Origin of the sequence: Murinocardiopsis flavida (assembly GCF_003014485.1) — a bacterium.
In the GTDB taxonomy this organism is placed as follows: Bacteria; Actinomycetota; Actinomycetes; order Streptosporangiales; family Streptosporangiaceae; genus Murinocardiopsis; species Murinocardiopsis flavida.
Genome location: NZ_PYGA01000005.1, coordinates 226,865 through 282,509, shown reverse-complemented (window position 1 = coordinate 282,509; position 55,645 = coordinate 226,865). Strand labels below are relative to the sequence as shown.

At 72.6% G+C, this 55,645-nt stretch carries 58 protein-coding genes (1 of these 58 only partly in view); 37 read left to right on the top strand and 21 right to left on the bottom strand.

Annotated features, from left to right (window positions below; translation table 11 throughout):
- Nucleotides 1–42 precede the first annotated feature (42 nt).
- The 3 genes from CLV63_RS09985 to CLV63_RS09975 all read left to right on the top strand — a co-directional run bounded on the left by CLV63_RS09985 (nt 43) and on the right by CLV63_RS09975 (nt 2,961).
- Nucleotides 43–903, top strand: coding sequence for an ABC transporter permease (locus tag CLV63_RS09985; protein ID WP_106582646.1), 861 nt, complete (start codon nt 43–45; stop codon nt 901–903).
- A gap of 76 nt (nt 904–979) precedes the next feature.
- A complete protein-coding gene (locus CLV63_RS09980) occupies nt 980–2,359 on the top strand; it encodes a sensor histidine kinase (RefSeq protein WP_245928689.1) in 1,380 nt (459 codons plus the stop codon).
- Complete coding sequence (locus tag CLV63_RS09975; protein WP_106582645.1) at nt 2,356–2,961, top strand: response regulator transcription factor; 606 nt, start codon at nt 2,356–2,358, stop codon at nt 2,959–2,961. The genes CLV63_RS09980 and CLV63_RS09975 overlap by 4 nt, the downstream gene beginning before the upstream one ends.
- A gap of 48 nt (nt 2,962–3,009) precedes the next feature.
- Here the strand turns inward: CLV63_RS09975 and CLV63_RS09970 are convergent, their stop codons facing one another.
- The gene (locus tag CLV63_RS09970) at nt 3,010–5,220 is read right to left on the bottom strand and encodes a SpoIIE family protein phosphatase (protein WP_211301234.1); all 2,211 of its coding nucleotides are present in this window, start codon (nt 5,218–5,220) and stop codon (nt 3,010–3,012) included.
- A gap of 384 nt (nt 5,221–5,604) precedes the next feature.
- Between CLV63_RS09970 and CLV63_RS09965 the strand changes: the two genes are divergently transcribed.
- The 4 genes from CLV63_RS09965 (at nt 5,605) to CLV63_RS09950 (ending at nt 12,603) form a co-directional block, all read left to right on the top strand.
- A complete protein-coding gene (locus tag CLV63_RS09965) occupies nt 5,605–10,137 on the top strand; it encodes a HAMP domain-containing protein (protein ID WP_106582644.1) in 4,533 nt (1,510 codons plus the stop codon).
- 5 nt (nt 10,138–10,142) lie between these two features.
- Nucleotides 10,143–10,775 (top strand): response regulator, encoded by a 633-nt coding sequence (locus CLV63_RS09960; protein ID WP_106582643.1) that lies wholly within the window; start codon nt 10,143–10,145, stop codon nt 10,773–10,775.
- Nucleotides 10,776–11,323: 548 nt separating this feature from the next.
- Nucleotides 11,324–12,304 (top strand): hypothetical protein, encoded by a 981-nt coding sequence (locus tag CLV63_RS09955; RefSeq protein ID WP_146165540.1) that lies wholly within the window; start codon nt 11,324–11,326, stop codon nt 12,302–12,304.
- 119 nt (nt 12,305–12,423) lie between these two features.
- A complete protein-coding gene (locus CLV63_RS09950) occupies nt 12,424–12,603 on the top strand; it encodes a hypothetical protein (RefSeq protein ID WP_106582641.1) in 180 nt (59 codons plus the stop codon).
- Between the two features lie 7 nt (nt 12,604–12,610).
- Here CLV63_RS09950 and CLV63_RS09945 read toward each other — a convergent pair whose 3' ends face one another.
- On the bottom strand, nt 12,611–13,774 hold the full coding sequence (locus CLV63_RS09945; protein WP_106582640.1) for a PAS domain-containing protein: 1,164 nt from the start codon (nt 13,772–13,774) through the stop codon (nt 12,611–12,613).
- A 254-nt stretch (nt 13,775–14,028) separates the two neighbouring features.
- Between CLV63_RS09945 and CLV63_RS09940 the strand changes: the two genes are divergently transcribed.
- Complete coding sequence (locus tag CLV63_RS09940; protein ID WP_106582639.1) at nt 14,029–14,781, top strand: ANTAR domain-containing response regulator; 753 nt, start codon at nt 14,029–14,031, stop codon at nt 14,779–14,781.
- A 205-nt stretch (nt 14,782–14,986) separates the two neighbouring features.
- A complete protein-coding gene (locus CLV63_RS09935) occupies nt 14,987–15,346 on the top strand; it encodes an STAS domain-containing protein (RefSeq protein WP_106582638.1) in 360 nt (119 codons plus the stop codon).
- Nucleotides 15,347–15,385: 39 nt separating this feature from the next.
- Here CLV63_RS09935 and CLV63_RS09930 read toward each other — a convergent pair whose 3' ends face one another.
- Both CLV63_RS09930 and CLV63_RS09925 read right to left on the bottom strand, forming a co-directional pair.
- Nucleotides 15,386–16,531: an anti-sigma factor RsbA family regulatory protein gene (locus CLV63_RS09930; protein ID WP_106582637.1), complete on the bottom strand. Its 1,146-nt coding sequence runs from the start codon at nt 16,529–16,531 to the stop codon at nt 15,386–15,388.
- 224 nt (nt 16,532–16,755) lie between these two features.
- Nucleotides 16,756–18,000 (bottom strand): glycosyltransferase, encoded by a 1,245-nt coding sequence (locus CLV63_RS09925; RefSeq protein ID WP_106582636.1) that lies wholly within the window; start codon nt 17,998–18,000, stop codon nt 16,756–16,758.
- A 588-nt stretch (nt 18,001–18,588) separates the two neighbouring features.
- On the opposite strand from CLV63_RS09925, the gene CLV63_RS09920 reads away from it, so the two are divergent.
- A complete protein-coding gene (locus CLV63_RS09920; RefSeq protein ID WP_106582635.1) occupies nt 18,589–19,350 on the top strand; it encodes a PP2C family protein-serine/threonine phosphatase in 762 nt (253 codons plus the stop codon).
- Nucleotides 19,351–19,431: 81 nt separating this feature from the next.
- Here CLV63_RS09920 and CLV63_RS09915 read toward each other — a convergent pair whose 3' ends face one another.
- The 3 genes from CLV63_RS09915 to CLV63_RS09905 form a co-directional block, all read right to left on the bottom strand.
- Entirely contained in the window at nt 19,432–20,079 is a 648-nt protein-coding gene (locus CLV63_RS09915) for a copper resistance CopC family protein (RefSeq protein ID WP_106582634.1), read from the bottom strand.
- Between the two features lie 138 nt (nt 20,080–20,217).
- On the bottom strand, nt 20,218–20,811 hold the full coding sequence (locus CLV63_RS09910; protein ID WP_146165539.1) for a hypothetical protein: 594 nt from the start codon (nt 20,809–20,811) through the stop codon (nt 20,218–20,220).
- 56 nt (nt 20,812–20,867) lie between these two features.
- Entirely contained in the window at nt 20,868–21,131 is a 264-nt protein-coding gene (locus CLV63_RS09905) for a WhiB family transcriptional regulator (protein ID WP_106582632.1), read from the bottom strand.
- 691 nt (nt 21,132–21,822) lie between these two features.
- On the opposite strand from CLV63_RS09905, the gene ectA reads away from it, so the two are divergent.
- The 12 genes from ectA (at nt 21,823) to CLV63_RS09845 (ending at nt 32,029) form a co-directional block, all read left to right on the top strand.
- Complete coding sequence (ectA, locus tag CLV63_RS09900) at nt 21,823–22,488, top strand: diaminobutyrate acetyltransferase (RefSeq protein ID WP_342751373.1); 666 nt, start codon at nt 21,823–21,825, stop codon at nt 22,486–22,488.
- Nucleotides 22,489–22,559: 71 nt separating this feature from the next.
- Nucleotides 22,560–23,828 carry a diaminobutyrate--2-oxoglutarate transaminase gene (ectB, locus tag CLV63_RS09895; RefSeq protein ID WP_106582630.1) on the top strand — a complete coding sequence of 423 codons (1,269 nt, stop codon included), beginning with the start codon at nt 22,560–22,562 and terminating at the stop codon, nt 23,826–23,828.
- Between the two features lie 158 nt (nt 23,829–23,986).
- The gene (locus CLV63_RS09890) at nt 23,987–24,391 is read left to right on the top strand and encodes an ectoine synthase (protein WP_106582629.1); all 405 of its coding nucleotides are present in this window, start codon (nt 23,987–23,989) and stop codon (nt 24,389–24,391) included.
- Nucleotides 24,392–24,544: 153 nt separating this feature from the next.
- The gene (thpD, locus tag CLV63_RS09885) at nt 24,545–25,420 is read left to right on the top strand and encodes an ectoine hydroxylase (RefSeq protein ID WP_394339756.1); all 876 of its coding nucleotides are present in this window, start codon (nt 24,545–24,547) and stop codon (nt 25,418–25,420) included.
- Nucleotides 25,421–25,777: 357 nt separating this feature from the next.
- Nucleotides 25,778–26,683, top strand: a complete 906-nt coding sequence (gene ehuB, locus CLV63_RS09880; protein ID WP_245928688.1) for an ectoine/hydroxyectoine ABC transporter substrate-binding protein EhuB — start codon at nt 25,778–25,780, stop codon at nt 26,681–26,683.
- Nucleotides 26,684–26,693: 10 nt separating this feature from the next.
- The gene (gene ehuC / locus CLV63_RS09875) at nt 26,694–27,404 is read left to right on the top strand and encodes an ectoine/hydroxyectoine ABC transporter permease subunit EhuC (RefSeq protein ID WP_106582627.1); all 711 of its coding nucleotides are present in this window, start codon (nt 26,694–26,696) and stop codon (nt 27,402–27,404) included.
- On the top strand, nt 27,404–28,051 hold the full coding sequence (ehuD, locus tag CLV63_RS09870; protein WP_106582626.1) for an ectoine/hydroxyectoine ABC transporter permease subunit EhuD: 648 nt from the start codon (nt 27,404–27,406) through the stop codon (nt 28,049–28,051). Before ehuC ends, ehuD begins: the two co-directional genes overlap by 1 nt.
- Nucleotides 28,038–28,883: an ectoine/hydroxyectoine ABC transporter ATP-binding protein EhuA gene (gene ehuA, locus CLV63_RS09865; RefSeq protein WP_106582625.1), complete on the top strand. Its 846-nt coding sequence runs from the start codon at nt 28,038–28,040 to the stop codon at nt 28,881–28,883. Before ehuD ends, ehuA begins: the two co-directional genes overlap by 14 nt.
- 200 nt (nt 28,884–29,083) lie before the next feature.
- Entirely contained in the window at nt 29,084–30,001 is a 918-nt protein-coding gene (locus CLV63_RS09860; protein WP_146165538.1) for a CPBP family glutamic-type intramembrane protease, read from the top strand.
- A 106-nt stretch (nt 30,002–30,107) separates the two neighbouring features.
- Entirely contained in the window at nt 30,108–30,773 is a 666-nt protein-coding gene (locus tag CLV63_RS09855; protein WP_106582623.1) for a GOLPH3/VPS74 family protein, read from the top strand.
- A gap of 4 nt (nt 30,774–30,777) precedes the next feature.
- Entirely contained in the window at nt 30,778–31,581 is an 804-nt protein-coding gene (locus CLV63_RS09850; RefSeq protein ID WP_106582622.1) for a GPP34 family phosphoprotein, read from the top strand.
- A gap of 13 nt (nt 31,582–31,594) precedes the next feature.
- Nucleotides 31,595–32,029, top strand: a complete 435-nt coding sequence (locus tag CLV63_RS09845) for an SRPBCC family protein (RefSeq protein ID WP_106582621.1) — start codon at nt 31,595–31,597, stop codon at nt 32,027–32,029.
- Between the two features lie 14 nt (nt 32,030–32,043).
- Here the strand turns inward: CLV63_RS09845 and CLV63_RS09840 are convergent, their stop codons facing one another.
- Together CLV63_RS09840 and relB are read right to left on the bottom strand one after the other, a co-directional pair.
- Nucleotides 32,044–32,316 carry a type II toxin-antitoxin system RelE family toxin gene (locus CLV63_RS09840; RefSeq protein ID WP_106582620.1) on the bottom strand — a complete coding sequence of 91 codons (273 nt, stop codon included), beginning with the start codon at nt 32,314–32,316 and terminating at the stop codon, nt 32,044–32,046.
- On the bottom strand, nt 32,300–32,524 hold the full coding sequence (gene relB, locus CLV63_RS09835) for a type II toxin-antitoxin system RelB family antitoxin (protein WP_106582619.1): 225 nt from the start codon (nt 32,522–32,524) through the stop codon (nt 32,300–32,302). Before relB ends, CLV63_RS09840 begins: the two co-directional genes overlap by 17 nt.
- A 281-nt stretch (nt 32,525–32,805) precedes the next feature.
- On the opposite strand from relB, the gene CLV63_RS09830 reads away from it, so the two are divergent.
- The 4 genes from CLV63_RS09830 to CLV63_RS09815 all read left to right on the top strand — a co-directional run bounded on the left by CLV63_RS09830 (nt 32,806) and on the right by CLV63_RS09815 (nt 36,669).
- A complete protein-coding gene (locus CLV63_RS09830) occupies nt 32,806–34,185 on the top strand; it encodes a sensor histidine kinase (protein ID WP_106582618.1) in 1,380 nt (459 codons plus the stop codon).
- A 4-nt stretch (nt 34,186–34,189) separates the two neighbouring features.
- Entirely contained in the window at nt 34,190–34,858 is a 669-nt protein-coding gene (locus tag CLV63_RS09825) for a response regulator transcription factor (protein ID WP_106582617.1), read from the top strand.
- 34 nt (nt 34,859–34,892) lie between these two features.
- Nucleotides 34,893–35,816: a DUF4097 family beta strand repeat-containing protein gene (locus CLV63_RS09820; protein ID WP_106582616.1), complete on the top strand. Its 924-nt coding sequence runs from the start codon at nt 34,893–34,895 to the stop codon at nt 35,814–35,816.
- A gap of 139 nt (nt 35,817–35,955) precedes the next feature.
- Nucleotides 35,956–36,669 (top strand): M50 family metallopeptidase, encoded by a 714-nt coding sequence (locus CLV63_RS09815; RefSeq protein WP_106582615.1) that lies wholly within the window; start codon nt 35,956–35,958, stop codon nt 36,667–36,669.
- Nucleotides 36,670–36,840: 171 nt separating this feature from the next.
- On the opposite strand, the gene CLV63_RS09810 is transcribed toward CLV63_RS09815, so the two are convergent.
- The 4 genes from CLV63_RS09810 to paaI form a co-directional block, all read right to left on the bottom strand.
- Entirely contained in the window at nt 36,841–37,206 is a 366-nt protein-coding gene (locus CLV63_RS09810) for an STAS domain-containing protein (protein WP_106582614.1), read from the bottom strand.
- A gap of 559 nt (nt 37,207–37,765) precedes the next feature.
- A complete protein-coding gene (locus CLV63_RS09805; protein ID WP_281260712.1) occupies nt 37,766–38,446 on the bottom strand; it encodes a TetR/AcrR family transcriptional regulator in 681 nt (226 codons plus the stop codon).
- 62 nt (nt 38,447–38,508) lie between these two features.
- A complete protein-coding gene (locus CLV63_RS09800) occupies nt 38,509–39,864 on the bottom strand; it encodes an AMP-binding protein (RefSeq protein WP_106582612.1) in 1,356 nt (451 codons plus the stop codon).
- A 68-nt stretch (nt 39,865–39,932) separates the two neighbouring features.
- Nucleotides 39,933–40,391, bottom strand: a complete 459-nt coding sequence (gene paaI, locus CLV63_RS09795) for a hydroxyphenylacetyl-CoA thioesterase PaaI (RefSeq protein WP_245928687.1) — start codon at nt 40,389–40,391, stop codon at nt 39,933–39,935.
- Nucleotides 40,392–40,636: 245 nt separating this feature from the next.
- Here paaI and paaN point away from each other — a divergent pair, with 245 nt between their 5' ends.
- The 6 genes from paaN (at nt 40,637) to paaE (ending at nt 46,148) form a co-directional block, all read left to right on the top strand.
- Nucleotides 40,637–42,319, top strand: a complete 1,683-nt coding sequence (paaN, locus tag CLV63_RS09790; protein ID WP_245928686.1) for a phenylacetic acid degradation protein PaaN — start codon at nt 40,637–40,639, stop codon at nt 42,317–42,319.
- A 173-nt stretch (nt 42,320–42,492) separates the two neighbouring features.
- Nucleotides 42,493–43,461 (top strand): 1,2-phenylacetyl-CoA epoxidase subunit PaaA, encoded by a 969-nt coding sequence (gene paaA / locus CLV63_RS09785; RefSeq protein WP_106582610.1) that lies wholly within the window; start codon nt 42,493–42,495, stop codon nt 43,459–43,461.
- On the top strand, nt 43,458–43,742 hold the full coding sequence (gene paaB / locus CLV63_RS09780) for a 1,2-phenylacetyl-CoA epoxidase subunit PaaB (protein ID WP_106582609.1): 285 nt from the start codon (nt 43,458–43,460) through the stop codon (nt 43,740–43,742). Before paaA ends, paaB begins: the two co-directional genes overlap by 4 nt.
- Nucleotides 43,739–44,527, top strand: a complete 789-nt coding sequence (paaC, locus tag CLV63_RS09775) for a 1,2-phenylacetyl-CoA epoxidase subunit PaaC (RefSeq protein ID WP_106582608.1) — start codon at nt 43,739–43,741, stop codon at nt 44,525–44,527. Before paaB ends, paaC begins: the two co-directional genes overlap by 4 nt.
- Complete coding sequence (gene paaD, locus CLV63_RS09770) at nt 44,521–45,024, top strand: 1,2-phenylacetyl-CoA epoxidase subunit PaaD (protein WP_245928685.1); 504 nt, start codon at nt 44,521–44,523, stop codon at nt 45,022–45,024. The genes paaC and paaD overlap by 7 nt, the downstream gene beginning before the upstream one ends.
- On the top strand, nt 45,021–46,148 hold the full coding sequence (paaE, locus tag CLV63_RS09765) for a 1,2-phenylacetyl-CoA epoxidase subunit PaaE (RefSeq protein WP_245928684.1): 1,128 nt from the start codon (nt 45,021–45,023) through the stop codon (nt 46,146–46,148). The genes paaD and paaE overlap by 4 nt, the downstream gene beginning before the upstream one ends.
- Before the next feature lie 40 nt (nt 46,149–46,188).
- Here paaE and CLV63_RS09760 read toward each other — a convergent pair whose 3' ends face one another.
- The 3 genes from CLV63_RS09760 to CLV63_RS09750 form a co-directional block, all read right to left on the bottom strand.
- A complete protein-coding gene (locus CLV63_RS09760) occupies nt 46,189–46,827 on the bottom strand; it encodes a DUF6069 family protein (RefSeq protein ID WP_106582607.1) in 639 nt (212 codons plus the stop codon).
- A 96-nt stretch (nt 46,828–46,923) separates the two neighbouring features.
- Nucleotides 46,924–48,240 carry an aminotransferase class I/II-fold pyridoxal phosphate-dependent enzyme gene (locus tag CLV63_RS09755; RefSeq protein ID WP_106582606.1) on the bottom strand — a complete coding sequence of 439 codons (1,317 nt, stop codon included), beginning with the start codon at nt 48,238–48,240 and terminating at the stop codon, nt 46,924–46,926.
- A gap of 12 nt (nt 48,241–48,252) precedes the next feature.
- Nucleotides 48,253–48,882, bottom strand: a complete 630-nt coding sequence (locus CLV63_RS09750; protein ID WP_170134189.1) for a TetR/AcrR family transcriptional regulator — start codon at nt 48,880–48,882, stop codon at nt 48,253–48,255.
- 90 nt (nt 48,883–48,972) lie between these two features.
- Here CLV63_RS09750 and CLV63_RS09745 point away from each other — a divergent pair, with 90 nt between their 5' ends.
- The 3 genes from CLV63_RS09745 (at nt 48,973) to CLV63_RS09735 (ending at nt 51,023) form a co-directional block, all read left to right on the top strand.
- The gene (locus CLV63_RS09745) at nt 48,973–49,614 is read left to right on the top strand and encodes an NAD(P)-dependent oxidoreductase (RefSeq protein WP_106582605.1); all 642 of its coding nucleotides are present in this window, start codon (nt 48,973–48,975) and stop codon (nt 49,612–49,614) included.
- Nucleotides 49,615–49,755: 141 nt separating this feature from the next.
- Complete coding sequence (locus CLV63_RS09740; protein ID WP_106582604.1) at nt 49,756–50,415, top strand: ClpP family protease; 660 nt, start codon at nt 49,756–49,758, stop codon at nt 50,413–50,415.
- Nucleotides 50,412–51,023 (top strand): ATP-dependent Clp protease proteolytic subunit, encoded by a 612-nt coding sequence (locus tag CLV63_RS09735; protein WP_106582603.1) that lies wholly within the window; start codon nt 50,412–50,414, stop codon nt 51,021–51,023. The genes CLV63_RS09740 and CLV63_RS09735 overlap by 4 nt, the downstream gene beginning before the upstream one ends.
- Before the next feature lie 17 nt (nt 51,024–51,040).
- Here the strand turns inward: CLV63_RS09735 and CLV63_RS09730 are convergent, their stop codons facing one another.
- The gene (locus CLV63_RS09730) at nt 51,041–51,379 is read right to left on the bottom strand and encodes a helix-turn-helix domain-containing protein (RefSeq protein WP_106582602.1); all 339 of its coding nucleotides are present in this window, start codon (nt 51,377–51,379) and stop codon (nt 51,041–51,043) included.
- Between the two features lie 147 nt (nt 51,380–51,526).
- On the bottom strand, nt 51,527–52,459 hold the full coding sequence (locus tag CLV63_RS09725) for a bifunctional helix-turn-helix transcriptional regulator/GNAT family N-acetyltransferase (RefSeq protein WP_106582601.1): 933 nt from the start codon (nt 52,457–52,459) through the stop codon (nt 51,527–51,529).
- 201 nt (nt 52,460–52,660) lie between these two features.
- On the opposite strand from CLV63_RS09725, the gene CLV63_RS09720 reads away from it, so the two are divergent.
- Nucleotides 52,661–52,954 carry an AbrB/MazE/SpoVT family DNA-binding domain-containing protein gene (locus CLV63_RS09720; RefSeq protein ID WP_245928683.1) on the top strand — a complete coding sequence of 98 codons (294 nt, stop codon included), beginning with the start codon at nt 52,661–52,663 and terminating at the stop codon, nt 52,952–52,954.
- Nucleotides 52,955–52,962: 8 nt separating this feature from the next.
- On the top strand, nt 52,963–53,262 hold the full coding sequence (locus CLV63_RS09715) for a hypothetical protein (protein WP_245928682.1): 300 nt from the start codon (nt 52,963–52,965) through the stop codon (nt 53,260–53,262).
- Nucleotides 53,263–53,322: 60 nt separating this feature from the next.
- Here CLV63_RS09715 and CLV63_RS09710 read toward each other — a convergent pair whose 3' ends face one another.
- The 3 genes in view from CLV63_RS09710 to CLV63_RS09700 are tightly spaced (at most 53 nt apart) and all read right to left on the bottom strand, a layout consistent with a single transcriptional unit that may run on beyond the window.
- On the bottom strand, nt 53,323–54,168 hold the full coding sequence (locus CLV63_RS09710) for an ABC transporter ATP-binding protein (RefSeq protein ID WP_106582600.1): 846 nt from the start codon (nt 54,166–54,168) through the stop codon (nt 53,323–53,325).
- A gap of 53 nt (nt 54,169–54,221) precedes the next feature.
- Nucleotides 54,222–55,304, bottom strand: coding sequence for a FecCD family ABC transporter permease (locus CLV63_RS09705; RefSeq protein ID WP_394339755.1), 1,083 nt, complete (start codon nt 55,302–55,304; stop codon nt 54,222–54,224).
- Nucleotides 55,301–55,645 carry the final stretch of a FecCD family ABC transporter permease gene (locus tag CLV63_RS09700; RefSeq protein WP_245928694.1) on the bottom strand. Its footprint extends 681 nt past the window's final position, so only the last 345 of its 1,026 coding nucleotides appear in the window; its start codon lies beyond the right edge, outside the window; it ends in the stop codon at nt 55,301–55,303. The genes CLV63_RS09705 and CLV63_RS09700 overlap by 4 nt, the downstream gene beginning before the upstream one ends.

Genomic DNA, 55,645 nt, shown 5'->3' with positions numbered 1-55,645 from the left:
ACCCGCCCACCCCACCCGCCCGCACCAGGGAGTTCCGACACCATGGCGAGTACCACCAGCACCACCAGCACCGCGGCAGCACCAAGTGCGCCCGGCCGCCGCAGGCCGCCGGGCCGCGCGGCCCAGATCCTGCGGCTGACCCGCACCGAGTTCACCCTCGTCTACCGCTACCGCACCGCGCTGTTCTTCATCGCGTTCCCGCTGCTGTTCACCGCTACCGGGTTCGCGCAGCAGGGGCGCGAACTGACGCAGGGAATGGACGCGGGGGCGTACTTCATCTGCGGGGCGATGGTCCTCGCACCCCTGTTCATCGGCCTCGTGCACGTGTCCAACGTGTACACGGCGCGCCGGGAGTCGCTGGTCCTGAAGCGGTTCCGGGTCAGCGGGGTGCCGCCCGCGACACTGTTCGGCGCGACCCTGCTGTCGGTCCTGCTCCTGGTGCTGCTGCTCACCGCCATCTCGGCGGGGGCGCTCGCCTTCCGGTTCGACCTGGTGCCCGCCGACCCGCTGCTGGTCGTGCTGCCGATCCTGCTGACGACCGCGACCATGGTCTTCCTCGGGCTGGCGCTCACAGCGGTGACGCGCAGCGCCGAGGGCGCGCAGATGATCTCGATGGTGCCGTTCTTCCTGCTGTACGCGTCCAGCGGGCAGATGCTGCCGATGGACATGCTGCCCGACGCGGTGGCGCGCGTGAGCACGCTGCTGCCCGCGGCGCCGGCGACGGCGGCCGTGCAGAGCGGCTACTTCGGCAGGGACCTGTTCGGCGGGGTGGACGGCCCCGCGGCGAGCGGCCTGGAACTGTGGACCGCCGCGGCTCCCTCGCTCGGGGTGATGCTGGTCTGGCTGGCCGTCTCCGTGGTGCTGCTGCGCTACTTCCGCTGGGACCCGCGCCAGGCGAAATGACGTCCGGCTGGCTAGGGTGGCAGCAGATGATCAGAGCAGTCCCGAGCGGAGGCGTCCGGGCCGGCAGCGTCCAGACATGCAGCGTCCGGACCCGGAGCGTCCGGATCGGGAGCGTCCACAGCAGGTGCCGTCCAGGGGAGGCGCGATGACCGGCGACCGCACCGGCGCGGCCGCCGCCGTGGCGCGCCGCGTCTCGTCGTCCAAGCGCCTGAACCTGGCGCGGCGCATCGTGCAGTGGTCCATGGGGACCTTCCCCGGCTTCTTCGTCACGTTCACGCTCGTCGGCATGTACAACGAGCCGCCGAGCCACGCGGCGGAGCTCATGCCGCTGGCCATGCGCCTCGACGGCACCGCGGGGAGCCTCGCCGTCGGCACACTGCTGGCGGCGACCGCAGCGGTCGGCTACCTGATCTGGCGGGTCATCTGCCACCGCATCGACCGCACCGAGAAGCATCTCCACCGCGACATCGCCGTCTCCGTGGCCGCGGTGACCGCCGTCGTCGTCCTGATGCAGCCCGCCCCGATCATCACCGCGCTGACCGTCCTGTGGGCGTCCTGCCTGACCATCGCGGTGAGCCGGCGCACGAGCGCGCTGCTCCTCGCGTATGCGCTCGTCCTGGGGTTCGCGCCGATCGCCGTCGCTGTCGGCTACAACGGCTCGCTCATCGGGACCCTCGCCATGCTGGGCGCGGTCCTCATCATGATCGTCGTCTGGGCGTTCTTCTGCGCCAGCGCGTTCAGCCTGGTGGTCCTGTGGGAGATCCTCAACGAGGCGTACGAGGCGCGCGACGCCCAGGCCAGGCTCGCCGTCACCGAGGAGCGGCTGCGGTTCTCCCGCGACCTGCACGACCTCATCGGGCACAGCCTCTCCGGCATCGCGGTGAAGAGCGAGCTCGCCGCCCGACTGGCCGAGCGCGACCCTGGGCACGCCGCGGACGAGATGCGCGCCGTGCAGCGGCTGGCGCGCGATGCGCTGCGCGAGGTCCGCACCGCGGTGAGCGGGTACCGCGACGTCGACCTCGACGCCGAGATCGAGAGCGTCCGCGCGGTGTTCACGGCGGCCGGGGTGCGGTGCACCCTCGCCGAGGCCGCGGCGGTGCCCGACCCCCTGCGCCCGCTCGCCGCCTGGGTGGTCCGCGAGGCGGCGACCAACGTCCTGCGCCACAGCACGGCGAAGCGCTGCGACATCACCCTGCATTCGGAGGGACGGACCGTCATCGTCGAGGTGTTCAACGACGGCTCGCCCGAGGGCGCCGGGCAGGCGCCGTTCGGCAACGGCCTCACCGGGCTGACCGAGCGGACCGCCGCGGTCGGCGGCACCATCTCGGCGAGCGCCACCGCCGGCGACGGCTTCCTGCTGCGCGCCGTGCTGCCCGTCCCCGCCGACGCCGGCGGCGGCCCGCGTCGGGCGGAGGGGCCGGTCGGCAGCGGCGCCATGAGGGATGTGACCGCGTGATCCGCATCGTCCTCGCCGACGACGAGCAGCTCGTCCGCGGCGCGATCGCGAGCCTGCTCGGCCTGGAGGACGACCTTGAGGTCGTCGCCCAGGCCGGTCGGGGCGACGAGGCCGTCGCCGCGGTCACCGCGCACGGCGCCGACATCGCCGTGCTCGACATCGAGATGCCGGGCGGCACCGGGCTGGAGGTCGCCGCCGACCTCAGGACGAGCGCGCCCTCCTGCGGTGTGCTCATCCTCACCAGCTTCGGCCGCCCCGGCTACCTGCGCCGCGCCCTCGCGGCGGGCGCGCGCGGCTTCCTCGCCAAGGACGCGCCGGTCGACGAGCTCGCCGGCGCCATCCGCAAGGTGCACGGCGGCGGCCGCTACATCGACACCGACCTCGCCGCCACCGCCATGGCTGCGGGCGAGAGCCCGCTGACCCCCAGGGAGTCCGACGTCCTGCGCGCGGCCGTCGACGGCGCGCCGGTCGCGGCGGTCGCGCGGGAATTGCACCTGAGCGAGGGCACGGTGCGCAACTACCTGTCGAACGCCATTGCCAAGACCGGCACCGACAACCGCATCTCCGCCATCAGGAAGGCGCAGGACATGGGCTGGCTGTGACCTGCCGGCCGTGGCCTTGCGCGAGCGCCGGCACGAACGCGGGGGCGGTCAGAGGAACCGCAGGACCAGCATCGCGGTGTCGTCGGTGTGCCCGCCGGGCGCGAACTCCTCCAGGTCGCGGCCGATGCGGGCGATCACGGCCTGCGCGGTGAGCCCCGAGCAGCCGGAGAAGATCTTCATCAGCCCTTCGTCGCCGAGCATGTCGTCGGCGTTGCGGCGCTCGGTCACGCCGTCGGTGACGGCGAGCAGCACGTCGCCGGGGTCGACCTCGATGGTCTCGGTGAAGAACTCGACGTCCTCGAACGCGCCCAGCAGCGGCTGCGAGGTGCCGACCGGTTCGACGGCGTCGATGCCGCGCAGCCGCAGGGGAAGCGGGTGCCCGGCCGACACCAGCCGGATGCGCATCCCGCCGGAGGCCATGGGCGACATCTCGCCGTAGAGCATGGTCAGGAACCGGGTGGTGGTGTTCTCGTCGAGGATCGCGAGGTTCAGCCGGTGCATGATGTGCGACGGGGAGAACCCCTCGCGGGCGAGGGCGCGCAGCGTGTGCCGCGCCAGCCCGGTGACGGCGGCGGCAGCGGGCCCGGTGCCGCACACGTCGCCGATGGCGAAGCACCAGCGGCCGTCGGCGGCGAAGATGTCGTAGAAGTCGCCGCCCACCACGTTGCGCTCTTCGGCGGGCTGGTAGAACACCGCGTGGTCCACCTGGGGGATGCGCGGCTCCTTCTCCTTGGCGGGCAGCAGGCTGCGTTGCAGCGCCTCGCTCATGGAGGTCTGGTTGGAGTACAGCCGGGCGTTCTCCATGGCCGACGACACGCGCTGCGCCAGGTTCTCGGCGACGTCGAAGTCGTCGCGGGTGAAGTCGTCGCCGGCGTCCTTGCCGATGGTCAGCCGGCCCAGCTCGCGGCCGTGCGCCGACAGCGGGATGCTCACCGCGGGGCTTCCCGCCAGTTCGGCGGTGAGGTCGTCGGCCAGCCCGTTGCGGGAGAGCAGGTCGCGGGGCCACAGCGGCGCGGGTTCGCGCTGCACCGGCGGCGGCAGTGCGGTGACCAGGCTGCGCAGCACGTCGGTGTAGTTCTCGTTGCGGTGGGTCGCGTGGGCGATGCGGGACGCGCCGAGGTCGTTGACCGTGTGCACGACGCACCAGGTGCCGATGCGCGACGTGGTGAGCTGCGCGGCGAGCGCCGCGGTCATGTGCTCGTCGAGTGTGCCGGCGAGCAGGTCGCTGGCCTCGGCGAGGAAGCTGAGGGAGGCCCGGCGGGCGAGCTCCACCCGCGCCAGCCGGGCGCGCTCTACGGGCAGGGCGATGCGGTCGGCGCCGTCCTGGAGGCGGCGCGCCGCCGTCGTCCCGAAGTGCCGGATGCGGCGCGACGCGACCCCGACCAGCCCGGTGATGCGGCCCTCGACGATGAGCGGCGCGGTGACCAGCGAGCGCATTCCCGCGGCGGCGAGTGTGCCGCGGTGCGCCCGCGCCAGCATCAGGTCGTCGTTGATGACGGGCCCGGGCTCGGGCGCGGCCGAGGGGAACGTCTCCTCGGTGCGGCTGCGGAAGGGCCGCCACGCGTCGGCGGAGAGGCCGGTGGCGCTGCGCACCTCCCATTCGGTCTCGTCGGTGGTCGCGAGCGCGATGTAGGCGGCGTCGCCGCCGAGCGCGGCCTTGGCGTACTCGACGGTGCGGTCGAGCAGCTCACCCAGTGACAGCCGGGCGTTCAGCGCGGCGTCGAGCTGCGCCCACGGGTTGGGCCGCTCGGGGCTGCGGCCGGGGCGGACCGGGAGCGGCGGGACGAGCGACGTGCGCGCGCCGGACGGGCGGTCGCCGGCGTACTCATCGACCTCGTCGGCCTCCTCGTCGTCGACCCGGAACCAGACCGCCTTGTCGTCCTTGCTGTAGCTCACGCCCCAGCTCGTCGCGATGGCCCCGGCGAGCGCGAGCCCCAGCCCGCCGCTGCGCTTGGCATCGGTGGAGGGCGACGCGTCGACCTTGAGGGGGCCGGCGTGCGGGACGGCGCGCTCGGGCACCCGGTCGGCGACCACCACCTCGACGGCGCCCGGCAGGCGGCGCAGCGTGAGTTCGAGGGTGGTCTCGGCGTGGATGACGGCGTTGGTGACGAGTTCGCTGGTCAACAGGATGATGTCGTCGGATTCGCGTTTGACGCCCCACTCGCGGAGGGTGTCGCGGACGAACGCCCTCGCCTCACCGGCGGTCTCCGGGGCCGGGGAGTACTCGGTGCGGGCGGCCTTTATCGAATCAGGTGGCATCGTTGGGCCGTACGGTTGGAGGTGCGGTGAATGTCGAACGGCGCGATCGGCGGCGGTTTCGTCAGCACGATTAACCCATACCCGCCTCTGCTGCCCGGCCTAGATCCCGAAACGGCCCCAATCGGGTCACCGATTCGCCTGCGGTCGTCCATGATGGGGGAGGCCCCGGCCCGGCGTCCACTCGCCCGGCTGACCAAGGCGCCCCGGGCCCGCGGGAGGCGTTCGGCCCGCTACAAGTATCTGTCGGCACTGGAGAACAGCACCATCGGGGTCATACCGTGCAGTACGGGCGGCCCGCCCGGTTAACGTAGGGCACCGCGATCCGGCACGGGTGGCCGGGGCCTGCGGTGAAGACGGCGCACGAGCGGCGGAGGAGGGACTTTGATGCCCGAGGCGACCCGGACGGCAGCGTCGGAGGCGCAGATCGACGAGCTGCTCGACGCCCTGTACAGCATGCGCGACGGCGACTTCAGTGTACGGCTGCACCGTACTGCCGAAGGCAAGTACGGGGAGGTCGCGACCGTCTTCAACCAGGTTCTCGACCACTGCGACCAGTTGAGCAGCGAGTTGCAGCGCGTCGGCGAGGTCGTCGGCACCGAGGGGCGGCTCACCGAGCGCGTGTCGGTGAACCCCGACGCCGGCGCGTGGGGGTCGAGCGTGCGCGCCCTCAACCAGTTGCTCGACGAGGTGAGCGAGCCGGTCACCTCGGTCGCCCAGATCCTCGACTCCGTTGCGGGCGGCGACCTCGACAAGCGGGTGGACCTGTCGACCAGGCACGGCCCGCTGCACGGCGACCTGCTGCGGCTGGCGACCTCGGTGAACCGCATGGCCGACCAGATGTCGGGGTTCACCAAGGAGGTCACGCGGGTGGCCCGCGAGGTGGGCACCGAGGGCAAGCTCGGCGGCAGCGCCGAGGTCGAGGACGTCTCGGGCGCCTGGCGCGACGTCACCGAGGCGGTGAACCGCATGGCGTCGCGGCTGACCGCGCAGGTGCGCGACATCTCCGAGGTCACGACCGCTGTGGCGCGCGGTGAGCTGAACCGCAAGGTGACGGTCGACGTCCAGGGCGAGATGCTCCAGCTCAAGGACACCTTCAACACGATGGTCGACCAACTCGACTCCTTCGCCGACGAGGTCACGCGGGTGGCGCGCGAGGTGGGCACCGAGGGCAAGCTCGGCGGCCGGGCGAACGTCAAGGGCGTGTCGGGCATCTGGAAGGACCTCACCGACAACGTCAACTCCATGGCCGACAACCTCACCAACCAGGTCCGCGACATCGCCGACGTCACGACCGCCGTCGCAGAGGGCGACCTGCGCAAGAAGGTGACGGTCGACGTCCAGGGCGAGATGCTCTCGCTGAAGAACACCGTGAACACGATGGTCGACCAGCTCGACTCCTTCGCCGACGAGGTCACGCGGGTGGCGCGCGAGGTGGGCACCGAGGGCAAGCTCGGCGGGCGCGCCGACGTCAAGGGCGTGTCGGGCATCTGGAAGGACCTCACCGACAACGTCAACTCCATGGGCTACAGCCTCACCCACCAGGTGCGCAACATCGCCCAGGTGACCTCCGCCGTGGCGCAGGGCGACCTCGGCAAGAAGATCACGGTCGACGCGCAGGGCGAGATCCTGGAGTTGAAGGACACCGTGAACACGATGGTCGACCAGCTGTCGGCGTTCGCCGACGAGGTCAACCGCATGGCCCGCGAGGTCGGCACCGAGGGCAAGCTCGGCGGGCAGGCGCACGTCCGCGGCGTGTCCGGTGTGTGGAAGGACCTCACCGACAACGTCAACTCCATGGCGAACAACCTCACCCACCAGGTGCGCAACATCTCGGGGGTCACCTCGGCGGTCGCGAAGGGCGACCTCACCAAGAAGGTGACCGTCAACGCCAAGGGCGAGATGCTGGAGATGAAGGACACCATCAACGTGATGGTCGACCAGCTGTCGGCGTTCGCCGACGAGGTCACGCGGGTGGCGCGCGAGGTGGGCACCGAGGGCAAGCTCGGCGGGCGCGCCGAGGTCAAGGGCGTGTCGGGCATCTGGAAGGACCTCACCCAGAACGTCAACTCGATGTCGCTCAACCTCACCAACCAGGTGCGTAACATCTCGCAGGTCACCACGGCCGTCGCGAAGGGCGACCTGAAGAAGAAGATCACGGTCGACGTCCAGGGCGAGATGCTGGAGCTCAAGGACACCGTGAACACGATGGTCGACCAGCTCGACTCCTTCGCCAAGGAGGTCACCCGCGTCGCCGACGAAGTGGGCTCCGAGGGCAAGCTGGGCGGCCAGGCGAAGGTCGACGGTGTGTCGGGCACCTGGAAGCAGCTCACCGACAGCGTGAACGAGCTGGCCGGCAACCTCACCACCCAGGTCCGCGCCATCGCCGAGGTGGCGAGCGCGGTCACGGCCGGCGACCTCACCCGCTCCATCCAGGTCGACGCCCGCGGCGAGATGGCGAGCCTCAAGGACAACGTCAACCTGATGGTGACCAACCTGCGCACCACCACGGCGGCGCAGCGCGACCAGGACTGGCTGAAGAGCAACGTCGCGCGCATCTCCAGCCTCATCCAGGGCCACCGCGACCTCAACGACCTCGCGCGGCTGATCATGTCGGAGGTCGCGCCGCTGGTCGAGGCGCAGCACGGCGCGTGCTTCCTGCCCGAGGACGACGACAACGAGCAGACCTACCGGTTCTTCGGCGGCTACGGCTACCAGCCGGCCGACTCCAGCGCCAGGGTCAGCGCCGGCATGGGGCTCGCAGGCGAGGCCATCAGCCTCAAACAGGAGCTGATCGTCCACAACGTCCCCCAGGACTACGTGGAGGTCCGCTCCGGGCTGGGGCACGCGCCGCCGCTGAGCCTGGCGATCTTCCCGATCGTCTCCGACGACCGGGTGCTCGGCGTCATCGAGGTGGCGTCCTACGAGCGGTTCCGCGAGATCCACCTGGACTTCCTGCGCCAGCTCGTCGGCCTCATCGGCACCACGATCAACACGATCATGGCGAACTCGCGCACCGAGTACCTGCTGGCCCAGTCGCAGAACCTCACCACCGCCCTCCAGGAGCGCTCCAACGAGTTGCAGCGCCAGCAGGAGGAGCTGCGCCGCAAGAACGCCGAGCTGCACAGCAAGGCGGGGCAGCTCGCGAGCCAGAACCGCGCCATCGAACTCCAGAACAAGCAGATCGAGCGGGCCCGCCGTTCGCTGGAGGACCGCGCGCACCAGCTCCAGATCTCCTCGAAGTACAAGTCGGAGTTCCTCGCGAACATGTCGCACGAGCTCCGCACGCCGCTGAACAGCCTGCTGATCCTGGCGCGGCTGCTCGCCGACAACACCGAGCAGAACCTCACCTCCAAGCAGGTGGAGTTCGCGCAGACCATCCACAAGGCGGGCAGCGACCTGCTGCGGCTCATCGACGAGATCCTGGACCTCTCCAAGGTCGAGGCGGGCCGCATGGAGCTGCGCCCCGCCGACGTCCCCATCGGCACCCTGGTCGACTACGTCGAGGCGTCGTTCCGACCCATGGCGCACGACAAGGGGCTGGCGTTCGCCGTCGAGGTGTCGCCCGACATCCCCAACTCGCTGTGGACCGACGAGCAGCGCCTCCAGCAGGTGCTGCGCAACCTGCTGTCCAACTCGGTGAAGTTCACCAACAGCGGCGAGGTCCGGCTGCTGATCGAGCCGGGGTGGGCGCTCGACGACGCCGACCTCGACATGTTCGGCGAGAACGACGAGGTCATCGCCTTCTCGGTGGTCGACACCGGCATCGGCATCGCCGACGACAAGCTCCAGGTCATCTTCGAGGCGTTCCAGCAGGCCGAGGGCGGCACCAGCCGCAGATACGGCGGGACCGGCCTCGGCCTGTCCATCAGCCGCAACATGGCCCAGCTGCTCGGCGGCGAGATCCGCGTGCAGAGCACCCCGTCCGAGGGCAGCACGTTCACCCTGCTGCTGCCGGTGCGGCTGCCCGAGGGCACCGTGGAGCGGCTCGACGACTCCGTCGACCCGGTGCACGTCCTCACCCACGATTCGTTCACCACCGGCGCGTTCTCCCGCGAGTCACTGGGCATGGACGCCATGACCAGGGAGTCGCTGGCGCACGACCCGCTGGGGCGCGACCGCGGCGCCGGCGAGACCCCCGCCATCGAGGGGTACGGCGCCGGATTCTCCGAGCCCGGCGGCCCGGTGGGCGGGTCGGCCCTCGCAGCCCTCGGCGGGCGCGCGGCACCGGTCGGCGCGCCGGCCGACGACGACCCGCCCGCCGCGGCACCCGACCCGGCCCCGCCCGTCCTGAAGCCTGCCGAGCAGGCCGGCGAGGAGGGCGGTTCGGCCGAGGTCGCGCACGACCCCCGGCGCGACGCGGTGCTGCGCGGCCGCAAGGTGCTGATCGTCGACGACGACATCCGCAACGTGTTCGCGCTCACCAGTGCGCTGGAGGCGCACGGCCTGCGGGTCATCTACTCCGACAACGGCCGTTCGGGAATCGAGAAGCTGGAGGCCGACGAGGACATCGCCCTGGTACTGATGGACATCATGATGCCGGAGCTCGACGGCAACGCCACCACCCGGGCCATCCGCGAGATGCCGCAGTTCGCGGAGCTGCCCGTCATCTCGCTGACCGCCAAGGCCATGCAGGGCGACCGGGAGCGCAGCCTCGACGCCGGCGCGTCCGACTACGTGACCAAGCCGGTCGACCTCGATCACCTGCTGAACGTGATGCGGGGGTGGTTGGACCCGGAGGCGCCGCCGGAGCCCGGCGCTGCCGCCGACGAGTGGGCGGCGGCGCAGCCCGACGGGCCGGTGGCCGATGGCGCCGAGAACGGCTCCGGCGGCGGGCCCGCCGCCGGAGCGGACCGCAGTTCCGGGGAAAGCCCCAGGGACAGTTCCAGGGACAGTTCCAGGGAAGCAGAGCAGGAGTAGCAGACGTGCCGCAGAAGGCGAACATCCTCCTCGTCGACGACCGCGACGACAACCTCACCGCATTGGAGGCCGTGCTCACCTCGCTCGACCAGAACCTGGTGCGGGCGAGCTCCGGTGAGGCGGCGCTCAAGGCGCTCTTGGAGGACGACTTCGCGGTCATCCTGCTCGACGTCATGATGCCGGGGATGGACGGGTTCGAGACCGCCGCGCACATCAAGCAGCGGGAGAAGACCAAGGACATCCCGATCATCTTCCTGACCGGTGCGGGGCTCGACCGCCACCAGGTGTTCCGGGGGTACGCGTCGCGGTCCATCGACTACCTGACCAAGCCGTTCGACCCGTGGGTGCTGCGCTCGAAGGTCGAGGTGTTCGTCGAGCTCCACCACACCAAGCAGCAGCTCCGCGACCAGGCGCGGGTGCTGCAACGCGACATGGAGGAGCAGTCCGGCGCGTCGGCGCCGAGCGTCGTCGACCAGCTGGTCACCCGGGTCACCGAGGTCGGCGGCGCGCTGGGGCGGCTGCGCGAGCAGGGCGTGGGCGACTCCGACCCGCGGGCGGCGCAGGCGGTGCGCGAGCTCGACGACTCCCTGGGCCGGCTGCGCACACTCGTCGAGGCGCTGCGCGGCCCGGAGGAGTGACTCGGGGAGTGACTCGGGGAGTGACCCGAGCCGTGACTCTGGGTGGCCGCCCCCGAACCGGTCGGGGCGACGGCGCCGGAATGGCAGAACACGCGCTGCCCTGGCTAGTCCTTGGCGCGTCCGGATCCGGCCACCGGCGTTCGGGCCGACATCCGATCGAGACAAACCGCGATTCTCGCCACGGAACGTGATCACGTACCGGGAAATATCCGCAATCCCGCCGATTCGCCATCGCGCTGGGTGATGCCGCCCGGTTCGGTGTGGCCTGCGGCATAAAAGACGGGTAAGCGGAGCAGGGGGGCGGTACTGCCCGACTGCGCCCTATGTGGCTAAAGTGATCTCCGTACCGGCCGGTGCCCGTCGAGTTCGACCACCGGCCCCGCTGGGTGCGAGGCCCCGAACCGGCCTCCTTGACCCCGGTTCGCCGCCTCGTCGGCCGAACCGCCTGGCGACCGTTTCTTTGGACCGCGTCCGCGCCGAGCGCTGTGCTCGTGCCGTGCGGACCGCGCTGTCCTGGACCTGTCGGCTATCCCCTTGGAGAAGAACACGTGTCCCGAATGATGACCCGCACCGCAGCCGGCTTCGCGACCGCCGCGTTCGTGGGCTTCGGCGCCCTGGTCGCCGCCGCCCCCGCGGCCCTTGCGGTCGACGGCGAAGCCCCCGCGAAGTCCCCGGCCATCGAGACCCCGGAGGCCGGGAAGCCCGAGCTGCCCGGCACCGACAAGGGCGGCGAGGCCGACAAGGGCGGCGAGGCGCCCGAGAACGCCGACACCGGTGTGCAGACCCAGAAGAAGGGCGGCGAGCAGGTCGAGACCACCTACCGCTGCACCTTCAAGGGCCAGTCGGTCGACGGCGGCGACATCAAGGTCGTCCTGAACACCCCGCCCGCAGGCGAGACCGGCGCGCCCATCGCCATGGAGCTGAGCGAGTTCGAGTCCCGCTGGTACTACAGCGGCGGCGAGGAGCCCTCGGCCAAGAATGTCAGCGCCAAGGTCGACTTCAAGACCAGCGGCGACGCCGCCCCCGCGAAGTCCGCCTCGGTCCGCGGCACGGGTGCCAAGTACACCAACGGCAGCCTGGAGTTCGGCCCCATCACCGGGTCCGTCACCCCGAACAAGCCGGGTGCGCTGAAGTTCGCGCCCGGCAAGATCACGGTGACCGTCAAGGGCGACGGCTCCACCGTGTGCACGCCGTCGGGCGGCGCGATCTTCCACACGGTCGACGTCACCGGCGACCCCATCGAGACCCCCGACCCCAAGCCCACTCCGACCAAGGAGCCCGAGCCCACCAAGACCGCCGAGCCGAGCCCGACGGCCGAGCCCACGGAGGACGACGAGAAGCCGACCCCCTCCGCCAAGCCCACTGACGGCGGCAACGCCGGCGGCGGCAACGACGACAGCAGCCTGCCCGTCACCGGCACCGCCCTCGGCGGCCTGGTCGCAGCGGCCGCTGTCGCGGTCGGCGGCGGCGGCGCGGCGATGTACCTCGCCCGCCGGCGCAAGACCGGTGCGGTCGACAGCGAGTCCTGATCCGGTTCGAGCCGGGTGAGCAGTAGGGGGCGGGCGCCGCACGGGCGCCCGCCCCTTCGCCGTCCCGGTGGGCCCCGGGGGCAAGCCGGGGGAACTCCGGGTCACGTAGTGTCGGCGGCATGGACCTCGCCATCGTCTGCCCCGACTGCCTCGGCACCGGCGTCCGCATCTCGGTGACGGGTTTCCGCAGCATGCGCCCCGACCGCCCGGCCGACGAACCGGTCGGCGAGATGGTCGTGCCGATCCCGTGCGCGTGCTGCGACGGCTCCGGCCGCCTCATGACCTCGGGGTGGGCCTGACGGTCCGCTACCCGGCCTCGCGCGGCGGCAGCGCCAACCCGATGTGCTCGCCGATCTCCTCGATCAGGCCGAGGTCGGCGAGCCGGAACGACGCGCGGTTGCTGCGCCGGATCAGGGTGAGCGCGCCCCGCACCCCGCGGCTGCCGGTGAGTGGAACGCACATCAGCGAGCCGGCGGCGAGCGTGCTCAGCGCCGGTACGCCGTCGGGGGCCGAGCCGAGCAGCGAGTCGTCCTCGATCAGCGGATGCAGTACCGAGTTGCCGCTGGTGAGAACGTCGCGTGGCAGGGGACTCGCCGCCGGGTCGAGCGCCGCGACCAGGGCGCCGCGGTCGGCGGCCCCGGCCTCGGACGTCGCCACGGCGGCCCGCCGCGGCCGGGTCGAGTCGTCCGCCCGGTCGCAGACGTCGATGACGACCCAGTCGGCGTAGGAGTCGGCGAGGAGCGCCGCCGCGTCGTAGAGCGCCAGCGGCTCACCGGCCCCGCCGGGGCCGGCGCTGCGCAGCAGCAGCCGGGTCATGCGGGTGAGGACGTCGAGGCGGCGCGCGCCGAGGACGACGACCTGGTCCTCGATCTCCGCCTCCAGCGGTGCGGGGGAGTCGTCATCGGGTGTGCGCAACGGCGCCGACATCACCACGAGCACCAGCGGATTCGTCTCGGTCGCGACGTCCATGCGGGTCAGTGTCAGGTGCACGTCCTCGGCCCAGCCGCGCCGCGCGAGCCGGGAGTCGAACGTCGCGGCCTCGCCGCCGCGCAGCACGGCGGCGAGCCGGGAGCGCATCGCCGCGCGGCGGCGCAGGTCGACGAAGATCGACAGCGGCTTGCCGGTCAGGAAGCCGCTGCTGCTGCCGAGCCGCTCGGCGCCTACGGTGTTGATCCTGCGGATGTGGCCCTCGTGGTCGAGCAGCACGACGGGCACGCTCAGCTCGGTGAAGACGGCGCGCAGCAGCGTGCGCTCCTCGTCGCCGCCCGCGCGCCGGGCGGGGGCGGCGTCCTCGGCGAGGCGCGCGCCGCAGTCGCGGAGGAGCTGCTCGGCGTAGCCGAGTTCGGCGAGGGCCGCCTCGGCCGTCGACGCGGAGTCGCCCGGGTACATCGCGTGGGTGGAGCGCAGTGCCGCCGCGCGCTCGCCCAGATCACTGATGTCGCGTTCGAGATCGGCGAGGTTGTCGTGCACGGTTGCTGCTCCATGGGGTGTGGGACCGGGATCTGCGGAGCGGGGTGGCGCGGGCGCTCTGGCGCCGCGCGGCACGGGCACCGGGGTGCCGCGGGGGGTACGAAGGCCGTCGCCACGACGCTAACGCATGTCCGACCGGATCCCCACGCTGGTTACCGTGGAGTCAGGCGCGGTCCCGGATTCCCAGGGCGGCACCCCGGTCGGCAGCCGGTGCCGGGCCGGCGCGCCGCATGGAGAAGGGGGTAGTGCCGCGGATGTGGATCGAACGTCTGGCCCGCGACATCAGCGCACTCGGCAGTGAGAGCACACCGGAGCGCGCGCTCGACCTCATGAGCAGCGCCGCGGCGCGCGGGGTCCCCGGCTGCTCGGCGGCGATCATCGTGCTGTGGCGCGAGGTCGGCGCGGGGGACGACGCGGCGGGCGGTGTCGGCGGCGGCGCGGGCGACCGCAGGCACGTCGTGGTCGACTACGCGGCCTCGCACCCCGACCTCGCCGCGGCGTTCGAGCACCAGTACCGCACCGATCAGGGCCCGTCGGTCGAGGCGGTCCGCTGGATGCGCCCCGTCTCGGTGGCCGACGTCCTGCGCGACGACGACCGGTGGCCCCTGTACACAAGTATGGCCGTGCGGTGCGGTGTGCGGTCCACCGTCGAGGCCGCGTGCCCGATGGACGACGGCGCGGTCACGTTCGGCGTGCATTCGAGCCGGCCGAACGCGTTCGACAACGAGGTGATCCTGCCGCTGGTCGCCCTGCTGGCCGAGCACTCCGCCGCCGCGACGCACAACGCAGGCCGCTACATCGGCGCGGCGCGCGAGGCCGCCCACATGCGCCGCGCTATGTCCTCCCGCGGGGTGATCGACCAGGCCAAGGGCATCCTGATGCACGCGCGCGGCTGCGACGCCGCCGCGGCGTTCGAGGAGCTGCGCCGGGTCGCGCAGCGCAACCGGATGAAGGTCGCCGACGTCGCCCGGCACCTGGTGGCCGAGAACATGGAGGGGGCGCGCTGACCGGTCGGCGGCGGGGCACCGGCCGCCGGTGCCGGGGCGGTGCGGCGGTCGGAAGCGTTTTCGCAAGGGCCGAGTGGATCTACTGCGCCTGCGGGAATGGCGCTAAGGTGACGATCAGCGGGCGCGCTGCGCGACCGCGGCCGCCCCGGGCGGCGGGCGCGGCGCTGTGGTCGGTTCCGGCGCGGAACGAGCGAGGGGCTCCAGCGTGACATCCAAGTTCCAGATCGCGACCCGGACCGAGGCCGGAGTCGTCGTGGTGGTCCCCGAGGGAGACTTGGACGCGATGACCTCGTCCCGGTTCTCCGCCGTGCTCGACTCCGTCTTCGCCTCGGCCGAGCCCATGCGCGGCGTGGTCGTCGACATGTCGGGGGTGGGGTTCTGCGACTCCCGCTGCATTGGGGCCCTCGTCGCCTCCTACCGCCAGGCGCGCGACCTCGGGGTGGGGCTGATCATCGCCGCGCCGCAGCGCACCGTGCACCGCCTCTTCACCATCGCGGGCATCGACCAGGTCATGACGGTCGAGGACGACCTCCAGCGCGCGGTCAAGCTGGTCCGCGAGCAGTAGGCGGCCCTGCGGCGGCCAGGCGGCAGGGGCGCGGGCGGCTCACATCGTGAAGTGCAGCCGCACCAGCGATCCGGCCGACCCGCCGCGCACCTCCATGAAGTCGCTGACCTGGCGGGTGATCCACAGGCCGTAGCCGCGGACGCTGAACGCGTCGGTGGGGAAGTAGCCGCTGAACGGGTCGGTCAGCCCGCCGCCGGTGTCGAACACGTCGCAGACCAGCCGGGGCCGAACGCCGCCGCGGCCCGGCGTCCGCCACAGTGCGATGCCGCCCGCGCCCGGCCCGTGCTCCAGGACGTTGGCGGCGAGCTCGTTGACGGCGACGGCGAGGTCGCCGACCCTGCCGCGGGGCATCCCGAACTCGGCGGCCGCGCCGATGACGCGGTCGCGCAGTGCGGCGAGGTCGGGGTCGACGCCCAGCCGCCGGATCGGCGGGCGGGGCTCGGGGAGCGGTTCGCGGCGCGGCGGCGGGCCGGGTGTCGCGGCGTGGCTCCAGGAGCGCGGTCCCGGCCGGTGCGGCGCGGGGAACACCCGGTGGCTGCGCACGATCGCGGACCGCTCCGCCGGGGGCAGCGCCGCGGAGTCGTGGACGCACAGCAGGTCGATGGGGTCGCGGGCCAGCGCGGAGTCGAGGACGGCGTCGAAGCCGCGCCATTCGCGCAGCGCCAGCGGGTCGTGCAGCGGCACGTCGGGCTGCCAGGCGACGGTCACCCCGCCGGGGTGCAGCACCGTGAGCCGGTGCAGCAGCGCCATGGTGCGCCCGGGGGCCGCGCAGAAGTCGCGGTGCGCGGTGAAGTCGACGGCGGCGCGCTCCGCGGGGGTCAGCGCCGCGCGGAGGGCGCCGATGTGCGCGTCGGGCAGCGCGGCCACGACGTGGTCGCCGTTGGCGAGGCCCTGCTGCAGCCAGGGGACGACCAGCGCGTGCAGTTCGGCCGCCGTGGTGAAGAACGCGCCGGTGTGCCGGGCGCGGCGGTCGGGTGCTGCGGGCCGGCCGGGCGGCGCGCCGCGGCCGGCGGCGCCCTTGTCGGGGTTCGCGGGCGGGCGCTGCCTGCGGTCGGCGCCGCGCGGCATCGGTGCGGGGCCGACCGGTTCGGCGCCGGGCCCCGCACGGGCGGCGGGCCCCTGGCCGGTGAACTGGTGCGCCGCGTGCGCCCCCGTGGCGTCGTCGACGTGCGCCTGTGAACTCATGCCACCCGTCCTCAGCGGTCCCGCCCGTCTCGCTGCCGCGGAAGGCGCGGGTGCGCCTTCCGGTCGGCCGGGACGGTCCGGTGCCGTCGTCCCGGCGCGCTTGGTGGTTCGTGCCCGATCTGGGACCGGCGAATCAGCATGGTCCGCGGAACATGCCGGACGAACCCGCCGGGCGCCGGCCCGGGGACGCGCCGCGGCCGCCGGGGCGGCCTGCGGGGCATTGCCTAGCTCGCTTCCTCGGCGACGAGCTCGGGGTCGGCCGCCGTCCCCGGCAGGGCGGACTCGTAGACCTGGACGGTCTCGGCCGCGACGCGCTCCCAGCCGTACCGCGACTGGGAGCGGTCGACACCGGCGATGCTGAACGCCGTGCGCATGGTGGGGTCGCCGGTGAGGCCGCGCATCGCGCGGGCGAGCGCGTCGGGGCGGGTCGAGCGCAGCAGCAGCCCGGTGGTGCCGTGCAGGACGGACCCGGTGGTGGGGCCGGTCGCGGTGGCGACAACGGGCAGCCCGCAGGACATGGCCTCCAGGACGGCGCCGCCGAACGGGTCGTAGGCCGACGCCGAGACGTACAGGTCGGCGGAGCGCAGCAGCTTCGGCAGTTCCTTGCGGTCCATGGCGCCGACCAGGGTGATCCGGTCCTCGACCTTGGCCTCCTTGGCGAGGAGGTGGAGGCGGCGGGCGTCGGCGTCGATGGCGAGGTCGTCGGGGTGGGGTCCGCCGACGACGACCAGTTCGGTGCCCGGCACCCTGGCCATGCTCTGGACGAGCGCGTGGACGCCGTCGACGCGGCCAAGGCCCGCCACGGTGACGATGCGGGTCCGCTCGTCCCTGCGGGTCCTCCAGGGGGCCGCCGTGACGGCGCCGTCGGGCCCGAACTGCTCGGTGTCGACGCCGAACGGCACGACGGACACGTGGGAGCGGGGGACGCCCATGCGGGCCAGCTCGAACCGCTGGTCGGCCGCTGTGACGATGATCCGGTCGGCGCTGCCCGCGACGGCGGACTCCATGCGGATCCGGTCGGCCTGCTTCGGCAGCCCGGCGCGGTGCTCGGCGGCGTTCAGCGAGTGGAAGGTCTGGACTACGGGGGGCGCGCCGCCGTCGGGGAACCCGCGGGCGGCCGACATGGCCGCGAGTCCGCTGTCCCACCCGAAGGCGTGGACGACGTCGGGGACGTCCTCGGTGAGCGCCGCGGCGAGGGCCTCGGCGAACGCGCCCGTGTGGGCGACGGCCTCCTGGCCGCTGAGCGGGCGCTCGGGGCCCGCGGGCAGGTGGTCGACCGTGACGCCGCGGCCCATGCGGGTGCGTTCGGGTGCGTCGGGTGTGTCGCGCCGGGCGTAGACGGCGACCTTGTGGCCGAGCCGGGCGAGGTGGCGGGCGAGCGCGGCGATGTGCACACTCTCGCCATCCGTGGGTTCGCCCTTGTGCGCGGTGAGCGGTGCGGTGTGTTCGGCGACCAGAGCGATCTTCACGTGGGGATCCTCCCTTGACGAGGGCGATCGGCGGCGGTCCGAAACGCCCGTGCCCGGGTCCGGCGTGTGCGGAGCGGGGATTCGCGCACGCCGGAGGCGGGACGGGCGGTCGGACTGGTGTGCTGCGGGATGGCGAGAGCGGGCGGACGCATGGGAACCACGGCCTTGATCGGGGAAGCGAAAAACGCCCATGGCGGCTCGAATCGACGAGCACCAACACATGAGCGCGAAGGCGAAGGCGTGTCTGCGTCTTAGACACCCGGTCCGTGTCATTGTGTCACGCGCGCGGCCGATCCGACAACCGTCGCTGTCTCCGCTGCCGCCCGTCCCGAATGGGCCGCGGCGGTCCAGTGCGGACGGCCGCCGATCGCGCGGTGCACGGCTCCGTTCTGCGCTCGGAAACTGCGCATCTCGCCGATTTCCGTCATGATGTACGCGTGTTTTGACCATGGTCGCCCGACCCCCGATACGGTTACATGATCAATGCGCCGCAACCCTGGTCCGGATGGGGCGCCGCTTGGGACTGTGCGGCGGTTCGCGCGGAGTAATGTGCGGGCGGAACTGCTTATGAAACAGGAGGTAGTGCGCATGGGTGTCGATGGCAGGGCAGTCACGGTCACGGCCCTGACGCACCGGGGCGCCGTGCGCCAGGCGAACGAGGACGCCGTGGTCTTGGGTGCGCTCACCGTCGCGGGCGCCGACATGGACGCGCCGGCGCGCTGCGATCTTCCCTTGACCGGTCCGGTCGTCATCGCCGTCGCCGACGGCCTCGGTGGGCACGCGGCCGGAGAGATCGCCTCCGAGCACGCCGTCCACCGGATGGCCGAGAGCAATCACCAGTTGAACGGACCCGAGGACGTCGACACCCTGCTGCGGCACATCGACGACGAGATCAAGGAGCACGCCCTCCAGCATTCGGAGTTCTCCGGCATGGGCACCACGGTCGCCGGGATGCTCCTCACCCCCGACGGCAGCTTCTGGTTCAACGTCGGCGACTCCCGCACCTACCGCCTCGAAGGCTCGCGGATGCGGCAGCTCTCCCAGGACGACTCCCCGGCGCTGCCCCCCTCGGAGGACGGCAAGCCGGTCACGACGAACTTCATCACCCAGTCGCTCGGCGGCAGCGGGTCCACCGCCATGACCCCGCATGTCGGCGCCGACCCCGAGCCGGGCCCCGGCGCGTGGCTGATGTGCAGCGACGGGCTGTCGGACCTGGTGTCGCTCGAGGAGATGGAGCACATCCTGTCCGAGTCGACCGGCGACGACGCCGCCGTCCACACGCTGTGGAAGGCCGCGATGGAGGCCGGCGGCCGCGACAACATCAGCATCCTGCTGCTCCGCAGGCACTGACGGCACTTGATGCACTGAAGGCATGCGAACGGCCGCGCCCCGAGCACGGGGCGCGGCCGTTCGCATGCCACAGGGCTCCGGCTACTCAGTGCCGCCGGTGCCGCCGGTGCCGCCGCTGTCCCCGTCCCCGCCGCCGGGGCGGCGGCCGCGCAGCCGCAGCAGCAGGATGACGATGATGCCGATGAGCGCGATCGCGCCGATGGCGCCGCCCACCGGGCCGAGCGCGCTCATCGGGTCGTCGGGCGTGCTGTCGGCGGCCGGTGCGGGCGTGCTCTCCTGCTCCCCGCCGCCGGCGGGGGACGCGCTCGGCGACGGCTCGGCGACGCCCTCCTCGGTGAGGGTGAAGGTCAGCTTGTCCTTCAGCGGGTGGCCGTCGGCGGAGATGATCCGGTAGTCGACGGTGTACTCGCCGGCCTCGGTCAGCGATTCCAGGCCGACGGACGCCTCGGGGCCGTCGATCGCCGCCTCGCCGTCCTGCACCTGGGTGCCGCCCGGCGCGGTGACGACGATGCCGTTGCCGCCCTCCATGACGTCGTCGTTGAAGGTCAGCACGATCTCGTCGGGAGCGGTGCCGACGCTCTTGCCGTCTTCGGGCGAGGAGCTGATGAGCGTGTTGTGCGCGAGTGCACCGGGGGCCTGGCCGAGAGCGGCGGCCGAGGCCGCGGCGAAAGCGGTGAGGAGTACGGCCCAGCGGCGGACCGCGGGCGTGGTGGGCGTGGCGGTGGACATGAGGGACCTCTTCGTTCGAGCACGGGCGCGCGGCGCGGACGGCCGCGGCGGATCATCGCGTCCTGCGGGGGCCGCGGGTAGGCGCGGTTCCGCGGGACGGCGGGACTCAGGGGGTGCCGTGCGGCCGACCCGTGCGGGTCAGGCCGCGGCCCGAACGGGCGGGGCCCGGGTCCGCGGGCGGCCCGCTGCGGCCGTGCGCGGCAGGGCCGCCGGGGGCCCCGGTGTGCGGGGCGCCGTGCCCAGGGTGAGGACGGTGCCCGGCGCGCGGAGCAGTGCGGGCACGGCGCGGTCGATGAGGCCGAGGAGGGTCCACAGGGCGTGTTCGCCGCGGCTCAGCAGCGCGGCGGCGAGGAGCGCGGCCCACAGGTGCGCCACGAGCATCCCGGCGGAGTAGCCGAACAGGGCGTGGCCGTGCTGTGCCGATCCCGGGCCGCCGGTCATCGCGGCGAGGTGGTCGGCCGTCGCGGGGGCCGCGGCCTGGAAGAGCAGGTGCAGGACCACCTGGGCGGCGGCGAGGACGGCGAATATCTCGCCGAAGCCGCGCTGCTCGCTGGTGAACCGGGCCAGTGGGAGCGCGGTGAGGAGGGTCGCGGCCGCGAGAGCGGGCCCGGACGCCGCGCCGCCGGGGTCGCCCCCGGCGGCGATGTGCCCGCCCCAGGCCAGGCCGGTGCACCCCACGGCGAGGACCGCCGTGCGGAGCGCCCACAGGATGCCTTGAGCGGGAGTTCGCACGTTGTCAGAACCTAGCCGATCGTCGGCTGCGGGTCACCAGCGGTCGCCGGTGGGGGTCAGACGGCCGGTGCGAGCTCGCGGCGCAGGTACCGGCGCTCCTCCGGGGTCGTCCCGCCCCAGACGCCGTCGGCTTCGCCCGCGCGCAGCGCCCAGGTCAGGCACTCCTGGCGCACGGGGCAGCTGCGGCAGATCGCCTTGGCGAGCTCCGCGTCGCTGCCGCCCGGGCCGACCGAGCTGACGGGGAAGAACAGCTCGGGGTCGTAGCGGCGGCACGCGCCGTGGCGGACCCAGTCTTCGCTTTCGTGGTAAAGGCGGTTCACCAGGCGCCTCCGATTCCTGGTTCGTGTCCTGCATGGCATCGCTGCCATCGGGAAGCGTGCCGACGTGCGGCACCGCGTGTGCGGGGTGGAGACCGGTGTTCCGGTGCCCCCCTCGCGCCTCGACTTATTGTAGTACTACGTCAGGTCGTACTACGCGAAGTCTGCTAAAAATTCCGTTCGGATGCAATGGCGTGAACGGTGTTTTTGCACTCGGCGGTGCAAAGGATGACCGGTCGAACGCGCGTGCGGAAAACGGGCCGCCGTCGGCCGCTGCGGCGGGGGCGGCGGGCGGAGCCGCGGGGCGACCGAATGGCGCACCGAGTTGCTGATGGGGAAACGCGGTATGCGGCCGCTTCGGCCGCCAAGGGGTGATTCGTCGGAATTTGCTGTGACTTACCTCATCCTTAAAATTCGCCGCGCCTGCTCTATGTTTGGCTGTGACCCGCTGTGACCGACCCCGGAGCGCCGGGCCGCGCACCCGCGCCGACGCCTCCTCCGGACCCTCGCGAACCGCCTGCTGAGAACGCGATACAACGCGATGCCCGGGTGCCCCGCGGACGGTGGGGGCACCCCTCTCCGAGCCCTCGACCAGGGGTAAAGGGGCTAGCCATACCCGCAGGCCATGCGGTGAAACATGGGCGGGCACATCGCCGCGGATCCCGCTCAGATTCGTGCGCTACGTTCCTGCGACGTGCCCCTTCAACAGTTCGAGCCCACGGAAAGCGACGACCAGACCACCCGGCCGCACAGCGCCGGGGGCAGCGCGGCCGACCCCGCCGAAGGCTCTGACGGCGGCGGCACCGGTGCCGGTGACGGCGGTGCCGGCGGTGACAGTGGTGACGGCGGTGCCGGTACGGAGCGACCGGACACCGGGTCCGCCCTGACGCTGGTCCCGCCCGCGTTGGAACACGGCCGCCAATTGTGGCGGCTGGCGGGCGACGCCGGCCTCGACGTCAACTCGCCCTACGCCTACGCCCTCTGGTGCCGGGACTTCGCCGCGTCCTCGGTCGCGGCCCTCGACCCCGGCGGGACGGTACGCGGCTTCGTCATCGGCTACATCCGGCCCGACGACCCCGACTGCTACTTCCTCTGGCAGGTCGCCGTCGATCCCGCCATGCGGGGCCAGGGCCTGGCCGGGCGGATGCTGCGCTGTATCGGCGACCGCGTCGCCGGCAACGGCGTCCACCGACTGGAGGCCACCGTCACACCCGGCAACGCCGCATCGCGCGCGCTCTTCGCGTCCTTCGCCCGCGAGCGCGGCACAGAGCCGGTCTGGACACCGCTGTTCGAGAGGTCGCACTTCCCCGACGGGGCAGCACACGACCCCGAGGAACTGGTGCGCATCGGCCTGGCCTGAGCGCGCCGGCGACGGCACCGCAGTCCGTCCCCCGACACCACCCCAATGGGGAAAGGATCCAAGGAATCACGATGGAGATCTTCGAACGCCTCGAATCAGAGGTCCGCAGCTACTCCCGTGGCTGGCCGGTCGTTTTCAACGAGGCGCGAGGCAGCTACATCCACGACGAGACCGGCCGTCCCTACCTGGACTTCTTCGCGGGAGCCGGGTCGCTCAACTACGGGCACAACAACCCCGAGCTGAAGAACCCGCTGATCGACTACCTGCTCGCCGACGGCGTGGTGCACAGCCTCGACGCCTACAGCACCGCCAAACGCGACTTCCTGGACACCTTCGGAGAGGTGATCCTGAAACCGCGCGGGCTCGACTACAAGGTCCAGTTCCCCGGGCCGGCGGGCAACAACGCCGTCGAGGCCGCCCTGAAGCTCGCGCGCAAGTACACCGGCCGCGAGACCGTCGTCAGCTTCACCAACGGCTTCCACGGGATGACCCTGGGCGCGCTCGCCGTCACGGGCAACTCGATGAAGCGCGGCGGCGCCGGGGTGCCGCTGGGCCACTCGGCCACGATGCCGTTCGACAACTACATGGACGGTCAGACCCCCGACTTCCTGTGGCTGCGCAGCCTGCTGGAGGACAGCGGGAGCGGGCTGGACAAGCCGGCGGCGGTCATCGTCGAGACGGTCCAGGGCGAGGGCGGCATCAACGTCGCCAGCGCCGGATGGCTCCAGGGCCTCGCCGAACTGTGCGCCCAGCACGAGATCCTGCTGATCGCCGACGACATCCAGATGGGCTGCGGCCGGACCGGCCCGTTCTTCAGCTTCGAGCACGCCGGGATCGTGCCCGACATCGTGACCCTCTCGAAGTCGATCAGCGGATACGGCCTGCCGATGGCGCTGACCCTGTTCAAGCGCGAACTCGACGTGTGGGAGCCCGGCGAGCACAACGGCACCTTCCGCGGCCCCAACCCGGCCTTCGTCACCGGCACCGCGGCCCTGAAGCGGTTCTGGGCCGACGACGCCCTGGAGAAGGAGACGGGGGTCAAGGGCGACCTGGTCGAGGCGCGCCTCACCGCCATCGCCGAGGAGTTCCCCGAGACCGGTGCGCACGTCCGCGGGCGCGGCCTCGCGCGGGGGCTGGCGTTCGACAGGGAGGGCGTCGCGAAGAAGGTGTGCAAGGAGGCGTTCGACCGCGGCCTGCTGATGGAGACGTCCGGCCCGGAGGACGAGGTCGCCAAGCTCCTGCCGCCGCTGACGGTCACCACGGAGGAGCTGGAGACGGGCCTCGACATCATCCGCGATTCCGTCCGCGCGGCGGTGGGCGCCGTGCCGCAACCGGCCTGATCGGAGGCCGGTTCGGGATTCGGAAATTCAGGTGGGATCGCCTCGTGCGCGCGGGTGCACCCGGCGTGTAGAAACGCAGGGCGGGGCGTTCCGTTGCGCCCGGGACCGCCGTGGACACCACCGAAAATCGCGCGCATGTCAGATGAGGAGCAGACACCGTGATCATTCGCAGTATGGATGACGTCAACGACACCGAAGCCGACATCAAGACGGAGAACTGGCGCAGCCGCCGGATCGTGTTGGCGAAGGACGGAGTCGGCTTCTCGTTCCACGAGACCGTCCTCTACGCGGGCACCGAGTCGAGCTTCTGGTACGCGAACCACATCGAGCTCGTGCACTGCATCGAAGGCGAGGCCGAGATCACCAACGACGAGACCGGGGAGAAGCACCTGATCACCCCGGGATCCCTGTACCTGCTCGACGGGCACGAGCACCACACGGTCCGCCCCAAGACGGACTTCCGGGTGCTCTGCGTCTTCAACCCGCCCGTCACCGGCAGGGAGGTGCACGACGAGAACGGCGTGTACCCGCTGCTGACGGTCGACGGCGAACCCGTCGGCTGACCGCGTCGACCGGCCGGCGGTGCCGCCGCCGGCCGGTCGGCCCGCCGGGCCCGCGTGTGGCGGGTCGGGCGCCCACCAGGAACCCACCTGAGGAGTGAACCCCACCGGGGTATGGCCATGACTGTGTTGACGACTCAATTCGAGCAGCCGACCATGGACGACTACCCGACCCGCAAGAACGCCGAGCCCGCGCTGCTGTACCGGCGCGAGCGCGCCGTTCGCGGCGGGCCCGACGACGGCCCGCTGAGCGGCGGCGAACTCGACGGGTTCGACGCGAAGGGCTACCACCAGGAGGACGCGCTCGTCACCCCCGCCGAGGTCGGCGCCTACCAGGCCGAACTCGACCGGCTCCGCGCCGACGAGGCGGTCCGCGCCGACGAGCGCACCGTCATCGAGCACGGCTCCGACGAGGTCCGCTCCATCTTCGAGGTCCACAAGCTCAGCGAGGTGTTCGCCGCGCTGGTCCGCGACCCCCGCGTCGTGGGCCGCGCCCGCCAGATCCTGGGCTCCGACGTGTATGTGCACCAGACCCGGGTCAACTACAAGCCCGGTTTCGGCGGCGGCGACTTCTACTGGCACTCCGACTTCGAGACGTGGCACGCCGAGGACGGCATGCCGGCGCCGCGCGCCGTGAGCCTGTCGCTGGCGCTGACCCCGAACCACCCCTACAACGGTTCGCTGATGATCATCCCCGGCTCGCACAAGACCTTCGTGAGCTGCGTCGGCGAGACCCCCGACGGGCACTACCGGGAGTCGCTGAAGGGGCAGCGGGTCGGCACGCCCGACCAGGCCAGCCTCGGCATCCTCGCCGACAAGCACGGGATCGACCTGCTCACCGGCCCGGCGGGCGCCGGGCTGTTCTTCGACAGCAACTGCATGCACGGCTCCGCGGGCAACATCTCCCCGTTCCCCCGCTCGAACGTGTTCATCGTGTTCAACAGCGTCGAGAACGCCTGCGTGGAGCCGTACTCCGCGCCGTCGCCCCGCCCGGAGTTCATCGGCGCGCGCGACTTCACGCCCGTCCGCTGACACCGCCCGACAGCGGATACGGGTGATCGGGCGCAGACGGGACGACATCGGGCGCGTTGGTGTCGCGTGTCAATCGGAACGGTCACGGTTCACAAACCATCACGGCCCGGGCGTTACGGGCCCATCAGTGGCGGGCAGGGCCGCTTTACGGTTATCTGTGACTGACCAGAGGCTTCGACGCCGCATGGTCCGAGAGGTTGGGACCGCTTCCGTGTGGCTCATGACGCGTGCTCTCCCCCATGAGAACTGAGCGCAGTGAGCCGTGCGCGGCGCCCCGACCCGTACACGTTCATCCCGCACGGCACGGCGCCCTCCTCACAGAGGAGGGCGCCGAGCTGGTTCCCGAGGAGTTCGCACATGACACGAATCAGGGGGAGCAGCATGGACCGCCGCCGCTTTCTCACCAGGGCCGGTGGGGCGGGGCTGGCGGCAGTGTTCGCCCCGACACTGTTGAGCTCCTGCTCGCGCATTGGGACCGGTAACACCTTCGACCGCATCAAGGAGCAGGGCTTCATCACCGTCGGGTTCGCCAACGAGGCGCCCTACGGCTACACCGACCTGGCGACCGGCCAGCTCACGGGCGAGTCCCCCGAACTCGCCCGTGCGATCTTCAAGGAGTTGGGCGTCGACACCGTCGACGGCGTCTCCGTCAAGTTCGACGGGCTGATCCCCGGCCTGGTCGGCGGGCAGTTCGACATGGTGGCGGCGGGGATGGCCATCATCCCGGAACGCTGCCTCGAGGTCTCCTTCACCAATCCCGAGTACCTCAGCCGCACCGCGTTCATGGTGCCCGAGGGCAACCCGAACGGCATCACGACCTTCGGCGCGTTCAAGGAGAACCCCGACCTGACGCTGTGCGTCATGGTCGCGACCGTCGAGGCGGACATGGCGAAGGACCAGGGCGTGCCCGAGGGGCAGGTGCAGACCGGTCCCGACGCGCCGAGCTGCTACGAGCTGCTGGAGACCGGCCGGGTCGACGCCGTCGCGCTCACCGCGATCTCGCTGCGCTGGATGCTCGACCTGCGCAAGGGCCCCTTCGAGGTCACCGAGGGGTTCTTCCCTCTCGACGAGAAGGGCGAGAAGATCATCGGCGGCGGGGGCTTTGCGCTGCGGCAGGACGACGGGAGCATGCGGGACGCCTTCAACGGAAAGCTGGAGGAGTTCAAGCAGAGCGGCCGGCTGCTGGAGATCATCGAACCGTTCGGGTTCTCCGAGCAGGAGCTGCCCGGCGACCTGACGGCCCGGCAACTGTGCGAAGCCTGAGGGGATCCAGATGGACTTCATCACCGATTCACTGCCCCTGTACATCAACGGGGCGCTCTACACGCTGCTGATCACCGTGGGCGGCTGCGCGCTGGCCTTCGTGATCGCCATGTCCGTCGGGATCCTCGGCACACTGCGCAGCCGGGTCGCGCGCGCCGTCGCGAGCATCTACGTCGAGGTGTTCCGCGGCGTCGCGGCCCTGGTCCTGATGTTCTGGATGTTCTACGCGATGCCGCTGGTCACCGGGTACCTGCTCGACCCGGTGTTCGCCGCGATCCTGGCACTCGGGCTGAACGTCGGCGCCTACGGCGCCGAGAACGTGCGCGGCGCCATCAAGGCCGTGCCGGCCGCCCAGTACGAGGCGACCATCGCGCTCAACTTCACCCCGGCGCAGCGCCTGCGCTCGGTGATCCTGCCGCAGGCGTGGGCGCAGATGCTGCCCACCTTCGGGAACCTCATCATCGAGCTGATGAAGGGCAGCGCCGTGGTCTCGCTGATCGCGGTCTCTGACCTGACCTTCGTCGGCGACCAGGTGCGGGCCTTCACCGGCCAGACCCTCGCGGCCTACACCGCCGCGCTGGTCATGTACTTCCTGCTGGCGCAGGTCTTCCTGTACTTCATGCGGATGGCGGAGCGCAGCGCGAACCGGCGGCTGGGCCGTGAGCCGCTCAAGGCCAAGAAGAGCACGCCGGCCGTTGCCGGCGCGGGAGGTGCGGCGTAATGGACTGGGGATTCATCGGGGACAACTTCCCCGCGCTGATCGAAGGGCTCCAGCTCACCATCCTCGCGACGGCGGTGGGCTACGTCGTCGCGCTGGTGCTCGGGCTGCTCGTCGCGATCGCGCGGCGCAGCGCGCCGCGGCCCGTCGCCTGGACCGTGCACTGGATCATGGAGTTCATCCGCTGCACGCCGTTGCTCGTCCAACTGTTCTTCCTGTTCTACGTGCTGCCCGGGTTCGGCATCAGCCTGGGCCCGCTGGCGGCCGGCATCATCGGCCTGGGGCTGCACTACGCCGCCTACACGGCCGAGGTCTACCGGTCCGGCATCGAGGGCATCCCCAAGGGCCAGTGGGAGGCCGGCCGGGCGCTCAGCATCTCCCCGGGCCGCATGTGGACGGCCGTGATCCTGCCGCAGGCGATCCGCAGGGTGATCCCGGCCCTCGGCAACTACCTCATCGCGATGTTCAAGGACACGCCGCTGCTGTTCGCCATCACGGTGCCCGAGATGCTGTTCAAGGCGAACGAGCTCGCCGGCACGAACTTCAAGTACCTCGAAATGATCTCCACGGTCGGTGTGCTCTTCATCATCGTGAGCGTGCTCTCCGCGGTAGTGATCCGATTCCTGGAGCGACGCTATGCCGCAGTCTGACGACAACACCCCCGCCGCCCGGGAGGCCGCGGCCGGGGTCCCCAAGCCCCGCAGCGAAGAGGGCTCCCCCCTGATCCGGTTCGACAAGGTGGTCAAGCGGTACGGCGACAACACCGTCCTCGACCACCTGGACTTCAGCGTCCAGCCGGGGCAGCGGGTGTCGCTCATCGGGCCGAGCGGTTCGGGCAAGACCACTATCCTGCGGCTGCTGATGACCCTTGAGCACGTCACCGACGGCGTGATCTGGGTCAACGGCGACCCGCTGAGCCACGAGTACAAGGGCACCGACCTCGTCAAGGCCGGCGAGCAGCACCAGCGCGAGGTGCGCAAGAAGATCGGGATGGTGTTCCAGCAGTTCAACCTGTTCCCGAACATGACGGTGCGCCGCAACATCACCGAGTCGCCGATCCACACGCTCGGTGTCTCGCGCGACGAGGCCGACCAGCGGGCGGCGGAGCTGCTCGACATGGTGGGGCTGAAGGAGCGCATCGACGCGCACCCCACCCAGCTCTCCGGCGGCCAGCAGCAGCGGGTCGCGATCGCCAGGGCGCTGGCGATGCGCCCGGAGATCCTGCTCCTCGACGAGGTGACCTCGGCGCTCGACCCCGAACTCGTCGCGGGCGTCCTCGACGTCCTCCGGGAGATCGCGCGCACCACCGACATCACCATGCTGTCGGTGACGCATGAGATGCAGTTCGCCAAGGACGTCTCGCACCGGGTGCTGATGTTCGACAAGGGCAAGATCGTCGAGGAGGGGCCGCCCGACCAGATCTTCGGCGCGCCCGCCGAGGACCGCACTCGGGAGTTCCTGCACGCCGTCCTGGAGGGCTGACCCCGAGGCCCCGGCACGCGGCCGCCGTCCGTGACACACCGTCCCCCCGGGGACGGCGGCCGCACCGCGACGACCGCGCCACCACGCGCCACGGTCGGCGACATTTGTCGCCCATTAAGTTACTTTCAGTTATATAGCCAGGTAGGTGATGTTGCCGGTGGTGGGCGCGGAATGCGGCCCACCGCCAAGGGGGACGACCAGTGAGAGCAGTGCGCGGTCCGGTGGTGGTGGGCTGCCTCGTCCTCTATGCCCTCGCGCTGGTGAGCGTGCTGCCGGGGCCGCTCTTCATCGGCGCCGGCAACGACACCGGGGACGTGCCCGAGGGGCTGTGGGCCGTGTGGTTGGCGCCCCTCGTCGGGATCCCGCTGGTCTGGGCGTTCGCCGTGTTCGCCGACCGCACGAGCCTCGACACCGCCGTGCGGGACGCGCTCGCCGAGCACTCCCTCGGCAGGGAGGTGTGCTGGCTCGCGGTGTGCCTCCTCGGCTTCCTCGGCGGAAGTGTCGCTCTCGCCTGGCTCTTCGGCCTGTTCTCCGCCGACTTCCTCCTCCTCGCTGCGCCGGTGATGCGGGTGCTCTTCCTGTTCGTCGTGCCGCTGCTGTTCACCGACCGGGCGGGATTCACGGTCAGCGCGGGCCGGAGCATGGCCTCCCTCGCCATGCGGATTGACCTCCCGGCCGAGCGCTGGCGCTGGCTCGGACTCGTGCCCGTCCTGCTGTGCCTGGCCGTTGTCGCCGCCGTCGAGTTCCGTGCCCCGTTCACTCCGCTCGCCCTGCTGATCGGGCTGGCCCTCGCCGCGGTCGTCGTCCCCGAGGAGCTGTTCTTCCGCGCGCTGCTGCAAACCCGGCTGGAACTGCTCCTGGGCCGGTGGGCCGGGATCCTGGCGGCGTCGGTGGTCTACGCGCTCACCTACGCGCTGCTGGGCCGCTACAGCGCGTTCCCCGGGCCGGCCGGGCCCCTCGCCATGCGCGGCGTCGACTTCGCCCTCGCGTCCTACGGCATCCTCGGCCTGCTCTACGGCTTCGTGTGGTCGATGTACCGCAACATCTGGCTGACCCTGCTGCTGCGCATCGGCGTCATCTCGCTGCTCGTCATCCCCACGATGGACCTCGTCGGCTGACGGCCGGGCGCGGCCCGCACGGGGGTGCGGGCCCGGGGCGGGTGCCATAATCGGGGCACCGCGGCGCGGAGGGGACCCGGTCGACACCCGGCCACGAGAGGGAAGCATGCCGAAGACCACGATCGCCGAGGAGCTGCTGCTCCTGTGCTACGACCCCGGAACGGGCCGTCCACTGGTCGATTCCACCCGGCTCACCTGCGGCCTGGTCGGCGCCATGGTCGCCGACCTCGCCCTGGCCGGGCGCCTCGGCATCGACGCCGAGCGCCTGTACCCGCTCGACGGCGCACCGATGGGCGATCCCCAGCTCGACGGGTTCGCCGCCCGCGTCGCGGCCGAGCCGCGCCCGCGCAAGATCAAGTGGTGGGTCACCAAGGTCCAGAACGCGCGACTGCGCAAGGCGCTGCTGGGCGGCGCCGTGGCGCACGGCGTCCTGACCCACCAGGCCCGCCGGGCGCTCGGGATCTTCCCCATGAACGACTACCGCCCCGCCCAGCCGGGGCAGCGCGACGACCTGGTCCTGCGGCTCGGCTCGGTCCTGCGGCAGGAGCACCCCGCCGACTCCAGGTCGGTCGCGCTGCTGGCGCTGTGCGGCGCCGTGCGCGTCGACCGCAAGCTGTTCCGCGAACTGCCGCAGGGGGAGCGCCGCCGGATGATCAAGGCGGTCATGGCCGGCGACGAGATCGGCAGGGCCGTGAAGTCGGTGATCCAGTCGATCGAGGCCGCGACCGCGGCGGCCGCCTCCGCGGGCTCGGCCGGCGCCGCCGGGAGCTGATCCGATGACGCGCGGCACCACCCGGACCCGCCCCGACAGGGCGCGCGGGCACGACCCCGAGAGAGACAGCGAGAACGGTCGAGAGAACGGCCGAGAGAACGGCCGAGAGAACCGCCCGGCGGCGCGGCTCCTCGCCGACGACCTCCTCGTCCTCACACTCGACCCGGCGACCGGCCGCCCCCGCGGCCGGTTCGCGGCGGTGAACTGCGGCCTCGCGGGGGCGCTGCTGGCGGAGCTGGCACTGGCGGGCCGGCTGCAACTGGAGCGGTCGCGGGTGCTGGGCGCGCAGCAGGCCGCGCACTCCGACGCCGAGCTCGCCGACATCGCCGGCACCATCGCCGCCGAGACCCGGCGCCGCACACTCGCCTCCTGGGTGCACAAGGTCCAGGGCCGCAAGCTGCGCCGCAGGCTGCTGCGGCGCGCCGTCGCTGCGGGGATCCTGCGCGCCGAGAGCCGCCCCGGCCCGTTCGGCGTGCCCGTCACGAGGTACGCCGCCGCCGACCCCGCGGCGGCCGCCGATCGCGCCGAGGCGCTGCGGACGGCCGTGCGGACCGGGCGTGTCCCCGACGCGCGCACCGGGGTCCTGCTCGCCCTGCTCGCCGCGACCGGCCTCGACGCCCGGCTGCTGCCCGACCAGGCCCGGTCGCGGCGCCGCAAGGCGATCGCCGCCGCGGTCCGCGGCGACGCCACCGGCGGGGAGGTCGCCGCGGAGGTGGGCGGGGCGGTCCGCTCCACCGTCCAGCGGATCCAGATCGCGCTCGCCGCCGCGATCGGGGCGGGCCTCGTGCGGCCGATCCTGGGGGCCTGAGAGGATCTCGCCCATGGCCACCCACCTCGTGTCGCGGAGCGTCGTGATCGACGCGCCCGCCCAGACGATCTTCGACATCCTCGCCGCACCGCACCGCCACAGTGAGTTCGACGGGTCGGGCTCGGTGAAGGGGCTGGTGGAGGGGCCCGAACGGCTCACACGCGGCGCGCGCTTCGGCATGGACATGGTGCTCGGGCTGCCGTACCGGATCTCCAATCGCGTGGTGGAGTTCGAGGAGGGGCGCCGCATCGCCTGGCGGCACGCCGGACCGCACCGCTGGCGCTGGGAGCTGGCCCCGTTCGGCGACGGCGCCACCAGGGTCACCGAGACCTTCGACTACACCCGTGCGCCGCGCGGCGTGTACCAGTTGCTCGGAATCCCCGCGCGCAACGCCCGCGGCATCGAGCGCACCCTGCCGCGGCTCAAGCGCCTCGCCGAGACCGGCTGACCGCGCCGCCCCGGCTACGAGCGGTAGACCTCGCGGCGGTGGCCGATGCGGACGACGACGATGCGGACGACCTCGTCCTCGATGTGCACCACGAACCGGTAGCCGCCCACCCGGTACCGCCACAGCCCCGCCATCCGGGCGCCCTGGAGTGCGTCGCCGAGGGACCTGGGGTCCTCCGCGGGGGCGATGCGCTCGTAGAGGAAGTCCCGGATCCGCTCGGCCTCCTTCCGGTCGATCTGGCGGAGCGCGCGGTCGGCGCGCGGGGTGATCTCAATCTTCCAGGTCATACTCTGCCATGGCTTCATCGAGGGGGATCGAGCGCGTACGGCCGGCACGGAGGTCTTCGACTTCGCGTTCGGCCAGGTAGACGTCTTCCATATCATCCAGATTGTTGGCGACCAGTTCGCGGACGTAGTAGCTCTTCGAGCGGCCGGTCTCGCGGGCGAGGACGGCGAGGCGCTCCTCGATCGCGTCGGGAAACCTGACGGTCAGCATCGGTGCCTCCATAGTTGTCATACACGTATTACAGATAATACTTGTATGACAGAAAATACGTCGGGGCATGCCGGTGGTGTCCTGTCAGGAGGTCGCGGTCGAGGGGGAAAGAGTAGCGGACTCCTGACCCTCCGTGTCCCACCTTGTCGCGACACCGGTGACGCCCGGGTAGTGCTCGCACTACCCGTGGCGTCGTGTTCGCGCCATGGCGACGCGGAACCCCGACTCCGTACCTTTGAGAAACGGTCGGACAGGCGGTCGGACAAAGGGGCGGGGCACCAATGGCGGGGGCTGGAACGGGGCGGGTGCGCGCGGCCGCGGCACGCGCCGCGGCCGGGCTCACCACGGCGCGCACGTGGGGCGACCGCGCCGTCGCGCTGACCTACCTGCTCACCTCGCTGGTGCTGGCCCTCCTGCACCTGGTCCCCGCGGCCTGGCTGCTGGGCGGGCTGGTCGAGTTCACGGACACCGTCCGCATGAGCCTCCTCGGCTACCCCAACGGTGCCGGCGTCGGCGGCGCCTTCCTCAGCATGATCCTGGCCCCGGCCGTCGCCGCGACCCTGCTCGCCCGCGCGGCCTGCTGGGTCGGCCGGGCCCGGCTGGCGGGCCTGTTCGGCATCGTCGAGACCCCGCTGCCGATCCCGGAGCCGCCGCACCCGCGGCCGATGGTGCTGCGCGTCCTCGACTACCTCCTCGGCCGCGAGGCGTGGGCCGCCGTCTACCGCAGCACCGTCATCGGCCTGTACGGCCTGTTCGCCGGTTCCCTCGCGCTCGGCCTGGTCATCTACGGGGTGGGCACCTCCGCGGGGATCCTCATCGGGCTCGGCATCGCGGCCGCCCAGGGCGAGCTGACCAGCGCGGCGCCCGCATGGCACGAGGCCGTCCCGTTCAGCCTCGCCGTCGGGCCGGTCGCGGCGCTGCTCAGCCTGCTGATCGCGCCGGCCCTGATCGGCGCCGAGACGTCGCTGACCAAGCGCCTGCTGCTCGACGTGCCCGAGGCGCAGGTGCGGCGGCGCCTGGTGGAGCTGCGCGACAGCAGGCTCCGAATGGTCGACGTCGCCGAGGCCGAGCGCCGCAGGATCGAACGCGACCTGCACGACGGCGCCCAGCAGCGCCTGCTCGCGGTCACCATGACGCTCGCCCGCGCCCGCGCGAAGTTCGACCGCGACCCGGACAAGGCGCGCGAACTCCTCGGCCAGGCGCAGATCGAGGCGAAGGCGGTCATGGCGGAGCTGCGCGACGTCGCCAGGGGACTGCACCCCAAGGTCCTCACCGACCACGGGCTGGAGTCGGCCCTGCCGGTCGCCGCCGGGCGCTGCCCGCTGCCCGTCAAGGTCCGCGTGGACCTCGCGGAGCGCCCGTCCCCGCGCGCCGAGGGCGTCGCCTACTACGCGGCCTGCGAGGCGCTCACCAACATCACCAAGCACGCCGGAGCGGGCGCCGTCACCGTCGCGGCCGAGCGGGTGGGTGCCGACGACGCGGGCGGCGACCTCCTCCGGCTCACGGTCGCCGACGACGGCGCCGGCGGGGCCGACCCCGACGCCGGAACGGGGCTCTACGGGCTCTGGGACCGCATCAACGCCGTCGACGGCAGGCTCGTCGTGCACAGCCCCGCGGGTGAGGGCACCGTCCTCACCGCGGACATCCCCTGGGAGGCATAGACCGATGAGAGTCATCATCGCCGAGGACTCGGTGCTGCTCCGCAGCGGCATGGTGAAGCTGCTGGAGGACGAGGGGATCCGGATCGTCGCCGAGGCCGGCGACGCCGACGAGCTGCTCGCCGCCGTCGCCGCCCACCCCGACGTGGACCTGTGCCTCATCGACATCCGCATGCCGCCCTCCCACTCCGAGGAGGGCATGCACGCCGCCATCCGCATCCGGGCCGAGTACCCCGGTGTCGCCGTCCTGCTGCTCTCGCAGCACGTGGTCGGCCGGTACGCCGCCGAACTGCTCGGCGGCGGGTCCACCAAGGTCGGCTACCTGCTCAAGGACCGGGTCGCCGACATCGACGAGTTCGTGGTCACCCTGCGCCGCATCGCCGACGGCGGCGCGGCCATCGACCCAGAGGTGGTGTCGCAGTTGCTGAGCAGGAACCGCGCCGGGGCGTTGGACCGGTTGAGCCCGCGGGAGAACGACGTCCTCGCGGCCATGGCCGAAGGGCTGAACAACGCGGGCATCGCCGCGCGGCTGTTCATCACCGAACGCGCGGTCGAGAAGCACATCCGCGCCATCTTCACCAAGCTCGACCTCGGCCACGACGACCACGATCACCGCCGGGTACTCGCCGTGCTGCGGTTCCTCCGCAGCAGCACCAGTGCCGCCGGCGCCTCCTGACCCCCACACCACGCACGGCCCGAAAGGACAGACGATGACATTCACCGGCAGGGGCCTGTACGCCGCTTCGAGCAAGGTGCCGCGCGGCCGCCGCGTCGGCTGGCTGGCCGCCGGCGTGCTCCTCGGGATCCTCGCGGTCTGCGCGGGACTGGTCTCGGGGATCAGCATGATCAGCACGCACGGCGGGACGGAGCGCGACTCCTTCAGCGGGGTGGCGACCGTGGTCGTGGAGAACGGGACGAAGGGCTCGATCGAGGTCGTCGGCGTCGGCGGCGACGAGGTGACCGTCGAGCGCTCCACACGCAGCCCGCTCGGCGAGAGCGCCGACGACTCGCTCCGCAGGAAGGGCGGTGTGCTCACGGTCGACGCCGGGTGCAGCGGCTTCCGGATCGTGGGCGGCTGCGCCGTGGACTACACCGTCAAGGTCCCCCGCGGTACGGAACTGGACCTCGACGCCCAGGACGGCGCGATCTCGGTCCGGGGGGTCGAGGCCGACGTCGTCGCGGACAACACGAACGGGCCGCTCCGCCTGACCGGGATCGAGGGCGACGTACGCGCGGTGTCCGTCAACGGCAAGGTCGCCGTGGCGGGCAAGGGCGGCACGCTGGTCGCCGAGTCCGTCAACGGCGGCGTCGACGCGACCGGGTTCACCGCGGACGACGCGACGGTCGGCTCCGTGAACGGCTCGGTGTCGCTCGGCGGCGGGTTCACCACCGCGTCGGTCGAGACGGTGACGGGCAAGATCCGCGTCTCCACCGGGACCCCGTTCAAGGAACTCGCGGCGAAGTCCACCGCGGGGCCGGTGACCCTCGAGGTCCCCGACGGCACCTACCGGGTCACCGGGGAGTCGTCGCTGGGTGAGCGCGACATCGCCGTCCCGACCAGCCCCAAAGCGGACTCCCTCATCGACGTGGACACCACGGCCGGGCCGGTGCGGATCGGCCTTGCCGACCGGTAGCGCCGCGGGGCGCCCGCTGCGCTGCGGCCATGGGGCGTCCGGCGTGTCGGCGCGGACGCCGGCCATGACCTACAGTCCATAGCGCAGAGCGAGAACGCGGCCCGGTGGCACGGGCGGTCCGAGCGGAGAGCGTGGGGGCATGGAAGCAACGTCGTTGGCGGAGGTCTGGCAGGACGTCTTCCGCACTCAGCCGGCCCCGCCGTACTGGCTGGTGGCCGCCGCCGGAGTGGTCGCGCTGGGGCTGGTCCTCACGAGCGGGCCGTGGCGGGTGGCCCGCAACGTGGTGACCATCGCGCACGAGGGCGGGCACGCCGTAGTGGCGCTGGTCAGCGGGCGCCAGCTCACCGGTATCCGGCTGCACTCCGACACCTCCGGGGTCACGGTCTCGCGGGGCCGCCCCGACGGCATCGGGATGATCCTGACCGTCGCCGCCGGGTACATCACCCCGTCGCTGGTGGGCCTCGTCGGCATCCTGCTGCTGATGAACGACCGCATCACGATGCTGCTGTGGATGAGCATCCTGGTGCTCGCCGCGATGCTGCTGCTCATCCGCAACGTCTACGGCGTGGTGTCGCTGGTCGGCACCGGGGCACTGGTGTTCCTGGTGTCGTGGTTCACCCCCGCCGAGGTCCAGGCGGCGTTCGCCTATCTGTTCACCTGGTTCATGCTGGTGGCGGGGGTGCGCCCGGTGTTCGAGCTCCAGGGGCAGCGGGTGCGCCAGCCGTCGCCGCACTCCGACGCCGACCAGCTCGACCGCCTCACGGGCGTGCCGGGGACGGCGTGGGTGTTCTTCTTCGGCGCCGTCAACGTCGCCGTCCTCGCGTTCGGGGTCTGGCTACTCCTGTTCCCCTGAGCCCCGGGCCCGCGCCGCGCTCACCGCGCCTCCGGCGCGGTCTCTGCTGCGGGGTCGCCGGTCGCTGCGGGGGCGGTGCGGTTCATGGGGGCGATTGTGCACCCGGGACGTGGCGAAGGGGCGCCCCGCCATGGCGGGGCGCCCCTGTGGCGCCGGATCGGGGCTGCGCGCTCAGCCGGGAGTGGCGGTCTCCAGCGGTGCGGCGAGGGCGTCGGCCACGGACGGGAAGACGGGGATGCGGCTGTCGATCGCGGTGACGCGCAGGATCTGCGCGACACGGGCGTTGGGGGCGGCGATCAGGACGTGGCCGTAGTGCTCCTTGGCGGACTTGTGGGTCTGGATGAGCACCCGCAGGCCGCTGGAGTCGATGAAGTTGAGGTCCTGGCAGTCGAGGACGACCCGGCCGTGCGGTTCGGCTTCGACGGCACCGACCGCGGCGGCGTGGAACTGGTCCTCGGTCGCGATGTCGATCTCGCCTTCGAGGAGGAGCACCGTGCCGTCGTCATGCGGACAGGTGGTCACCTTCAGCGCAGGCATCCTGTCTCCGGGGTGGTACGCCGATCCGGTCGTCCGGCTGTGCGGCACGGCGGAGCGCACACCGGCGATCCGGAGCCGGCCTTGTGGGCCGTGCTGCGGGACCGACTGGGTTGCGCCGCTGTGGCAGTACTGCTGACTCATTATGTGTTTGACCCCTCATGGCCGACCCTGCTCATGGCAGGTCGGGCATAGGTGAATTCGCCGCTTTTACCGAGGGTGCGGCGCCGACCCGTGTGTGGGAAAACCTCAGGCGGTGACGGGCTCCGGCCGCTCGGCCTGGTGGTGGCCCTCGTGGTCCGTTATGTGAGACGCTCGTGAGCCGTGAGCGTAGGGTCCGCTCATTTCCTAAGTCGCTTAATACAGCGCCTGTCCCGGACACTACCACATGGACTGTGGCCCTTTCGTGACGTTCGTGAGACCTTCGGGCCGTTCGGGTTCGATGCCCGAGTTGTGAGTTCGCTGGGTGGCGCGCCGCCGGTGTCGGGGGTCCGGGCGAATGCGCAGGTCACCCGCATCCAGCGGGGCCCGCCCGTGTGCGGCGGTGTGTCGGTCGCCACGTTCATCGGGGCGGCGGGTCCGGCGGTGGGGCCGCCGCGGCCGGTTGCGGCCGCTGTGATGTCGGTCGCGGCTCCGTGCGGAGGCCGTCGAACGCCACGGCTGCGACCACCGAGGCGAGTTCGGCCCCGTCGAGGCCGCGGCCCGGACGGTACCACTCGATCAGCGAGTTGACCATGCCGAACAGCAGCCGCCCGGCGATCTCGGGGTCGATGTCGGCCCTGATCTCGCCGGCGGCGGCGCCCTCGCGGACCAGCCCCGCCACTATCTGGTCGAACTCGCGCCGGCGCGCCAGCGCGCGCCGCTCGACGGCGGTGTTGCCGCGCACCCGCAGCAGCAGGGTGACGTGCGGCAGTTCGGCGACCAGCACCGTCACACTGCCGCGCACGACGTGTTCGAGGCGGTCGATCGCCGGGCCGGCGGCGGCTCCGGGCTCGGCGGTGACGGCGAACAGCGCGTCGAGCGCGCGGTCGAGCGCCTGCCGCAGGAGCTCCTGCTTGCCGCTGACGTGGTGGTAGATGGCCGACTTGGTGATGCCGAGCGCCCGGGCGAGGTCCTCCATGCTGGTGCCCTCGTAGCCGCGCTCGTTGAACACCCGGACCGCCGTGCGGAGGACGGAGTCGGCGTCGTGGCCGGGCCGCCCGGCACGGGATCGGGGCGGACCGGTCGGCGGAGTGATGGCCACAGTGACCGAATCTACCGGGGGAGACGCTGCGGGCACGGCAGCGGGTACGGCACCGGGCGCCATCAGTGGCGCTCGTCGAGGATGCGGGCGGCCTTGCCGACCGACCGCTCCAGCGCGCCGGGCGCCACCACCTCGATCCCGGCGCGCACGCCCGCGTAGTCGCGCAGCGCGGCCGACAGCAGCGGGCCGGCGGCGGCGATGTCGGGCCCCGCCGCGCCGGGCCGGTGCTCCACCCGCACGGTCAGCTCGTCGAGGCGCGCGGGGCGGCGCAGGACGAGCAGGAAGTGCGGCGCGAGGCCGGGTGTGCGCAGGACCAGCTCCTCCACCTGGGTGGGGAGCAGGTTCACCCCGCGCAGGATGATCATGTCGTCGCTGCGGCCGGCGACCTTCGCCATGCGCCGGAACGCCGGCCGCGCCGTGCCGGGGGACAGCCGCGACAGGTCGCCCGTCCGGTACCGGATGACGGGCATGGCCTCCTTGGTGAGCGAGGTGAAGACCAGTTCGCCGTCGGTGCCGTCGGGCAGGACCGCGCCGCTCGCCGGGTCGACCACCTCGGGCAGGAAGTGGTCCTCCCAGATGTGCGGCCCGTCCTTCGCCTCCACGCACTCGTTCGCCACACCGGGCCCCATGACCTCCGAGAGCCCGTAGATGTCGACGGCGTCCAGGTCGAAGGCCGCCTCGATCTCGGCGCGCATGTCCTCGGTCCACGGCTCGGCGCCGAGGATCGCGGTGCGCAGCGAGGTGGCGCGCGGGTCGAGCCCCTGCCTGCGGAACTCGTCGGCGATGGTGAGCAGGTAGGAGGGGGTGACCATGATGGTCTCCGGGCGGAAGTCCGTGATGAGCTGCACCTGGCGCGGCGTCTGCCCGCCGGAGGCGGGGATCACGGTGCAGCCCAGCCGCTCGGCGCCGTAGTGCGCGCCGAGGCCGCCGGTGAAGAGCCCGTAGCCGTAGGCCACGTGCACCTTCTCGCCGGGCCGCCCGCCGGAGGCGCGGACGCTGCGCGCCATGAGGTCGGCCCAGACGTCGAGGTCGCCGCGCGTGTAACCGACGGCGGTGGCGCGCCCCGTGGTGCCGCTGGAGGCGTGGACGCGCAGGACCCGGTCCATCGGGACCGCCATGGCGTCGAACGGGTAGGCGTCGCGCAGGTCCTGCTTGGTGGTGAACGGGAACGCGGTGAGGTCGGCGAGCGTGCCGAGGTCGTCGGGGCCGATCCCGGCGGCGTCGCACTTGGCGCGGTAGAAGCGCTGGTGGGTGTACGCGTGCCGGACGCTCCACCGCAGCAGGCGCAACTGGTGCTCCGCGAGTTCCGCGGGGCCGACCTGCTCCATGGCGTCGAGCAGGGGTGGCCCGTGCGCACCGCGGGACTGGCGGGGGACCGCGACGGGAGGCGGTGCGATTCCGGGGGCCGGTTCGGTCATGGTCGGTGTCCTCAGGGTCGGGGCCTCGGTGCCGGGGCCGCAGTGTCGGGTCGGCGGGGGTCGGGTCCTCAGCGCCGGGCGGCGGGCAGCGCGCGGCTGCGGCCCCGGAACTCGGCGATGACCTCGTCCGGGCCGGCGGACGCGGCGGCGCGGGTGACGGTGGCGTCGTAGAGCCCGCTGCGGCCGTAGCGGGTGCGCTCGGTGGCGTGCGCTGTGAGCAGGTCGCCGGCGCGGGCCGCCGCGACGAAGGTGATGTCGGCGCCGGCGGCGACGGTCGCCACCCCGTAGGTGTTGCACGCGGCTGCGAACGCGGTGTCGGCGATCAGGAAGACATAGCCGCCGTGGCACAGGCCGTGGCCGTTGACCATGGCCGGGGTGACGCGCATGGTGGCGCGGGCGCGCCCCGGGGCCACCCGGTCGACGTCGATCCCCAGCGGGCCGGCCGACACGTCGGCCGCCATCATCGCCGCGACCGACTCCTCGGCCGTGCGCTGCGGGTCGGCACCGTTGTGCGGCGGCTGGTACACGGGCGCTCGTCTCCGCGGGGCGCGCGGCCACCCCACTGCTCGCCGCCCGGTCGCGGCACCGGGCCGCTGCGGCCCTTGCGCCCTACCGAACGGTCGGTTAGGAATACCCCATCAGCAAAGCACCACGGGCGGGTGCTCTGTCAAGGGTCGGCCCGATGGCCCGCCCGGCCGCGTCCGCCGGAGTACCCGGTGGCCGCGGCCGGTGGAACGGGCCGGCCCGATGCGATGGTTGGGAGTACGGACTCGTGGGCCACGTCAGCACGGAACCGGCGGAACTGCTCGAACGGCACCGGACGACACTGGACGAGGCGGTGGCCGCGGTCCGCGGCCGGCACTTCTGGTCGCCCTACCCGGAGTCGCCGAGCCCCAAGGTCTACGGGCCCGACGCGGCCGAGCGCGGGCAGGCGGCGTTCGAGGGCTACCTCGGAAAGGACTTCCCGCTCGACCAGCCCGGCGGCGACGACAGGGTCGTGACCGAGCGCTCCCCGTACGGCATCGCGCTCGGCGTCGGCTACCCGCACGCCGACCCCGACACGCTCATCGCCGCGTCGGCGGCCGCGCTGCCCGGGTGGCGCGACGCCGGCCCCGACGCCCGCGCCGGCGTCTGCCTGGAGATCCTGGACCGGCTGAACAAGCGGAGCTTCGAGATCGCGCACGCCGTGCAGCACACGAGCGGCCAGGCGTTCGTCATGGCGTTCCAGGCCGGCGGCCCGCAGGCGCAGGACCGCGGGCTGGAGGCGGTGGCCTACGGCTACGACCTCACGGCCCGCTACGCGGGGTCGGTCCGCTGGGAGAAGCCGCAGCGCAAGGGCGACCCCCAGGTCATGGACAAGCGCTTCCACGTGGTGCCGCGCGGCGTGGCGCTGCTCATCGGCTGCGCGACGTTCCCGACCTGGAACAGCTACCCCGCGCTGTTCGCCAGCCTGGTCACCGGCAACCCGGTGATCGTCAAGCCGCACCCGCGCGCGGTCCTGCCGCTCGCGATCACCGTCGCCGTGGCGCGCGAGGTGCTCGCCGAGTGCGGGTTCGACCCCGACACCGTCCTGCTCGCCGCCGAGCGCCCCGAGGAGCGCGTCGCCGCCGCCCTCGCCGTCCGGCCCGAGGTGCGCGTCGTCGACTTCACCGGGTCCACCGAGTTCGGCGACTGGCTGGAGGCCCACGCCCGCCAGGCATTCGTGAACACCGAGAAGGCGGGGGTGAACGCCGTCGTCCTCGACTCGACCGACGCCTACGCCGCGATGCTCGGCAACCTCGCGTTCTCCCTGTCGCTGTACAGCGGGCAGATGTGCACCACGCCGCAGAACATCTTCGTGCCGCGCGGCGGCATCGACACCGACGAGGGCCGCAAGTCCGCCGAGGAGGTCGCCGCCGACCTCGGGGAGGCGGTGTCGCGGCTGCTCGGCGACGTCGGCCGGGCCACCGGCATTCTCGGCGCCATCAGCGGCGACGCGGTACTCGGGCGCATCGAGGAGGCCGAGTCGCTCGGCGCCGTGGTGCGCGGGTCGGCGCCGGTGGCGCACCCCGACTTCGCCGACGCGGTGGTGCGCACGCCGCTCATCGTCCGGGTCGACGTCGCGCGCCGCGACGTCTACGGGCGGGAGCACTTCGGCCCCATCTCCTTCGTCATCGGCACCGAGGACACCGCCGAGTCGCTGCGCCTGCTGCGCGAGACGGTGGGCGAGCGCGGCGCGCTGACCGCAGCGGTGTACTCCACCGACACCGGCGTGCTCGACGACGCGGAGCGGAGCGCGCTGGCGGCAGGGGTGAACATGTCGGCGAACCTCACCGGCCAGGTCTTCGTGAACCAGTCGGCCGCGTTCAGCGACTACCACGGCAGCGGTGCGAACCCGGCGGCGACGGCGTCGCTGACCGATCCGGCGTTCGTCGCCGGCCGATTCTCGTTCGTGCAGTCGCGCCGCCCGGTCTGATCCGCCCCGTGCCCGTCCGCGCGTACCGGCGCGGGCGGGCACGGCCCGCCTCCGTTCGGGGGCATCGACGTCCGGGGCATTGACCGCGGTCCCGCGGCGCAGTATTTTCTAACCGAACGTTCGGTAGGTAATTGGGCGCCCCGCTCCGGGGCGCCGCCGGAAGGACACATCCCATGACGCTCACCGGCACCGCCCCCGCGGGTCCGCGGCAGCGGTTCGACGCGATGATCTCCGGCGAGGAGCGCATCGAACCGCGCGACTGGATGCCCGACGACTACCGCGCGACCCTCATCCGCCAGATCGCGCAGCACGCGCACTCCGAGATCATCGGCATGCAGCCCGAGGGCAACTGGATCACCCGCGCGCCGAGCCTGAAACGCAAGGCCGTGCTCATCGCGAAGGTGCAGGACGAAGCGGGGCACGGGCTCTACCTCTACAGCGCGGCCGAGACCCTGGGCGTCGACCGGGCCGAGCTGCTCGACCTGCTGCACGAGGGCCGCCAGCGCTACTCGTCGATCTTCAACTACCCCACACCCACCTGGGCCGATGTCGGCGCCATCGGGTGGCTGGTCGACGGGGCGGCCATCACCAACCAGGTGCCGCTGTGCCGCTGCTCCTACGGCCCCTACGCGCGGGCCATGGTGCGCATCTGCAAGGAGGAGAGCTTCCACCAGCGGCAGGGCTTCGAGATCCTGCACGTGCTGGCCCGGGGCACCCCGCGGCAGCGGGCCATGGCCCAGGACGCCGTCGACCGCTGGTACTGGCCGTCGCTGATGATGTTCGGCCCGCCCGACTCCGAGTCCGCGCACAGCGGCAAGTCCATGGCCTGGCGGATCAAGCGGTACTCCAACGACGACCTGCGGCAGCGGTTCGTCGACATCATCGCCGAGCAGGTCCGCGCGCTCGGCCTCACCCTGCCCGACCCCGACCTCGCGTGGAACGCCGAGCGGGGGCACTACGACTTCGGCGCCGTCGACTGGGCCGAGTTCACCGCGGTCCTCAAGGGCGACGGGCCGTGCAACCGGCAGCGCATCGAGCACCGCCGCGCCGCGCACGCCGACGGCGCCTGGGTCCGCGAGGCCGCCCGCGCGCACGCCGCGAAGCAGGCCGACCGCGCCGCCGCACGGGAGGCCGCGCGGTGAGCGGCGAGTGGCCCCTCTGGGAGGTGTTCGTGCGCGCCCGCCGCGGCCTGTCGCACACCCACGTCGGCAGCCTGCACGCCGCCGACGCCGGGCACGCGCTGCACAACGCCCGCGACCTCTACACCCGGCGGCAGGAGGGGGTGAGCGTCTGGGTGGTCCCCGCGGCGGCGATCACCGCGTCGGCGCCCGAGGACAAGGCGTCCTTCTTCGACCCCGCCGACGACAAGGTCTACCGGCACCCCACGTTCTACGAGGTGCCCGAGGGGGTCGACCACCTGTGACCACCGGAACCGGGCCGGGCACCGACGCCGCGACGGCCGGCTACCTGCTGCGCCTCGGCGACGACGCCCTCATCGCCGGGCACCGCATGGCCGAGGTCGTGACCCGGGCGCCGCAGCTCGAAGAGGACGTCGCCCTGGCGAACATCGCCCTCGACCTGCTCGGCCAGGCGCGCCCGCTGCTCACCCGGGCGGGTGAACTCGAAGGCGAGGGCCGCGACGAGGACACGCTCGCCTACCTGCGCGACGAACCCGAGTTCCGCAACTGCCTGCTCGTGGAGCTGCCCAACACCGACTTCGCGCACACCATCGCCCGGCACCTGCTGTTCTCCTGCTACGCGCGGGAGCTCTACGCCGCGCTCGCCGCCTCGACCGACGACGTCCTGGCCGGGGTCGCCGGCAAGGCAGTGAAGGAGCTCGACTACCACCGCGACCACGCGGCGCAGTGGACGGTGCGCCTGGGCGACGGCACCGAGGAGAGCGCGGCGCGCATGGCCGCGGCCCTCGACGCGGCCTGGCCGCACGTCGACGAGATGTTCACCGCCGACCCCGTCATCAGCGCCGCCGCGGCGTCGGGCGCGGGGGTCGACCCCGCCGGGCTGCGCCCCGCGTGGGACTCCGCCGTCGACGCCGTCCTCGCGGAGGCCGGCCTGCACCGGCCCGATCTCCCCCCGCAGGCGGGGCCGGGCGGCCGCGGCGGCCGCCACGGGCTGCACACGCAGTCCTTCGGCTTCCTGCTCGCGGAGATGCAGCACGTGCACCGCTCGCACCCGGGGGCGGCGTGGTGAGCGCGCGCGACACGGCGGCCGACGGCCGCGCCGAACGGCTCGCCAAGGGGGTCGCCGACCCGGAGCTGCCGATGCTCACGCTGGGCGACCTCGGCATCGTGCGCGGCGTCGGCCGCACCTCCGGCGGCGCGGTCGAGGTGGTCGTCACCCCGACCTACTCGGGCTGCCCCGCCATGGACGCCATCCGCGCCGACATCCGCGGCGCCCTCGCCGCCGGCGGCATTCCGGACGCCGAGGTGCGCACCGTCCTCTCGCCGCCCTGGACCACCGACTGGATCTCGGCCGACGGCCGCCGCAAGCTCGCCGAGAACGGCATCGCCCCACCCGGGCCCGCGACCGCCCGCACGGGGCCCGTGCCCGTGGCCCTCTCGGTCCGCTGCCCGCAGTGCGGGTCGCCCGACACGCGCCTGCTCAGCCGCTTCGGCTCGACCGCGTGCAAGGCGCTCTACGTGTGCGGCGCCTGCCGGGAGCCCTTCGACCACATGAAGGCGCTGTGACGGCCGGCGGCGCCGCGCCCGGCGGGCCCGCGGTGCTCCCGCGGCAGCGCAGCGCGCACCGGTTCCACGCGCTGCGGGTCGCCGCCGTCGACCGGCTCACGGCCGACGCCGTCACCGTCACCTTCGCCGTGCCGCCCGAGCTGGCCGAGCGCTTCCGCTTCGTGCAGGGGCAGCACCTCACCGTCCGGTGCGAACTCGGCGGGGAGCAGGTGCGCCGCAACTACTCCATCTGCGCCCAGGCGCCCGACGGCCCGCTGCGCATCGCGGTGAAGCGGCTCGACGGCGGGGTGTTCTCCCGCTACGCCAACGACACCCTGCGCCCCGGCGCGGTGCTGGACGTGCTGCCCCCGCTGGGCGGGTTCAACGTCCCCCTCGACCCCGGCGCCGCGCGCACCCATGTGGCGATCGCGGCGGGCAGCGGCATCACGCCGGTGCTGTCGCTCGTCGCGACCACACTCGCCGCCGAGCCGCTGAGCCGGTTCACCCTCGTCTTCGCCAACCGCACGGCGGGCGACGTCATGTTCCTGGAGGAGCTGAACGACCTCAAGGACCGCCACCCCGACCGGTTCCAGCTGCTCAACGTCCTCAGCAGGGAGGCGACCGGCGCGCCGGTGACCAGCGGGCGCATCGACGCCGAGCGGATCGACCTCCTGCTGACCTCGCTGATCCGCCCGGGCGGCGTCGACCACTGGTACCTGTGCGGGCCGTTCGACCTGGTGGAACTGGTGCGCGCGGAGCTGCGCGGCCGCGGCGTCCCCGATGGCGCGGTGCACTTCGAGCTGTTCCACGTCGGCGACGACCCGCCGCCGCCCCGGCGCCGCGCCGAGGGCGCCGCGCCGGGCGCGACCACCAGCGTGCGGTTCACCCTCGACGGCCGCACCAGCACGGTCGACGTCGACGGCGACACCGAGACCGTCCTGGGCGCGGCCCTGCGGGTGCGCTCCGACGCCCCGTTCGCCTGCCGCGGCGGCGTGTGCGGCACGTGCCGGGCGAAGGTCGACGAGGGCGGGGTGCAGATGGCGCGCAACTACGCGCTCGACCCCGCGGAGGTCGCCGCCGGGTACGTCCTGACCTGCCAGTCGCGGCCCGAAGGCGCCGAGGTGGTCCTCGACTACGACGCGTGATACGACGCGTGAGCGCCAGCGGGCCGCGGCGGCGCCGGGGTCACTGCCGCCGGTCGTGCCAGGTGGCCTCGGTGCCGTCGTCGATGTCGCGGTGCCGCCCGCCGTAGAGGGTGTCGTCGGTCCCCTCGTCGAACGCGTCGCGGTGCCCCGCGCGGTAGGTCTCGCGGTCGTCCTCGCCGCCGTGCGTGTAGCCGCTGCCCGGCTCGGTGCCGTCCTCGCGGACCGGGCGCCGGGCGGCGTGCGGCGGGCGCCGCACCGAGCTCGCGCCGACCCCCGTGAGCAGCGTGACGATCGCGACCCCGGCCACGGTGTTGATGGCCGCGGTCGCGACCTGGCTCGGGAAGGCGGCCGACAGGGTGAACGGGGTGACCGCGGCGACGGCGGTGCCCAGCATCACGATCCAGCCGAAGAAGTTCAGCGGGGCCGGCGCGGCGACCAGCAGCAGCCGCAGCAGCCCGGTGGCGAGCAGGGCCGCCAGCGCCGCCATGGCGGCGTAGACGCCGGTACTGGCGTCGCCGAAGTAGCCGGCCTCCTCTGGCGCGAGGACGGGGATGCCCAGCGCCCCGCGCACCAGGAGCGTTCCGACCAGGATGACCAGACCGGCGACGACGGCGGTCGCGATCCCGCCCGCCCAGAGTTTGACGGTGTTGACGTCGCGCCCTTGCATGAGCACCTCCATGCCGTGACCCCTCGATCCGGCGCAGATATCGGTCGAATGCTCCATACCCGATGTTACCTAGAGTAATCACTCCAGGCGAGGATGGTGACCGGGGTGTCAGACGGGGGGAGCGCTCGGCGCCTGCACCGCCGCGGCGATGTCGGCCGCCAGCCCGGGGATCTCGGGCGTGTCGAGAGCGGAGACGGTGACCCGGAGCCCCGGCGGGGAGCCCAGCCGGAACGGCGCGCCGGGGGTCACCGCCCACCCGCGCGCCAGCAGGTCGGCGGTTGCCGCCGCCTCGTCCGCCACCGGGACCCACACGTTCACACCGGAGCGGCCGGCCGCGGCGACGCCGTGCTCCGCCAGGCGGGCGGTGAGCGCGTCGCGGCGCAGCGCGTAGGAGCGCGCGACGGCGGCGACGTCGACGGCGCCGCGCCGCCACAGCTCGGCGAACGCCTCCTGGAGGACGTGGCTGACCCAGCCGGGCCCCATGCGCTGCCCGGTGCGCATCCGGTCGATGGTCGCCCCGTCGCCGGCGACGACGGCCAGGCGCAGGTCGGGCCCGAAGCTCTTGGCGGCGGAGCGCACCACCACCCACTGGCGGGTGGCGCCGCCGACACGGCAGAACGGCAGGTCGGTGAGGCCGAAGCCGTGGTCGTCCTCGATGGTGAGGGTCCGGGGGTGCGGCGCCAGCAGGGCGCGCAGCTCTGCCGCGCGCGCCTCGCCCAGCGCGCCGCCCGACGGGTTCTGCGCCCTGCTGGTGAGCAGCAGGGCGCGGGCACCGGCGCGCAGCGCCGCGGCGGCGTCCTCGGGGAGGGGGCCGTCGTCGTCGACCCGGACCGGCAGCCGCTTCAGGCCGAGTGACGCGAGGAGGTCGTAGAGGCTGGGCCAGCCGGGGTCCTCGACCGCGACGGCGTCGCCGGGGCGCAGCGAGCAGCGCAGCGCCCGGTCGATCCCGTCGAGGGCGCCCGAGGTGACGGCCACGTCGCCGCCGCCGTCGCCGTCGGCGGCGAAGATCTCGTGCGCGGCGGCGGCGAGCGCCGGGGAGATCGGGGGGTCGCCGTACAGCCGGTGCGCGCCGGAACGGGCCCCGGCGACGGCTGCGAGCGCGGCCCCCAGGTCGGGCAGCAGCCGGACGTCGGGGTTGCCGGTGGCGAGGTCGCGCGCCCCGGCGGGGACGGCGCTCGGCCGGACGTCGCGGTGGGCGCTCGCCGCCTGGGCGCGGACCCGGGTGCCGCGCCGGCCGGCGGTCTCGATGAGGCCGCGCTCGCGCAGCGTGCGGTAGGCGGCCGCCACCGTGTTGGGGTTCACCCCCAGGTCGACGGCGAGGTCGCGGATGGGGGGCAGGGGGGTCCCGGTGGCGAGTTCGCCGCCCGTGATGGCGGTCTCGACGCTGTCGGCGATCTCCTGGGAGCGGGTGCCGGTGATGCCCATGGCCCCATTGTCTCAGCCGGTCCCGCCGTCCCCGCTGTCCTCGGCGTCCGGGTCGGCGCCGATCCCGGCGAGCAGGGTCGCCACCAGGCGGGCCGCGGGCTCCGCATCGGAACGGGCCAGCGCGGGGCGGGTGTCGAAGTGGCCGAGGAACGCGTGCTGGAAGCAGGCGCCGAGCAGCAGGGACGCCGCCGCCTCGGGGTCGGTGCGCGCGGGCAGGCGGCCGAGCCCGACCTCCGCGCGGAGGTACGCGGCGACCATCGTGTTCGGGACGTGCGGACCCGCGCCGCGCTGCTTCAGCCCCGCGCGGAACGCGGCCGACAGCCGGGGCTCGGAGATGATCGACGCGGCGGAGGGGAACGCCTCGGCGTAGAAGGCGATCGCAGCGGCGGCGATCCCTTCGAGGGTGCCGCGGACGGTGCCGCTCCCGGCCCGCTGCGACGCCATGGTGATGACGTCGCCCAGCGGGGGCAGGCGCTCCTGGAGCATGTGCAGGAACAGGTCCTGCTTGTCCTGGAAGTGCTTGTAGAGGGTGGCCTCGGAGTAGCCGGCCGCGCGGGCGATCTCCTTGGTGGTGGCCCGCGCGAGGCCGCGCTCGCGCATGACCTGCGCGGCGGCGTCGAGGATCCGGTCGCGTGTGGTCAACGGGCCCCCTTGAATGCTCGTTGGTGGCTGCTTACTATGATCCTAGTGGTGAGTAAGTACTCACTACCCACATCCACGATGGAGGCTGCCATGAAGATCGCCGTGTTCGGGGCCACCGGCGGGACCGGCCGCAGGATCGTCGAGCAGGGCATCGCCCGCGGCCACGACATCACCGCCGCGGTGCGCACACCGGGCGCGTTCGCCGCCGAGCCCGGACTGCACACCGTTGTCACCGACCCCATGGACCCGGAGTCCGCCGCCACCGCGCTCGCGGGCTGCGACGCGGTGGTCTCGGCGATCGGCGGGCGCGGCCCGCTCAACGAGCGCAGCGACGTCATCAGGGACGCCACCCGCGGCATCGGGCACGCCATGGCGGCGACGGGCGTGTCGCGGCTGCTCGTCCTCAGCCAGGGCACCGTCGCCGACGCCGGCGACGGGCCCCTGACCCGGATCGTCGCGAAGCCCATCCTGCGCCGCGTCCTGCGCAACACCCGCGCCGACGCGATCCGCATGGAGGCGCTGCTGCGCGGCGGCGAGCTCGACGCCCTCGACTGGGTGGTGCTGCGCGCCCCGATGCTCACCGACGGCCGCCGCACCGGCCGCTACCGGACGGCGCGCGAGGCGAACGTGCGCGGCGGGATCCGCATCTCCCGGTCCGACCTCGCCGACGCTGTCCTCGACCTGGTCGCCGACCCTGCGGTGTCCCGCGCCGTCATCGGCGCCGCGGCGTGACCGCGCCGCCCGGCGGCGGCTCTGCCGGCAGCAGATCTCCGCAGGGCAGAAACGCTCGCTTCCGCTCTCCCCGCGGCCGCACGCTGGGATGACCGGCACGGGGGCGCCCGCCCCCGGCGGCCGGGACAAGGAGGAGGAAGCGTGTTCTCGACCCAGCCACGACTGGCGGTGGCGGAGACCCCCGCCGCCCCCTTCGACGACCAGATCGCAGGACGGCTGCTGCACGGCCGGATCGTCGTCCTCGGCGAGCAGGTGGACGACGCGATCGCCAACCGCATCTGCGGGCAGCTGCTGCTGCTCGCCGAGGAGGACCCGAAGCGCGACATCACGCTGTGCATCAACAGCCCCGGCGGCTCCGTCAGCGCGGGCATGGCCATCTACGACACCATGCGGTTCATCCCCAACGACGTCTCGACGCTCGCGATGGGCTTCGCCGCCAGCATGGGGCAGTTCCTGCTGTGCGCGGGGACCGCGGGCAAGCGCTACACGCTGCCGCACGCGCGGATCATGATGCACCAGCCGTCGGGCGGCCTGAACGGCACGGCGGCCGACATCTCCATCCAGGCCGAGAACCTGGCCTACACCAAGGAGACCATGCAGCGGCTCATCGCCGAGCACACCGGCCAGAGCAGGGAGGTGATCGCCGAGGACCAGCGCCGCGACCGCTGGTTCACCGCCGAGCAGGCCAAGGAGTACGGGTTCGTGGACCGCGTGGTCGAGAGCGCGGCGGAGCTGGGCGAGGGGGCCCGCGGGTTCGGGTTCAGTGCGGGCGTCGCCGCGGGCAAGGGAGGCGCGGCATGAGCGGGCGCTACACGGTGCCGATGGTCGTCGACCGCAGCCCCGGAGGGGAGCGCTCGTTCGACGTGTTCAGCCGGCTGCTGTCGGACCGGATCATCTTCCTCGGCACCGCCATCGACGACGACGTCGCCAACGTGGTCATGGCGCAGATGCTGTACCTGGACTACGAGAGCAACGAGCGCGACATCCAGCTGTACATCAACTCGCCGGGCGGCTCCACGACCGCCGTCACCGCGATCTACGACACCATGCAGTACGTGCGCGCCGACGTCGCGACCTTCTGCATGGGCCAGGCGTCCTCCGGGGCCGCCGTGCTGCTCGCGTCCGGCGCCGAAGGCAAGCGGGTGGCGCTCCAGCACGCCAGGGTGCTGCTGCACCAGCCGTCGACCCAGGGCCAGGGCGAGGCCGCCGACCTGGAGATCCAGGCGGCCGAGGTGCTGCGGACCAGGGCGGAGCTGGAGGAGATCCTCGCGCATCACACCGGGCAGACAGTGGAGCGGCTGCGGGACGACACCGACCGCGACAAGATCTTCACGGCGCGGCAGGCGCGGGAGTACGGCCTGGTGGACCAGTTGATCGCGACCCGGCAGGTGGCGGCCGACGCCGCGTGACGCGGGCTCCGTGCCGGTCAGACCGCCATGAGCATGGCCTGCGGGCCGGTGCGGGGCGCGGTCGGCGCGGAGTGCCGCGCGGGCGCCGCGAGCTGGGTGTGGAGGTCGCCGACCAGGTCGATGAGCTGGAGGCCCAGCGCGCGGTAGACCGCGGCGAGCACCTCGGACGACGGCTCCTTGCGGCCGCGTTCGATCTCCGACAGGTACGGCAGCGACACCTGGGCGGCCTCGGCGACCTCGCGCAGGGTGCGGCCCTGCTCCAGGCGGGCGCGGCGCAGCGCGGTGCCGACGAGGTCGCGCATGAGCGGGTCGTCGTCGCGGGGATCGGGGACGGCGTGCAGGATGCGATCGGTCATGGTGCCTCCGCTGCCGTCCGCCGGTCGGGTCGTCCCGGCAAGCCTATGCCGCCCCGCGCCCTGCCGCCACGGATCGGTGCGCCCGCCGCACCGGTTCCGCGGGCGGCATAATCGCGGCCCGCTGCGGCCCCGGCCGGGTCCGGCGGTTCACAGGTCGCGCTCCCAGGTCTGGCCGACCAGGTCGGCGCCGAAACTGCGGTGCTCCTCGGAGTGCACCAGCTCGAAGCCGGCCCGCTGGTAGATGTGCCGAGCGCTGGAGAGGACGTCGTTGGTCCACAGCGTCATGCGCTTGTACCCGGCGGTGCGGGCGAAGTCCATGCAGGTGTCGACCAGGCGGCTGCCGATGCGGTGCCCGCGCGCGGCCGGCTCCACGAGCAGCAGGCGCAGTTTCGCGGTGGTGTCGTCCTTGCGGACGCAGAAGACGCTGCCGACGCGTTCGCCATCGAGTTCGGCGATCCACCCGGCGACCCGGTTCGGGTCGGCCGTGCGCGCGTAATCAGCGACGACCTCGGCGATCAGCCCCTCGTAGGTGTGGTCCCAGCCGTACTCCGCGGCGTAGAGGACGGCGTGGCGCTCGACCACCCAGCCGAGGTCGCCCGGCCGCACCGGGCGCAGCAGCACGGTCGCCGGGGGCGGGCCGGCGCCGTCGCCGAGGATGCGGCGGATCTCGGCCATGCCACTGAGCAGCCGGTTCCGGTCGGCGGGGCGCAGCCGGTCGAGCTGCTCCCGCATGGCGGCGTTGGACCGGTCGTCGAGCAGGGCGGCCGCGCGGCCGCCGGCCGTGGTGAGGGCGACGGTCTGGCGGCGGCCGTCGTCGGGGGAGGGTGCCCGGGTCAGCAGCCCGCCCTGTTCGAGCCGGCCGAGCACCCTGCTGAGCTGGGCGGGGTCGATGTCGAGTGCGTCGCGCAGCTCGACCGTCTCGCGGCGCCCGGCGCTGAGGAGTTCGTAGAGGATGCGGCCCTCGGTCAGCGACCAGGGCGAGCCCAGGTGACCGGGGCTGACCAGGCCGACCTGGCGGGTGTAGAAGCGGTTGAACGATCGAAGCTCGGCGACCATGGCGGCACTGGCATGCTGGTTCATGACTACCTCAAGTAATTCATTGACTATGTCAATCAAATTAGCGCGCTCGCGTCCTCCGCACAAGCCGCACGCGTGGTCGGCATTCCGGACTGCGGGCCTTTGTCCCTTCGCCACGTCGGGGGTAGAGAGTCATGAGAGTAAGAGAGTTGAACTTTCCTACTTTCCGACGCAGACTGGGAGAGTGAGAAGGGGGACACCGCAATGGACACCAAGCGCCGTCGTGCCGTGATCCGGCACAAGAACCAGATCACTCTGCCCAAGGACGTCAGTGCTGCCTTGCACATCGGTGAGGGCGACGAGGTCGAATTCGCCATTGGCGAACACGGCGAGGTCAGCCTGCGCGGGCTTGCCCCGATCCCCGCCGACCAGCGGTGGTTCTGGGATGCCGACTGGCAGGCCGGGGAGCGCGAGGCCGAAGCTCAGATCGCCGCCGGGCGGACCACCGTCTTCGATGACGCCGAGGCGATGTTCGACGAGGCCGAAGAGGAGCGCTGAGAGAAGCCGTGGCCACATTCGCCACCACCCCGCGGTTCAAGGCCGACCTCAAGCGGCTCAGCCCAGAGCAGTTCGCACGGTTCCGCAAGGTGGTCACCGAGGAGTTCGCCCCCGACGTCCAAGACGGTGCGTTCCGTCCGGGCCTGCGCGTCAAGGGCGTTCAGGGCGTTCCCGGGGTCTATGAGATGACGTGGGCGCCCGACGGGCGCGCCACATGGCAGTACGGGCCGGAACTCCACCCCGGCAGGCCCCATGTGATCTGGCGCCGAGTAGGCACGCACAAGATCTTCGACCCGGGTCCGCCGTGAACCCGGCCGCCACCGCTGCGCATACCGTGTGAGTCCCGCGCCGACCCGGGACGGATGCCGTCAGGCGGTGCGGCGGTCCTCGGCGGGGGTTTGGTCGGAGCGGCGGGCGATTCGGCCCTGCCGGTCGGCGGGGACCACCAGCGGGGTGCCGGTCACCGGGTCGGGGATCACCGTGCACGGCATCCCGAAGACCTGCTCGACCAGGTCGGCCGTGATGATCTCCGCGGGGTCGCCCTCGGCGACCACCTGGCCGTCCTTCATCGCGATGAGGTGGGTGGCGTAGCGGCACGCGTGGTTGAGGTCGTGCAGGACCGCGACCAGGGTGTAGCCGCGGTCGTGGTGCAGTTCCGCGCACAGGTCGAGGACGTCCATCTGGTGCGCGATGTCGAGGAAGGTCGTGGGCTCGTCGAGCAGCAGCAGCGGGGTCTGCTGGGCCAGCACCATGGCGAGCCAGACCCGCTGGCGCTGCCCGCCCGACAGCTCGTCGACCATGCGCTCGGCGAGGTCGGTCACCCCGGTCGCCGCCATCGCGTCGGCGATGATGTGCTCGTCGCTGCGCGACCACTGCTTCAGGAACTTCTGGTGCGGGTAGCGCCCGCGCGCCACCAGGTCGGCCACTGTGATGCCGTCGGGCGCGATGGACGACTGCGGCAGCAGCCCCAGGCGCCGCGCCACCTCCTTCGACGGGTAGGAGCCGATGACCTGGCCGTCGAGGTGCACGGCGCCGCTGGTGGGCTTGAGCATCCGCGAGAGCGCCCGCAGCAGGGTCGACTTGCCGCAGGCGTTGGGGCCGACCACGACGGTGAAGGACTCGTCGGGGATGGTGATGCCGAGATCGCGCGAGATGACGCGCTGGTCGTAGGCGAGTGTGAGGCGGTCTCCCCACAAGCGGGACGGTTCCGGCATGGTCTCTCCGTAGGTTGGTGGCCGGCGCGGGCCGGCCGGCGGTTCGCGTGGCCTCAGGCGCGGCCGGTACGCCATTCGCGGTGCAGCAGCCACACCAGGTAGCTGCCGCCGAGTACTGCGGTCACCACACCCACCGGGAGCTGGGTCGGCGCGAGCGCCCGCTGCGCGGCGAGGTCGGCGAGCAGCAGCAGGAACGCCCCCATCAGGGCCGACCCCACCAGGGTGGTGCCGTCGGCGTGCGCCAGGCGGCGCGCGGTCTGCGGCGCCATCAGCGCGACGAACGCGATGGGCCCGGCGACGGCGATGGCGACACCGGTGAGCGCGCTCGCTGTGAGCAGCGCGATGGCCTGCGTGGACTGGATACGCACCCCGAGCGACTGCGCGATGTCGTCGCCCATCTCCATGAGCCGCAGCCGCGGGCCGAGCGCGAAGATCACCGGGATCAGCACGCCCGCACCGGCCGCCACGGCGATGACCTGCGGCCAGTCGCGGCCGTTGAGGCTGCCGATCATCCACACCTGCGCCTGGATGGCGTCGTTGAGCTCGGCGCGGGTGATGAGGTAGTCGCGCAGCGACAGCAGCATCGCGCTGATGCCGATGCCGACCAGGATGAGCCGGTAGCCCTGCACGCCGTTCTTCATCGCCAGCAGGTACACCAGGCCGGCGGTGACCACGCCGCCCAGCACGGCGCTGACCGAGGTCGCGACCATCCCGCCGCCGAGGACCAGGATGTTCAGCACGGCACCCGCGGACGCGCCCTGGGTGAACCCGATGATGTCGGGGCTGCCCAGCGGGTTGCGCGACAGGCTCTGGAACACCGCGCCCGCGACACCGAGGGCGGCGCCGACCAGCGCGGCGGTCCACGCCCGCGGCAGCCGCACGCCCTGGACGAAGAACACGTCGAGCCGTTCGCCGCTGCCGACCAGCGCCAGCAGGGCGTCGGGCAGGGCGATGGCGTAGTCGCCGACCATCAGGGAGACGCAGAAGACGGTGACGACCCCCGCGGCGAGTACGCCGTAGACGACGGCCATGCGGCGCCGCAGCCGGAACGACACCCGGCCCCCGGCGAGGCGCATGACGCGCGCCGGCGGGGCCGCGCCCGCGGGGTCGGAGCGGTTCGGCAGTGTGGCGGTCACAGCGAGGCCATCTTCGTGCGGCGGACCAGTGCGATGAAGACGGGGGCGCCGACCAGTGCGGTGATGATGCCGACCTCCAGTTCGCCGTTGGGCAGGACGACCCGGCCGAGTGTGTCGGCGCCGGTCAGCAGGATCGCGGCGAGCACGGCCGAGTAGGGGAGCAGCCACCGCTGGTCGGGGCCGACGATGGCGCGTGCGACGTGCGGGACGGTCAGGCCGACGAACCCGATTGGCCCGGCCGCTGCGGTGGCGCCGCCGCACAGCAGCACGATGGCGAGCGCCGTGACGAGGCGGGTGCGGTTGATGTGCGCGCCGAGCGCAGCCGCGAGGTCCTCGCCGAG

Coding starts and splice junctions, on each gene's coding strand:
- CLV63_RS09985 (WP_106582646.1), top strand. CDS start 43: ATGGCGAGTACCACCAGCACCACCAGCACCGCGGCAGCACCAAGTGCG.
- CLV63_RS09980 (WP_245928689.1), top strand. CDS start 980: ATGCAGCGTCCGGACCCGGAGCGTCCGGATCGGGAGCGTCCACAGCAG.
- CLV63_RS09970 (WP_211301234.1), bottom strand. CDS start 5,220: ATGCCACCTGATTCGATAAAGGCCGCCCGCACCGAGTACTCCCCGGCC.
- CLV63_RS09965 (WP_106582644.1), top strand. CDS start 5,605: ATGCCCGAGGCGACCCGGACGGCAGCGTCGGAGGCGCAGATCGACGAG.
- CLV63_RS09950 (WP_106582641.1), top strand. CDS start 12,424: ATGGACCTCGCCATCGTCTGCCCCGACTGCCTCGGCACCGGCGTCCGC.
- CLV63_RS09940 (WP_106582639.1), top strand. CDS start 14,029: ATGTGGATCGAACGTCTGGCCCGCGACATCAGCGCACTCGGCAGTGAG.
- CLV63_RS09930 (WP_106582637.1), bottom strand. CDS start 16,531: ATGAGTTCACAGGCGCACGTCGACGACGCCACGGGGGCGCACGCGGCG.
- CLV63_RS09920 (WP_106582635.1), top strand. CDS start 18,589: ATGGGTGTCGATGGCAGGGCAGTCACGGTCACGGCCCTGACGCACCGG.
- CLV63_RS09915 (WP_106582634.1), bottom strand. CDS start 20,079: ATGTCCACCGCCACGCCCACCACGCCCGCGGTCCGCCGCTGGGCCGTA.
- ectB (WP_106582630.1), top strand. CDS start 22,560: ATGGAGATCTTCGAACGCCTCGAATCAGAGGTCCGCAGCTACTCCCGT.
- thpD (WP_394339756.1), top strand. CDS start 24,545: ATGGACGACTACCCGACCCGCAAGAACGCCGAGCCCGCGCTGCTGTAC.
- ehuB (WP_245928688.1), top strand. CDS start 25,778: ATGACACGAATCAGGGGGAGCAGCATGGACCGCCGCCGCTTTCTCACC.
- ehuC (WP_106582627.1), top strand. CDS start 26,694: ATGGACTTCATCACCGATTCACTGCCCCTGTACATCAACGGGGCGCTC.
- ehuD (WP_106582626.1), top strand. CDS start 27,404: ATGGACTGGGGATTCATCGGGGACAACTTCCCCGCGCTGATCGAAGGG.
- ehuA (WP_106582625.1), top strand. CDS start 28,038: ATGCCGCAGTCTGACGACAACACCCCCGCCGCCCGGGAGGCCGCGGCC.
- CLV63_RS09855 (WP_106582623.1), top strand. CDS start 30,108: ATGCCGAAGACCACGATCGCCGAGGAGCTGCTGCTCCTGTGCTACGAC.
- CLV63_RS09850 (WP_106582622.1), top strand. CDS start 30,778: ATGACGCGCGGCACCACCCGGACCCGCCCCGACAGGGCGCGCGGGCAC.
- CLV63_RS09845 (WP_106582621.1), top strand. CDS start 31,595: ATGGCCACCCACCTCGTGTCGCGGAGCGTCGTGATCGACGCGCCCGCC.
- CLV63_RS09840 (WP_106582620.1), bottom strand. CDS start 32,316: ATGACCTGGAAGATTGAGATCACCCCGCGCGCCGACCGCGCGCTCCGC.
- relB (WP_106582619.1), bottom strand. CDS start 32,524: ATGCTGACCGTCAGGTTTCCCGACGCGATCGAGGAGCGCCTCGCCGTC.
- CLV63_RS09830 (WP_106582618.1), top strand. CDS start 32,806: ATGGCGGGGGCTGGAACGGGGCGGGTGCGCGCGGCCGCGGCACGCGCC.
- CLV63_RS09825 (WP_106582617.1), top strand. CDS start 34,190: ATGAGAGTCATCATCGCCGAGGACTCGGTGCTGCTCCGCAGCGGCATG.
- CLV63_RS09820 (WP_106582616.1), top strand. CDS start 34,893: ATGACATTCACCGGCAGGGGCCTGTACGCCGCTTCGAGCAAGGTGCCG.
- CLV63_RS09815 (WP_106582615.1), top strand. CDS start 35,956: ATGGAAGCAACGTCGTTGGCGGAGGTCTGGCAGGACGTCTTCCGCACT.
- CLV63_RS09810 (WP_106582614.1), bottom strand. CDS start 37,206: ATGCCTGCGCTGAAGGTGACCACCTGTCCGCATGACGACGGCACGGTG.
- CLV63_RS09800 (WP_106582612.1), bottom strand. CDS start 39,864: ATGACCGAACCGGCCCCCGGAATCGCACCGCCTCCCGTCGCGGTCCCC.
- paaA (WP_106582610.1), top strand. CDS start 42,493: ATGACGCTCACCGGCACCGCCCCCGCGGGTCCGCGGCAGCGGTTCGAC.
- CLV63_RS09760 (WP_106582607.1), bottom strand. CDS start 46,827: ATGGAGGTGCTCATGCAAGGGCGCGACGTCAACACCGTCAAACTCTGG.
- CLV63_RS09755 (WP_106582606.1), bottom strand. CDS start 48,240: ATGGGCATCACCGGCACCCGCTCCCAGGAGATCGCCGACAGCGTCGAG.
- CLV63_RS09745 (WP_106582605.1), top strand. CDS start 48,973: ATGAAGATCGCCGTGTTCGGGGCCACCGGCGGGACCGGCCGCAGGATC.
- CLV63_RS09735 (WP_106582603.1), top strand. CDS start 50,412: ATGAGCGGGCGCTACACGGTGCCGATGGTCGTCGACCGCAGCCCCGGA.
- CLV63_RS09730 (WP_106582602.1), bottom strand. CDS start 51,379: ATGACCGATCGCATCCTGCACGCCGTCCCCGATCCCCGCGACGACGAC.
- CLV63_RS09725 (WP_106582601.1), bottom strand. CDS start 52,459: ATGAACCAGCATGCCAGTGCCGCCATGGTCGCCGAGCTTCGATCGTTC.
- CLV63_RS09720 (WP_245928683.1), top strand. CDS start 52,661: ATGGACACCAAGCGCCGTCGTGCCGTGATCCGGCACAAGAACCAGATC.
- CLV63_RS09710 (WP_106582600.1), bottom strand. CDS start 54,168: ATGCCGGAACCGTCCCGCTTGTGGGGAGACCGCCTCACACTCGCCTAC.